This window comes from Streptomyces sp. NPDC017529 (assembly GCF_044329785.1).
Classification (GTDB): domain Bacteria; phylum Actinomycetota; class Actinomycetes; order Streptomycetales; family Streptomycetaceae; genus Streptomyces.
Genome location: NZ_JBIRJY010000010.1, coordinates 57,672 through 113,905 on the forward strand (window position 1 = coordinate 57,672; position 56,234 = coordinate 113,905).

At 72.0% G+C, this 56,234-nt stretch carries 52 protein-coding genes and 1 pseudogene (1 of these 53 only partly in view); 23 read left to right on the forward strand and 30 right to left on the reverse strand.

From position 1 onward, the window contains the following. From ACH4K4_RS24565 to ACH4K4_RS24585, 5 genes are all read left to right on the forward strand, one after another. Positions 1–223: the 3' portion of a cupin domain-containing protein gene (locus tag ACH4K4_RS24565; protein WP_398170079.1), read on the forward strand. It extends 113 nt beyond the left edge of the window; only the last 223 of its 336 coding nucleotides appear in the window; its start codon lies off the left edge, out of view; it ends in the stop codon at positions 221–223. Positions 224–1,033: 810 nt separating this feature from the next. Then, complete coding sequence (locus ACH4K4_RS24570) at positions 1,034–1,975, forward strand: hypothetical protein (protein ID WP_398170081.1); 942 nt, start codon at positions 1,034–1,036, stop codon at positions 1,973–1,975. Next, positions 1,972–3,084 (forward strand): NAD(P)/FAD-dependent oxidoreductase, encoded by a 1,113-nt coding sequence (locus ACH4K4_RS24575; RefSeq protein WP_398170083.1) that lies wholly within the window; start codon positions 1,972–1,974, stop codon positions 3,082–3,084. Before ACH4K4_RS24570 ends, ACH4K4_RS24575 begins: the two co-directional genes overlap by 4 nt. Positions 3,085–3,175: 91 nt before the next feature. Further along, positions 3,176–4,234: an AMP-binding protein gene (locus ACH4K4_RS24580; RefSeq protein WP_398170324.1), complete on the forward strand. Its 1,059-nt coding sequence runs from the start codon at positions 3,176–3,178 to the stop codon at positions 4,232–4,234. Then, positions 4,234–5,595, forward strand: coding sequence for an aldehyde dehydrogenase family protein (locus ACH4K4_RS24585; RefSeq protein ID WP_398170084.1), 1,362 nt, complete (start codon positions 4,234–4,236; stop codon positions 5,593–5,595). Before ACH4K4_RS24580 ends, ACH4K4_RS24585 begins: the two co-directional genes overlap by 1 nt. 46 nt (positions 5,596–5,641) lie before the next feature. Here ACH4K4_RS24585 and ACH4K4_RS24590 read toward each other — a convergent pair. The 3 genes and pseudogenes from ACH4K4_RS24590 to ACH4K4_RS24600 form a co-directional block, all read right to left on the reverse strand. Next, positions 5,642–6,286: pseudogene (locus ACH4K4_RS24590) on the reverse strand (histidine phosphatase family protein); the annotation flags it as partial. A 114-nt stretch (positions 6,287–6,400) separates the two neighbouring features. Then, positions 6,401–7,282: an LLM class F420-dependent oxidoreductase gene (locus tag ACH4K4_RS24595; RefSeq protein WP_398170086.1), complete on the reverse strand. Its 882-nt coding sequence runs from the start codon at positions 7,280–7,282 to the stop codon at positions 6,401–6,403. Between the two features lie 81 nt (positions 7,283–7,363). Next, complete coding sequence (locus ACH4K4_RS24600) at positions 7,364–7,540, reverse strand: hypothetical protein (RefSeq protein ID WP_398170087.1); 177 nt, start codon at positions 7,538–7,540, stop codon at positions 7,364–7,366. 115 nt (positions 7,541–7,655) lie between these two features. Here ACH4K4_RS24600 and ACH4K4_RS24605 point away from each other — a divergent pair, with 115 nt between their 5' ends. The 4 genes from ACH4K4_RS24605 to ACH4K4_RS24620 all read left to right on the forward strand — a co-directional run bounded on the left by ACH4K4_RS24605 (position 7,656) and on the right by ACH4K4_RS24620 (position 12,514). Next, a complete protein-coding gene (locus ACH4K4_RS24605) occupies positions 7,656–9,743 on the forward strand; it encodes a SpoIIE family protein phosphatase (protein ID WP_398170089.1) in 2,088 nt (695 codons plus the stop codon). An 81-nt stretch (positions 9,744–9,824) separates the two neighbouring features. Further along, the gene (locus tag ACH4K4_RS24610; protein ID WP_398170091.1) at positions 9,825–10,541 is read left to right on the forward strand and encodes a class I SAM-dependent methyltransferase; all 717 of its coding nucleotides are present in this window, start codon (positions 9,825–9,827) and stop codon (positions 10,539–10,541) included. A gap of 201 nt (positions 10,542–10,742) precedes the next feature. Beyond that, positions 10,743–11,612, forward strand: coding sequence for a hypothetical protein (locus tag ACH4K4_RS24615; protein WP_398170093.1), 870 nt, complete (start codon positions 10,743–10,745; stop codon positions 11,610–11,612). A gap of 95 nt (positions 11,613–11,707) precedes the next feature. Then, the gene (locus ACH4K4_RS24620; protein ID WP_398170094.1) at positions 11,708–12,514 is read left to right on the forward strand and encodes a YhjD/YihY/BrkB family envelope integrity protein; all 807 of its coding nucleotides are present in this window, start codon (positions 11,708–11,710) and stop codon (positions 12,512–12,514) included. Here ACH4K4_RS24620 and ACH4K4_RS24625 read toward each other — a convergent pair. Beyond that, positions 12,506–13,909, reverse strand: a complete 1,404-nt coding sequence (locus tag ACH4K4_RS24625) for a DUF2252 domain-containing protein (protein ID WP_398170096.1) — start codon at positions 13,907–13,909, stop codon at positions 12,506–12,508. The two genes, ACH4K4_RS24620 and ACH4K4_RS24625, sit on opposite strands and share 9 nt — an antisense overlap. Positions 13,910–14,131: 222 nt before the next feature. Here ACH4K4_RS24625 and ACH4K4_RS24630 point away from each other — a divergent pair, with 222 nt between their 5' ends. Then, positions 14,132–15,427, forward strand: coding sequence for a diacylglycerol/lipid kinase family protein (locus ACH4K4_RS24630; protein WP_398170097.1), 1,296 nt, complete (start codon positions 14,132–14,134; stop codon positions 15,425–15,427). Between the two features lie 12 nt (positions 15,428–15,439). On the opposite strand, the gene ACH4K4_RS24635 is transcribed toward ACH4K4_RS24630, so the two are convergent. Further along, entirely contained in the window at positions 15,440–15,895 is a 456-nt protein-coding gene (locus ACH4K4_RS24635; protein WP_398170098.1) for a hypothetical protein, read from the reverse strand. A gap of 174 nt (positions 15,896–16,069) precedes the next feature. On the opposite strand from ACH4K4_RS24635, the gene ACH4K4_RS24640 reads away from it, so the two are divergent. The 3 genes from ACH4K4_RS24640 (at position 16,070) to ACH4K4_RS24650 (ending at position 17,492) form a co-directional block, all read left to right on the forward strand. Next, positions 16,070–16,363, forward strand: coding sequence for a hypothetical protein (locus tag ACH4K4_RS24640; protein WP_398170099.1), 294 nt, complete (start codon positions 16,070–16,072; stop codon positions 16,361–16,363). Between the two features lie 70 nt (positions 16,364–16,433). Then, complete coding sequence (locus ACH4K4_RS24645) at positions 16,434–16,907, forward strand: response regulator transcription factor (RefSeq protein WP_398170101.1); 474 nt, start codon at positions 16,434–16,436, stop codon at positions 16,905–16,907. 111 nt (positions 16,908–17,018) lie between these two features. Beyond that, positions 17,019–17,492 (forward strand): carboxymuconolactone decarboxylase family protein, encoded by a 474-nt coding sequence (locus ACH4K4_RS24650; RefSeq protein WP_398170102.1) that lies wholly within the window; start codon positions 17,019–17,021, stop codon positions 17,490–17,492. A gap of 50 nt (positions 17,493–17,542) precedes the next feature. Here the strand turns inward: ACH4K4_RS24650 and ACH4K4_RS24655 are convergent, their stop codons facing one another. Both ACH4K4_RS24655 and ACH4K4_RS24660 read right to left on the reverse strand, forming a co-directional pair. Then, on the reverse strand, positions 17,543–19,825 hold the full coding sequence (locus ACH4K4_RS24655) for a LuxR C-terminal-related transcriptional regulator (protein WP_398170103.1): 2,283 nt from the start codon (positions 19,823–19,825) through the stop codon (positions 17,543–17,545). Between the two features lie 123 nt (positions 19,826–19,948). Continuing rightward, positions 19,949–20,434, reverse strand: coding sequence for a DUF1269 domain-containing protein (locus tag ACH4K4_RS24660; protein WP_398170104.1), 486 nt, complete (start codon positions 20,432–20,434; stop codon positions 19,949–19,951). Between the two features lie 360 nt (positions 20,435–20,794). On the opposite strand from ACH4K4_RS24660, the gene ACH4K4_RS24665 reads away from it, so the two are divergent. From ACH4K4_RS24665 to ACH4K4_RS24675, 3 genes are read left to right on the forward strand one after another with little or no spacing between them, the layout of a single operon-like run. Then, on the forward strand, positions 20,795–22,219 hold the full coding sequence (locus tag ACH4K4_RS24665; RefSeq protein ID WP_398170106.1) for a hypothetical protein: 1,425 nt from the start codon (positions 20,795–20,797) through the stop codon (positions 22,217–22,219). Between the two features lie 33 nt (positions 22,220–22,252). Further along, positions 22,253–24,934, forward strand: a complete 2,682-nt coding sequence (locus ACH4K4_RS24670; protein WP_398170107.1) for an MGH1-like glycoside hydrolase domain-containing protein — start codon at positions 22,253–22,255, stop codon at positions 24,932–24,934. Then, positions 24,931–26,415, forward strand: coding sequence for an alpha-amylase family glycosyl hydrolase (locus ACH4K4_RS24675; protein WP_398170108.1), 1,485 nt, complete (start codon positions 24,931–24,933; stop codon positions 26,413–26,415). The genes ACH4K4_RS24670 and ACH4K4_RS24675 overlap by 4 nt, the downstream gene beginning before the upstream one ends. A 32-nt stretch (positions 26,416–26,447) precedes the next feature. Here the strand turns inward: ACH4K4_RS24675 and ACH4K4_RS24680 are convergent, their stop codons facing one another. The 3 genes from ACH4K4_RS24680 to ACH4K4_RS24690 are packed head-to-tail and all read right to left on the reverse strand — an operon-like array spanning position 26,448 to position 28,844. Then, positions 26,448–28,181 carry a SulP family inorganic anion transporter gene (locus ACH4K4_RS24680; protein WP_398170109.1) on the reverse strand — a complete coding sequence of 578 codons (1,734 nt, stop codon included), beginning with the start codon at positions 28,179–28,181 and terminating at the stop codon, positions 26,448–26,450. A gap of 5 nt (positions 28,182–28,186) precedes the next feature. After that, positions 28,187–28,408, reverse strand: coding sequence for a hypothetical protein (locus ACH4K4_RS24685; RefSeq protein ID WP_398170110.1), 222 nt, complete (start codon positions 28,406–28,408; stop codon positions 28,187–28,189). 13 nt (positions 28,409–28,421) lie between these two features. Next, the gene (locus ACH4K4_RS24690) at positions 28,422–28,844 is read right to left on the reverse strand and encodes a hypothetical protein (RefSeq protein WP_398170111.1); all 423 of its coding nucleotides are present in this window, start codon (positions 28,842–28,844) and stop codon (positions 28,422–28,424) included. Positions 28,845–29,029: 185 nt separating this feature from the next. Between ACH4K4_RS24690 and ACH4K4_RS24695 the strand changes: the two genes are divergently transcribed. Continuing rightward, on the forward strand, positions 29,030–30,457 hold the full coding sequence (locus tag ACH4K4_RS24695; protein WP_398170112.1) for an MFS transporter: 1,428 nt from the start codon (positions 29,030–29,032) through the stop codon (positions 30,455–30,457). Between the two features lie 30 nt (positions 30,458–30,487). On the opposite strand, the gene ACH4K4_RS24700 is transcribed toward ACH4K4_RS24695, so the two are convergent. The 6 genes from ACH4K4_RS24700 to ACH4K4_RS24725 form a co-directional block, all read right to left on the reverse strand. Then, positions 30,488–30,976, reverse strand: coding sequence for an RDD family protein (locus ACH4K4_RS24700; protein ID WP_398170113.1), 489 nt, complete (start codon positions 30,974–30,976; stop codon positions 30,488–30,490). After that, the gene (locus ACH4K4_RS24705) at positions 30,973–31,443 is read right to left on the reverse strand and encodes a hypothetical protein (protein ID WP_398170115.1); all 471 of its coding nucleotides are present in this window, start codon (positions 31,441–31,443) and stop codon (positions 30,973–30,975) included. Before ACH4K4_RS24705 ends, ACH4K4_RS24700 begins: the two co-directional genes overlap by 4 nt. Before the next feature lie 74 nt (positions 31,444–31,517). Further along, positions 31,518–32,816 (reverse strand): phytase, encoded by a 1,299-nt coding sequence (locus ACH4K4_RS24710; protein WP_398170326.1) that lies wholly within the window; start codon positions 32,814–32,816, stop codon positions 31,518–31,520. A gap of 211 nt (positions 32,817–33,027) precedes the next feature. Then, on the reverse strand, positions 33,028–33,291 hold the full coding sequence (locus ACH4K4_RS24715; protein WP_398170116.1) for a hypothetical protein: 264 nt from the start codon (positions 33,289–33,291) through the stop codon (positions 33,028–33,030). A gap of 160 nt (positions 33,292–33,451) precedes the next feature. Continuing rightward, positions 33,452–34,312: a DUF2637 domain-containing protein gene (locus ACH4K4_RS24720; protein WP_398170118.1), complete on the reverse strand. Its 861-nt coding sequence runs from the start codon at positions 34,310–34,312 to the stop codon at positions 33,452–33,454. A gap of 69 nt (positions 34,313–34,381) precedes the next feature. After that, the gene (locus ACH4K4_RS24725) at positions 34,382–34,627 is read right to left on the reverse strand and encodes a hypothetical protein (protein WP_398170119.1); all 246 of its coding nucleotides are present in this window, start codon (positions 34,625–34,627) and stop codon (positions 34,382–34,384) included. Positions 34,628–35,110: 483 nt separating this feature from the next. On the opposite strand from ACH4K4_RS24725, the gene ACH4K4_RS24730 reads away from it, so the two are divergent. Next, positions 35,111–36,475 carry a rhodanese-like domain-containing protein gene (locus ACH4K4_RS24730; protein ID WP_398170120.1) on the forward strand — a complete coding sequence of 455 codons (1,365 nt, stop codon included), beginning with the start codon at positions 35,111–35,113 and terminating at the stop codon, positions 36,473–36,475. 26 nt (positions 36,476–36,501) lie between these two features. On the opposite strand, the gene ACH4K4_RS24735 is transcribed toward ACH4K4_RS24730, so the two are convergent. Beyond that, positions 36,502–36,780, reverse strand: coding sequence for a metal-sensitive transcriptional regulator (locus ACH4K4_RS24735; RefSeq protein ID WP_398170121.1), 279 nt, complete (start codon positions 36,778–36,780; stop codon positions 36,502–36,504). Between the two features lie 104 nt (positions 36,781–36,884). On the opposite strand from ACH4K4_RS24735, the gene ACH4K4_RS24740 reads away from it, so the two are divergent. Then, a complete protein-coding gene (locus tag ACH4K4_RS24740) occupies positions 36,885–37,451 on the forward strand; it encodes a rhodanese-like domain-containing protein (RefSeq protein ID WP_398170123.1) in 567 nt (188 codons plus the stop codon). On the opposite strand, the gene ACH4K4_RS24745 is transcribed toward ACH4K4_RS24740, so the two are convergent. After that, positions 37,452–38,711, reverse strand: coding sequence for an MFS transporter (locus tag ACH4K4_RS24745; RefSeq protein ID WP_398170125.1), 1,260 nt, complete (start codon positions 38,709–38,711; stop codon positions 37,452–37,454). A gap of 97 nt (positions 38,712–38,808) precedes the next feature. Here ACH4K4_RS24745 and ACH4K4_RS24750 point away from each other — a divergent pair, with 97 nt between their 5' ends. Beyond that, positions 38,809–39,261 carry a winged helix-turn-helix transcriptional regulator gene (locus ACH4K4_RS24750; protein WP_398170127.1) on the forward strand — a complete coding sequence of 151 codons (453 nt, stop codon included), beginning with the start codon at positions 38,809–38,811 and terminating at the stop codon, positions 39,259–39,261. A 13-nt stretch (positions 39,262–39,274) separates the two neighbouring features. Here the strand turns inward: ACH4K4_RS24750 and ACH4K4_RS24755 are convergent, their stop codons facing one another. The 3 genes from ACH4K4_RS24755 to ACH4K4_RS24765 all read right to left on the reverse strand — a co-directional run bounded on the left by ACH4K4_RS24755 (position 39,275) and on the right by ACH4K4_RS24765 (position 42,742). Next, a complete protein-coding gene (locus tag ACH4K4_RS24755) occupies positions 39,275–39,646 on the reverse strand; it encodes a VOC family protein (RefSeq protein ID WP_398170129.1) in 372 nt (123 codons plus the stop codon). Positions 39,647–39,712: 66 nt separating this feature from the next. Beyond that, the gene (locus tag ACH4K4_RS24760) at positions 39,713–42,382 is read right to left on the reverse strand and encodes a BTAD domain-containing putative transcriptional regulator (protein WP_398170131.1); all 2,670 of its coding nucleotides are present in this window, start codon (positions 42,380–42,382) and stop codon (positions 39,713–39,715) included. A 120-nt stretch (positions 42,383–42,502) separates the two neighbouring features. Continuing rightward, a complete protein-coding gene (locus ACH4K4_RS24765) occupies positions 42,503–42,742 on the reverse strand; it encodes a chaplin (protein ID WP_398170133.1) in 240 nt (79 codons plus the stop codon). A gap of 370 nt (positions 42,743–43,112) precedes the next feature. Here ACH4K4_RS24765 and ACH4K4_RS24770 point away from each other — a divergent pair, with 370 nt between their 5' ends. Beyond that, positions 43,113–46,022 (forward strand): BTAD domain-containing putative transcriptional regulator, encoded by a 2,910-nt coding sequence (locus ACH4K4_RS24770; RefSeq protein WP_398170135.1) that lies wholly within the window; start codon positions 43,113–43,115, stop codon positions 46,020–46,022. Here ACH4K4_RS24770 and ACH4K4_RS24775 read toward each other — a convergent pair. After that, complete coding sequence (locus tag ACH4K4_RS24775; protein ID WP_398170137.1) at positions 45,975–46,643, reverse strand: acetoacetate decarboxylase family protein; 669 nt, start codon at positions 46,641–46,643, stop codon at positions 45,975–45,977. The two genes, ACH4K4_RS24770 and ACH4K4_RS24775, sit on opposite strands and share 48 nt — an antisense overlap. A gap of 284 nt (positions 46,644–46,927) precedes the next feature. On the opposite strand from ACH4K4_RS24775, the gene ACH4K4_RS24780 reads away from it, so the two are divergent. Together ACH4K4_RS24780 and queC are read left to right on the forward strand one after the other, a co-directional pair. After that, a complete protein-coding gene (locus tag ACH4K4_RS24780; RefSeq protein ID WP_398170139.1) occupies positions 46,928–48,373 on the forward strand; it encodes a glyceraldehyde-3-phosphate dehydrogenase in 1,446 nt (481 codons plus the stop codon). A 199-nt stretch (positions 48,374–48,572) separates the two neighbouring features. Continuing rightward, positions 48,573–49,289: a 7-cyano-7-deazaguanine synthase QueC gene (gene queC / locus ACH4K4_RS24785; RefSeq protein WP_398028490.1), complete on the forward strand. Its 717-nt coding sequence runs from the start codon at positions 48,573–48,575 to the stop codon at positions 49,287–49,289. Between the two features lie 68 nt (positions 49,290–49,357). Here queC and ACH4K4_RS24790 read toward each other — a convergent pair whose 3' ends face one another. The 8 genes from ACH4K4_RS24790 to ACH4K4_RS24825 all read right to left on the reverse strand — a co-directional run bounded on the left by ACH4K4_RS24790 (position 49,358) and on the right by ACH4K4_RS24825 (position 55,965). Further along, positions 49,358–50,092, reverse strand: coding sequence for an HAD family hydrolase (locus ACH4K4_RS24790; RefSeq protein WP_398170140.1), 735 nt, complete (start codon positions 50,090–50,092; stop codon positions 49,358–49,360). Then, complete coding sequence (locus tag ACH4K4_RS24795) at positions 50,089–50,619, reverse strand: phosphoribosyltransferase (protein WP_398170142.1); 531 nt, start codon at positions 50,617–50,619, stop codon at positions 50,089–50,091. Before ACH4K4_RS24795 ends, ACH4K4_RS24790 begins: the two co-directional genes overlap by 4 nt. Further along, positions 50,616–51,668 (reverse strand): adenylosuccinate synthetase, encoded by a 1,053-nt coding sequence (locus tag ACH4K4_RS24800; protein WP_398170143.1) that lies wholly within the window; start codon positions 51,666–51,668, stop codon positions 50,616–50,618. The genes ACH4K4_RS24795 and ACH4K4_RS24800 overlap by 4 nt, the downstream gene beginning before the upstream one ends. A 1-nt stretch (position 51,669) precedes the next feature. Beyond that, on the reverse strand, positions 51,670–53,025 hold the full coding sequence (gene purB, locus ACH4K4_RS24805; RefSeq protein ID WP_398170144.1) for an adenylosuccinate lyase: 1,356 nt from the start codon (positions 53,023–53,025) through the stop codon (positions 51,670–51,672). Next, positions 53,022–54,164, reverse strand: a complete 1,143-nt coding sequence (locus tag ACH4K4_RS24810) for an IMP dehydrogenase (protein ID WP_398170145.1) — start codon at positions 54,162–54,164, stop codon at positions 53,022–53,024. The genes purB and ACH4K4_RS24810 overlap by 4 nt, the downstream gene beginning before the upstream one ends. Before the next feature lie 68 nt (positions 54,165–54,232). After that, positions 54,233–54,841 carry a GTP cyclohydrolase I gene (gene folE / locus ACH4K4_RS24815; protein ID WP_398170146.1) on the reverse strand — a complete coding sequence of 203 codons (609 nt, stop codon included), beginning with the start codon at positions 54,839–54,841 and terminating at the stop codon, positions 54,233–54,235. Continuing rightward, on the reverse strand, positions 54,838–55,467 hold the full coding sequence (locus ACH4K4_RS24820) for a 7-carboxy-7-deazaguanine synthase QueE (RefSeq protein WP_398170327.1): 630 nt from the start codon (positions 55,465–55,467) through the stop codon (positions 54,838–54,840). The genes folE and ACH4K4_RS24820 overlap by 4 nt, the downstream gene beginning before the upstream one ends. Positions 55,468–55,599: 132 nt before the next feature. Then, on the reverse strand, positions 55,600–55,965 hold the full coding sequence (locus tag ACH4K4_RS24825) for a 6-pyruvoyl trahydropterin synthase family protein (protein WP_398170147.1): 366 nt from the start codon (positions 55,963–55,965) through the stop codon (positions 55,600–55,602). Between the last annotated feature and the right edge of the window lie 269 nt (positions 55,966–56,234).

A 56,234-nucleotide genomic window follows, 5' to 3' on the forward strand; every position in this document is an offset into this window, starting at 1 on the left:
CGGCGCACACGCCAACGTGCTGGAGATGGAGGCGGGTACCTCCTGGCCGCACCGCGATGTCCACGAGCCGGGCCCGGAGGAGGTCTACGTGGTCGCCGGCACCTTCAACGACGGAGCACGCGACTACCCAGCCGGCACGTTCCTGCACGCCCCGGCCGGGACGTGGCACGTACCCTCGACCGCCACCGGCTGCACGCTGTTCCTCTTCTACCCAGAGGGCTAGGAGTGCTCTGGGAAGTAGCGAGCGAGTTCCTCGCCCACAGCCGGTACGGCGGGGCGCCGTGCTGGGTACGGGAGTCCGGGCCGGCCCCGCCATTGTGCTCGGCGGCGTACGCCGTCCGGAGGCCATCGGCCTGCCGGACGGTTTCTTTCATGAATTCACCAGTGTTGCACGTGCCCTTGGGGTGGAACCGATGTGAAGGGTTGACCAGTTGGCCCTGGCATGTAGTCTCTGAATTGCGAGACGGCATCGTTTAGGAAGACCTCGGTTGGCCTCGGAGGGATCCTTGTTAGACCGGTTCGGTTGGCAGTTTCGGGTTAGCGATCCAGGCATCGTCAGTGGGCATATCGGAGGAGTGAGCGCGCAAAGACGTGCCCAGGCGGTATGGAGTACGGGCATGTCGGCGTGACCGGCGATGCCGGTATGCGCGACAAAGTTCTTGAGTAGTTGTTGAGAAGCGTAAAGGGTGGGCCCGTAACGCCGGGCGCTCGTGCTGCGGCCTTCCTCGCCAAGGGCGACCTCTCTGAACTGCTCGGATACCACTTCGGGATCGATACCGAGACCGCCTGCCGCTATGCCGGCCAGGCCATTGGTGTCCTCGCCGCGCTGACCCCGGTCTGGCCCCGGCCTGGCCGGCGCCCTCGCACGCCTGCGAGCCCCCGCAGAGCGAGATCTGCTCACCGAACCCTGATAGTCATCGCCGGCGACCCGGCGTCGTGGCTTTCCAATTGCCGTCAGCCGAGGTGAAGAGCAGCGGCAACATCTCACTGGATTAAGGGGAAAACCTTGACTGAAACGTCTTCCGGTCGGAGCGTGGAGATCGTTTGGCCCGATCTGGGTATCACCGTGACCGCGGAACTCGACGGTCGCAACGCCGAACTTGCCGACGCGCTGTGGGAGGCGTTGCCCTACCAGAGCCTGCAGGGACACGCGCTGGTGGCAGGCCAGCATCTGTATCACGCGGCGCCGATCCCGTCGCTGCTGCATCTGTCCGCGTCCACTCGGATCGCAGACCGACGCGAGGCACCCGACGGAACCGTATTCTGCTCCGCGCTACAGCACGTGGGCATAAAGTACGGCACGTTGACCGAACCCATGCCGGCATCCCCGGTGGGCCGGATCCGTCAGGAGGACATGCCCGCACTCCTGGAGGCCGGGCAGGCGATCTGGGAGTCGGTCTATTCGACGAAGAAGCCGATCCTGGTGGAGGTCCGCAAGGCGGGAAGCGAAGGCGGCCACCGTATCCCGCAGTTGACCGCCGCGGATCCGGAAGCGAACCGTCTCATCCACGACGTGTACACTGCGACCGAGCGGGCTTGGCTGTCCGCGCCGCAGGAACTCGCCGACCTCCACGAGGGGGTGATCCCTTCCGGGGCGGGAAGTTTCGAGACGGTGCTGCCCACTCTGTTGTTCGTCAACGGTGAGACCCGCCCGCTGGGGTATGCCACTTACGGTGGTCTGGTCCGGGCCGCGGTCCAGGACATGCCGATGGATTCCTTGCGCCACATGACGCGCCTGCTGGTCGGTATTCCGGCCGAGTTCCTGGGTTACTGCGGCCTGGAGCAGCTGTGGAGTTTCACCCAGCGCTTCCTGGCCTGCCTCGACCGGCTCGATCGCGACGACTTCCTGAGTGTGACGAGCCAACTGGCCCTCTACGTCAACTGCCTGGGCGGCTGGAATCTGCATCTGTACCCGTGGGACGCCGGGGACCACCTGCGCCAACTGCGCCCCAGCGACATGGTCGGCCAGTCGTGAGCCAACTGCCCGGACGCACGGACGTCGTCGTCATCGGCGGGGGCGTCATCGGCAATTCGATAGCGTGCCAGCTCGCCGAGGCGGGCGTCGGTACCGTCCTGCTGGAGCGTGGCGCGCTCGGATCGGGATCGTCCGGGACCACCGCGGGCGTTGTCCGTACCTATTTTCCCGGCAACGCTCTCATCAGCAGCCTTGCCGTCCGGAGCCTGGCGGCTTACCACGCCTTCGCCGAACGGACCGGAACCGACCTCGGCTTGAAGCGTATCGGCCTGCTCGTGCTGTTCACCGACGAACAGCAGGTGCAGGACTTCCGGCACACCCAAGCTGCCCAGCAGGCAGCCGGCGTGGACGTCGAACTCGTGACCGCCGCTGAAGCGGCGCGGCTCAACCCGCTGGTCGATGAGCGGACCATCCTGGCGGCAGCCTGGTCACCCGAGGCCTACGCCTGCGATCCCCCCGCGATCGTGCGCGGCTATGCCACAGCCGGCCGGCAGGCCGGCGCCATCCTGCGTACGGAAACGCCCGTCACCGGCATCGATCCGGATGGGCGGGTCCACACGCCCGCGGGCAGCATCCGCGCCGACACCGTCGTCTGCGCGGCAGGCCCCTGGGCGGGAACGGTCGCGGCCATGGCCGACGTGCGTCTGCCCGTGACCACATACCCCGTCGAAATGCTCCTGGCCGACACCCCCGACAGCGCCCCGAGCACCGCTCTGCCGATGACCATGCACCCGTCCAGCTTGCGGATTCGAAGCTGGGGAGACCGCATTCTCGTCGGAATGGGCCGCCCCGCTCCGGACGAAACCCGGCAGGCCTGGCTGCAACGGGTGTCACACCACCTCGGCACCACCTTCCCGGCCCTCGCCGGCAACGGCCTCGAACACGGGTGGAGCGGAGACCTCGATGTCAGTCCGGACGGAATGGCTTTCATCGGCCGCGATCACTCCCGTCCGTTCCTCTACGCGGCCGGATTCTCCGGGCAGGGACTGTGCCAAGCACCTGCCGCCGGAGAGATCATCCGAGACCTCGTGCTCGACAAGGAACCCTGGATCGACACGGCCGGCCTCTCCACCGCCCGCTGCCCCGGTGGTTCGGCCGAGACCGGGTAGCGCCGGCGGTGAGGTGGGCGCGGCCCGCGTCGCGGCCGTGCGCGCGGCGCCGCTTCAACGCATTCGTTCCATTCTTTCGGAAGGAAAATCCATGGTCGAGCGCACTGGCGGAGAGTTCGTTCGGGAGATGATGCGGTGGCACTTCAGCCCGGAGACCGGGTCACCGTTCTGGCTGAAACGGGCCGGGAGCCTCGGCTTCGACCCGCTGACCGATGTCCGGGATTTCGACGACCTCGGCTTGTTCCCCAATGTGGTGGACGAACTGCGCGATGTCGGCGTCCGCGAGCTGATCCCCCGTGGCTACGGTGACGAGCACCAGGCGTCCGTCTACGAAAGCGGCGGCACCACAGGGCAGCCCAAGCGAGTGACATACGCAGCGGAATGGCATCGGAGCAGCGTCGAATGGTTCAGCGCGCGTCTGGACGCTCACGGCGTGCCCCGAAACGTCGACTGGCTCAGTGCGGTTCCCACCGGGCCGCACAATGTCGGAGCGATGGCGGTCGACACCGCGATGTCTCGAGGCGGGCTGAACTTCAGCATCGATCTGGACCCGCGATGGGTGAAGAAGCTGCTCGCGGACGGCCGGACGGACGTGGCCGACGCCTACACCGATCACCTCATCGAACAGGTCGGTCACATCCTGACCAGCCAGGACGTGGGAGTCCTCTTCGCCACCCCGCCGATGCTGGAGCGTCTCGCGCAGCATGACGACCTGGTCGAGCTGGTGAACCGGAAGGTACGCGCGATCATCTGGGGCGGTACGCATCTGGACGCCGACACCCGGGACCTGCTGCGCGACGAGGTGTTCGCAAACGCCAAGTTCGTCGGCGGGTACGGCGGCACGATGATGCTGGGGACATCGGTGGAGCGTCCCGGCCTCGGTGACGACGAGCCGTGCGTGTTCGACCCCTTCGCTCCGTACACCACTTTCCGGGTGATCGACCCCGACACCGGCCAGGTGGTTCCGTACGGCGAGCGCGGGCAGATAGTGGTGCATCACATGAGCCGAACCGCCTTGCTGGTCAACAACATCGAGCGGGACTACGCGACCCGGATCGCACCGGTGGACGGCGGCTTCGGCGATTCGGTGGCAGACGTCGCACCCGTGGCGTCCTTCGGCGATACGAAGGTGATCGAGGGCGTGTACTGATGTTGTCCCTGGACGTGCTCGGCCCCGGCGGCCCCTATCGGTCCCGACGCCAGGAGAGCATTGGAGATATTGATGGAAACCCGGTCGCGACACTGAGTCTCGCCCCCTCGCTCTATGTCACCCGCGCGATAAAGGCCCTGCGCCGAGCGCCGGCGCTACCCGTCGACACACGGGTCGCGGCGTTCGCGGAGGCGGGCCGGGCTTTCGCCACGCAGACGATCGCGGGGCTGACGCCGGAGGAATATCAGCACACCGTCAGCGCGACCACCGGAATACCGATCACGGTGGTGCGCAATGCCACCGAAGAAATCGCGCGGGCTGCCGAGCAGATCCACCGCACCGTGGAGAACGCGCGGCCGGCCGCTGCGGTCGGCTCGTGGCGCGATCCGCGGACCCGGGGCGGTGCGGCGGTGTGGACCCGGCGCGGTGAGGTGTTCGCCGTCCACGCGGCGGGCAATCACCCCGCGGTGCACCAGGGGTGGTTCGATGCCCTCGCGCTCGGCTATCGCGTTGCCGTGCGTCCCTCCCGGCGTGAGCCGTTCACCCCGCATCGGCTGGTCACCGCCCTGCGCGAGGCCGGTTTCGGCGACGAGGGAATCGCGTTGCTGCCCACCGACCACAACGTGGCCGACGACATCCTGCGGTACGCCGACTTCGGAATGGTGTACGGCGGTGCGGATGTCGTGGGCAAATACGCGGGCGACGGACGCATTCTGCCGCAGGGCCCCGGGCGCTCCAAGATACTCATCACTGCCGAAACCGATTGGGAGCCGGTCGTCGACACCATAGTGGAGTCGATCAGCAGTGGCGGGGGCGTCGGTTGCGTCAACGCCACCGGCGTACTGGTCGAGGGCGACCCTTCCCCCGTGGCCGCGGCGATCGCCGAACGCCTCGCCGCGCTGCCCAGCCTGCCCGCGACGGACGAACGCGCGGTCCTGCCCGTGATGCCCGTCGGCCCGGCCCGCCGGTGGGAGAAGTATCTGCGGCAGCGGGCAGCGGGTACCGAGGCATGGCTCGGCGGTGACGGTATCGTCGGTGAACTCGGCGATGGCTCCGCGGTGCTCCGGCCGGCGGTGCACCAGCTGGACAGCCCGTTCGCCGAACAGCTCGGAATGGAATTGGGCTTCCCCTGCGCGTGGGTCGCGCCGTGGGACCGTGACGCCGGAATCCGGCCGCTGCGCGACACCCTCGTCCTCACCGCCGTCACCACCGACGAGAACCTGATCGACGCATTGGTGGCCGAGCCGACCATCGCCAATGTCTACGTCGGCGACCATCCGACCCCGTGGATGGAGCACGGACTGCCGCACGACGGCTACCTCGCCGAATTCCTCATGCGTACGAAGACGATCCGGCGCTGACCGACGAGGGCGCTGTGCCGGGCGGCGCCCTCGTCGGCTGTCGAGGTCAGCGGTGGACCGCCAGGTGCGACATGTCGTTCAGCAGCCGCACCGACGCATTCCCTTCCCCGTAATAGGACACGGTCGACAGCGAGGCCGCCGACAGCTCCATGCGGAACAGCGACTCGGGCGGCGCGCCCAGCGCCAGCCGAATCAGCGTCCGCAACACCCCGACATGCGAAACGACCAATACCGTCTGTCCCTTGTGCCGGGCCAGGAGCCGGTCCCGCGAGAGTGCGGCCCGGCGCGCAACCGAGGCGAAGGTCTCCCCGGTCTCGCCCGGAACCGCCGTCGGAGAGCCGCGCCACGCCGCCAGCTCGTCCGGGTAGCGCTCGCCGACCTCGGCGAACGTCAGTCCCTCCCAGACACCGAAATCCGCCTCGGTGAGCCCTTCGTCGACGTGGACTTCCAGGCCCAGCCGTCGTGCCACTGTCTCGGCCGTCTGCCGGGCTCGGCGCAGCGGTGAGGACACCACCGCCTGCACCGCGCCGTGCGCCGCCAGCGTCCTCGCGGCGGCCGCCGCCTGCCGGCGCCCGGTCTCCGACAATGCCGGATCGGAGCCACCGCTGCCGGACAACCGCTTCTCCGGTGTCAATGCCGTCTCGCCGTGGCGTAGCAGGAAAAGGGTCGTGGGGGCGCCCTGCCCGGCGGGCGCGAGGTTCACGCCGGCCGTTTCACGACTGGATTCGGATCCGATGAGAATCGGGCCACCCCTTTCAATCGAAGCCCCCGTCGTCGTCGGCGGCATTGTGGCGAAGTGTGTATTTCAGCGAAGTGCGGCGATGACCGGCGCGAAGTTCTCCATGTTGTATTCCATGACCGTGAAGTAGGTGAAGCCGTAGCGTTCGCGGCGTTCCTTGAGTTGCTGTGCCATCTCCGCCGGAGTGCCGATCAGCACACTGGGCAGCTCCTCGGGGCTGTGCTCGGCGTCGGGCGGCAGCGGCTCGAACCTGTCAGGTACCGTGGCGCGTTCGGCGGGCGGAACCACCTGCTGCACCAGGAGATTCAGCTCCACGGCGTCGGCGCGGTCGCCGAGGAGGCCGCGCACGTAGGCGACCCGTTCTTCCGTCTGCGCGACTCCGGCCAGGTGGAGTTCGTCTCCGGTGGGGCTGGCCCAGCCTCCGGGAAAGGCGATGATGTCGGCGTGCGCGGCGGCCAGCCGCAGCAGCCGGTCGCCCCAGCCCGCAATCAGCAGGGGTGGCCCGGACGGTTGGGCCGGACGCGGCTGATATTGCGTGTCCGCGAACAGGCGACGCAACGTGGTGACAGTCCGTTCCAGCTGTTCGACGCGCCTTCCGCCGCTGGGGAACGGTATCTCCGCGGCGTCGAACTCGGCCTTCACGTAGCCCGCGCCGAGCCCTAGTTCCAGGCGCCCGTCGACGAATTGGTCGGTGCTCGCCACGTCACGCGCGAGGAGGACGGGGTTGTAGAACGGTGTGTTCAACACGAACGTGCTCAGCCGCACCCGTTCGGTCATTTCGGCCGCGAGCACCATTGCCGGAAACGGTGCGGAGAACTCCAGATGATCGGCCACTCCGACTACATCGAAACCGAGTTCCTCGGCCCTGCGGCACTTCGCGCTCCACTCACGTCGCGAACCGGGAACGAACATGTTGACACCGAAGCGGAAGGGACGCTGTAAAGGCATTACGCTTGTATACCATACGCCGAATCCCCCGTCATTCCGTCGAGTTGGGTGACTTCATCTCCAGCGGTTATCCATTGCAGTTCACTCGGCTACGCCTGCGGTGCGGCTGAGTGTGATACCGAGGAGGAAGTCGTTCCACACGGCGGTGAACTGGAACAGGAAGGCGGCGCCGAGCGCGGGGCGCATCAGCGGTACGCGGATGCGCCAGAAGATCCGCCGGTAGGACGCGCGCTCCGGAACCTGTTGGCGTGGACACACGCGGGAGGAGCGTTGCCACGACTGCGCGGGGTGTCAATGGGCACGGTTACCGTGGGGCCGCGGTGGGGCGGGAGCGCGTCGGCCACTGTCCACGAGGGTGAGGGGTTCCGCGTATATGGGCAGCGAGGTGACACCGGGCGGTGACGCCGCGGCCTGCGGCCGGCTGCCGTTGGGCGTGGTCGTCGCCGACGGCGACGGGCTGGTGTCGCACTGGAGCAGCGGGGCCGGAAGGCTGCTCGGCGTGGACCGGCAAGCGGCCCTCGGGAGCCCGCTGTTGGTACGGCTGCCCGTCTTCGCTCCCCAGGACGACGACACGGACCGCGAAACCGGCGCCCGCGGGCTGCCCGACGCGCCCCCCAAGGCGGCCGCGCTTCCCGAACTGGACTCCTGGCTGGCGGTCAAGAGCGCGGCCTACCCGAGGGCCGGGCGCGCCGTCCTCGCCCGTCCGCATGGCACGCCGGTCGGTCTGCTGTGGTGGGCCTACCCCCTGCTCGGCCCGGGGCCCGACCGGCTCCTGGTACTGATCGCCGACGCCGCCGTCGCGGCAGCGGGCGCCGGCGCGGCCGGGGACCGGACCGAGATCGGGTGCGGGTTCGCCCGGCACACCACACTGCCCGGTGGCCGGGCGCTGGCACGACGGTTGCCGGACATCCTGCCCCGCATGGGCCCGGCCCGCGGCGCCCGCGTCGTCGCGCAGGTGCTGGAGTGGGGGTATCCGGTACTGGAGGTCAGCCGCCGCGAACACGTTCCGATCACGGCGGACTGGGGCGTACCGAAGTACGCACAGCGCCGGGCCCGAAGGGGCGGGCCGCGCGGCGCTGCGGCACCGGGCCATGGGCCCGACCTGGAGCAGGCGGCCGTACGCGAGCGCCTGGAGTTCCTCGACGAGGTGTCGGGCAGGATCGGTTCCTCGCTCGACCTGGAAGTCACCATCCGCGAGGTGACCAGCGCGGCCGTCCCCCGGTTCGCCGACTTCGCCGGCACCCACCTGCGCGCCCAGGTGCTCGCAGGGGACACCTTTCCCGACGGGCCGCCCGACGTCACCACCGTCTGGCACCGGGTGTGGGTCGAACACGACGACGAGCCGGGCCGCTGGGACGACACCGTCCCGGTCGGCGAGGCCCTCGCCTTTCCCGAACACACCCCGTTCTTCCAGTGCATGGTCACCGGCGAGCCGGTGCTGATCCCGTACATCGACGACGAACTCGGCGACCGGATATCCGGCCAGTTCGAGAAGCGGGACCTGCGCCCCCTGATCAACGGCCGGTCCATCCTCATCGTGCCCCTCAAGGCACGCCACGTGGTGCTCGGCTTCATGGTGCTGCTGCGGCGCAACGGCCGCGGGCAGTTCACCGCCATGGACCGCAGCACCGGAGCGGAACTCGCCGCGCGCGCCGGGCTCGTCCTGGACAACGCCCGCATGTACACGTACCAGGAGAACATCGCCGAGACCCTCCAGGGCCGGTTGCTGCCGCGCGTCGATCCCCATCCGCCCGGCTGCGACATCGCCACCCGCTACCTGCCGGGCACACGGCTGGGCCGGGTGGGCGGCGACTGGTTCGACACCATCGGCCTGCCCGGCTCCCGGCTGGCGCTGGTCGTGGGCGACGTCATGGGGCACGGCCTGCACTCGGCGGTCAAGATGGGCCAGTTCCGTACGGCGGTGCAGACCCTCGCCGTCCTGGACCTGCCGCCCGCCCAGGTGCTGCGCCACCTCGACGACCTCGCGCGACGGCTGGGCGACCGCTACCTGGCCACCTGCCTGTACGCCGTCTACGACCCGTCCGCCGCCCGGCTGCACCTCGCCAACGCCGGTCACATACCGCCGGTCCTGGTACGGGCGGCGGACGGCGGCAGCGAGCTGCTGGACCTGCCGACCGGGGTGCCGATCGGCGTCGGCGGGGTGCCGTTCGAAACGGTCACCCGCGACGTGGCCCCCGGCGACCGCCTGGTGATGTGCACCGACGGCCTGGTGGAGGTGCGCGGCCAGGACATCGGCGACGGGCTGGCCGCCCTGTGCGAGAGCGCCGCCCACCCTGCCGCCTCCATGGACGACGCCTGTGACACGATCATCCGCGCGCTCAACCCGGCGGGAGGGCGCAAGGACGACGTCGCCCTGCTAATGGCCCGGCTCAACGGCATCGGCCCGGCGCCCACCGGAGCATCGCCCGGGACCTGCGGGCGGGGCCCTAACCCAGAGTGAACGTTTGAGCGCGCCGCTTGTCGTACCGGTACGCCGGAGACAATCAAGACCAAGAACGTATCGCCGGACCCGGGAGGGCGTATGAACGTGTCGGAGCGGTACCGCGAGTCGTGGGAGAGCTACTGGCGCGACACGCCGGACGCGCCGGGCGCCGCCATCTTCGACTGCGCCCCCGAACTGGCCGCCGCCCGGCATCTGCCGCTGCTGGCCCCCTTCGCCGACGCGACGCTGCCCGTCGTCGACCTGGGCTGCGGCACCGGCACCCAGACCCGCTACCTGGCCCGGCACTTCCCCCGCGCCCTCGGCGTGGACCTCTCCGAGGCCGCCGTCGCCCACGCCCGGCGGGCCGACACGGGCCACCTGGCCGAGTTCGAGCAGCTGAACGCCGTCGACCACGCCGCCGTCCGGCGCCTGCACGAGCGGCTCGGCGACACCAACGTCTACCTGCGCGCGGTGATCCACCAGAGCGAGCCGGACGCCCGCCCCGCGGTCGCCGCGGCGGTCGCGACCCTGATCGGCTCCCGCGGGCGCGCCTTCGTCGTCGAACCGCTGGCCCGGGCCAAGCAGGTCCTGGCGCACGCGGCGCAGGGCGCGGACGGCCCGCCCCCGAAGCTGGCCAGCGTCTTCGCCCACGGCCTGACCCCGGCCGAGGCAGCCGACGACGCCGTCCCCGGGTTCTTCCGCGACCTGGGCCTGCCGGTACTGGCTAGCGGCGAGACCGACCTGGTGATGACGGAACACCGCGCGGACGGCGTACGGATCGACCTGCCGGCCCAGTGGCTGGTCCTCGGACGCTGACCCCTCCCGCACGCCCGGCCGGGGCGGCGCCCGTACGTGCGCCGGTCGGGCGTAAGTGCGGCTCGTTGGCGTGGAGTTGACGGTGCGAGGGGCGGTTTTCGGTCGGGTGGCGGATGGCTGCTCCCCGGGTGCATCAACGCTTTCCCCACGCGGGCAGGCTCCCCGCCGACACAGTCCGGACCGTGCTGTACGGGGGTGCTGGTGGCACGCAACAACGACCTCACGGCGGCTTTGCGCGATACCCGCGAAGCGCTCGGCAACGAGATCACCGAGCTGGGCCGGCGCCTGGACGACTCGCGGCGCGAAGTGCTGGACCACCTCACCACGGAAGTGGAGAGCCTGCGCGCTGACAGCCGCGAGACCCGCAGCCGTACCAGCCGCAGCGCGGCCGTCACCGAGGAGTCGCGGGAGACGCTGTCGGCGCTGCGGCAGGAGGTCTCCGAAGTCCGGCAGTCACTCGCCGCCCTGCAGGACTCGCTGGACGCGCTCGCCCGGCACCCGGTTTTCCACACCGAGCCCCCTGCCCTCCAGGAGCCGCCGCCGTTCCCCCCGCTCCAGAGCCTCGGTGACGAAGAGGACCTGACCGGACACGAGGACGACGACGAAGTCACCCCCGACGACCTCTTCGACGACGACAGCGGGACCGGCGGCACCGGAACCCAGCACGAGACGACGGAAGACGTCGACCACGGCGTGCTGCTGCTGAAAGCGGCCCGGACCGGCACGGTCGCCCTGGTCTGCCACCGCGAGTCCTGGGAGTTCGTGGCCGGGTGCGCCGCGGACAACGAACACTTCCGCGCCACGGCCGAAGTCTCGGACGAGGGCGGCGGCAAGGTCCGTGCCGTCCTGTCCGGCCGCTCCCTCATCGGTACGCTCATCGCCTTGCGCCAGACCCGCGACACCAGGCACCTGGACGGCACCTGGGCGATGGCCGGCGCCTTCTACTCCCGTATCGCCGAGGGCCTGCGCACCACGGTCAGGGGCGGAAACCGGCCCCTGACCGTCGTCTTCGACGACGGCGTGAACGACACGGAACCGGGCACCGGCCCCGCGGAGGAGGACGGGGCCTGAGACCGGCCGCCCCTCACCCCCGGCGGGCGACACGCGGCGCGTGGGCGGCTGCGAGGCTGGCCGGGCCGGATTCCCCGCCGTGAGAGGGCAGCGCCATGGCGATCACCGGGCACGCCCGTCCGCTGGCGGGGCAGATCGTCCGGCAACTGGTGCACGTCAACGTCCTGGACCTCGCGACCCGGCTGGCGGCGCAGGCGTTCCTGACCGCGTTACCGATGCTCATCGCCGTGTCGTCCGTCTGCCCGCGTGCCGTGCGGCAGGAGCTGCTGAGGTCGCTGCGCTCCCTGGCCGGTTCCGAAAGCCCCGTCCTGGCGCAGGTGCGGGAGGTCTACGGCAACAACGGTCAGACGCTGAGCAGTTGGGGAGCGGTCGGCGTGCTGGTCGCCCTGCTGTCCGCCACCGCCTTCACCCGGGTCCTCCAGCGCGTGTGCGAACTCTCCTGGCACCTGCCGCACTCGGGCGTGCGGATCGTGGCGTGGCGCTGGGCGCTGTGGCTCGTGGTCTGGATCGCGGCGCTCCTGTACCAGGGGCTGCTCCACCGGGCGTTCGGCGCGGGACCGGCCCTGGGCGTGCCCCTCCAACTGCTGGGCGCCGTCGTGATGTGGTGGTGGACCCAGCACCTGCTGCTCGCCGGGCGGGTCTCCTGGATGTCGTTGCTGCCGGGAGCGCTGCTGACCGGCACGGGCGTGGTGGCGTTCTCGCTGTTCTCCGGACTCTGGCTGCCACGCGTGCTGACCCGGAGCGTCGAGCGGTACGGGCCGCTCGGCTCCGTCTTCACGCTGCTGTCCTGGCTGATCCTCTTCTGCGCCACCGTCGTGCTCGGCATCGCCGTCGGCCAGGTGCTCGCCCATACCGGGGCCGTGCGGAGGCGGTTGCGGCTGCCGGACGGACCGTCACGCTGACGCCGCCGTCACCCGGCCCTCGCGGGCCGCCTCGGCCAACGCCCGGTGGTCGCGCTCGTTCTGGTCGGCGTAGCTCTCGGCGAAGCGCGCCAGCGCGCGGTCGAAGGCGTCGGAGCGGCCCAAGTAGGCGGCGATGGCGATACGGTCGCCCGACCGGGCGTGGGCGCGGGCCAGCGTCGCGCCGCACAGCCGGCCGAACCGGAGCATGAGGTCGGGCGACATCGTGTCGGCCAAGGGTACGGCCTTCCAGTCGCGCAACTGGCGCAGGTAGAAGTCGCGCTGCCGCCCGTCCAGCCCCTCGGCCCGCTCCCAGCCCAGGAACATGTCGCCGGCCGCCTGCATCAGCCGCTGCCCCGTGACGACCCGTTCCCCTTGGTTCATCCGGAGGCTCGGGTCCTCGGGCGGCGCGAGCACCGACTCCTGCGCCTCCTTGGCCTGGAGGAAGAGGGGGTCCGCGTCGTCCCGGCCGAGCAGCAGCAGGATCCAGCAGCGGGTCCCCACACTGCCGACACCTACCACTTTGCGGGCCATGTCGACCACGCGGTACTGCGCGAGGAGCGCCTGCCGGTCGGCCTGCAGGGTCCGTGCGTAGCGGTCGACCAGCTCCCGCAACTGCTCCTCCAGACGCTCGCGTTCGACGCCGGGGAGGAGATCGCCGAGCGGTACGACGAGGGGTGGGTCGGGCGTGATCCGCAGCTCGCCCTTCACGGAGTGGGCGAGCCGTTCCAGGGACTGGAGGTGATCGCGGGTGCGGGCCTTGGCGAGGGTGCGGGAGATACGCCGCCGGGTCCGCTTGTCCAACTCGCCGCGCAGCACCCCGTACAGCTCGTCCGCGTCGATCCGCGCGTACCACACGTCGAGGTTGCGCATCCCGGCGAAGCCGTCCATCGTCTCGCGGTACGAGCGGACCGTCTCCCGGACCACGCGTGCCCGCTGCGGACCGCTGAAGCCGTTGGCGCGCCCGGCGACGACGAGGCTGGCCGACAGCCGCTTGACGTCCCACTCCCAGGGGCCGGGCAGCGTCTCGTCGAAGTCGTTGACGTCGAACATCAGGTGCCGCTCCGGGGAGGCGAGCAGCCGGAAGTTCAACAGGTGCGCGTCCCCGCACAGCTGGGCCTTGAGCCCGGTGGACGGCATTCCGGCCAGGTCGCCCGCCATGATGGCGGCGGCCCCGCGGAAGAAGCGGAAGGGCGATTCGAGCATCCGCCCGTAGCGGATCGGCACCAGCTCGGGGAGCCTGCTCGCCGACTGCCGCTCGACCACGTCGACCGGGTCGGGCCGGCCCGCCACGGGGGTGAACTCCGCGTGGCGGGAGCGTGGCACGAGCCTGCGGGCCGCCCGGCCGCGAGCGGCCCGCTCCTGGGGCGTGAGGTGTGTGTGCTCGGCGTCGGACATGACGGCTCCCCTCTGGAGGGTGCGACTTTCGGCCCGTGCGGTCGGTTCGCCATCACCCCGGCGGTGTGAGGCGGCCGGGGCAGGGACAGCGGCGCGGCGGTGGCCGCGTGCTGATGCGGGTGCGTGGCCGCCCGGCCCGGTGCGCCCGGCCGGTACGGGTCGCCTTGCCCGGGTGATGCCGGTACGGGCGGGCCGGGACACGGTGGCGGAATGGAACCGACCATGCGAAGGCAGCGGTGGCTGGCGCGCGCGTCCCTGGCGGCAGCCGCCGCGGCGGTGCTGGTGCTGGGCGTGTTCGCGGGGGTGCGGACCATCGCCCTGGCGGGAGTCGGACTCGCCGGTCTGGCGGTCACCGCCGCCGCGGTCTGGTGGACCCTGAGCCGGCGGGGCGTCTTGAGAGTCCTCGCCTTCCTCCTGGCCCTGGCCGCGCCGGCGTGGGTCCTTCTGGAGTTCACCGGCGCCCGTCTGGCGTGGGTCGCCGCCGTGTCCGTGGGGTTGTGGCTGGTCGCCGCCGGAGCGGGCCGGGCCGCACTCGTGCTCCACGACCGGCCGGACCCGATGCCCGAGCGGCCGGCACCGCGGGCCCGCCACCCCGTCCTGATCATGAATCCGCGGTCGGGCGGCGGCAAGGTGGACCGGTTCGGGCTGCGCGAGAAGGCCGCGGCGCTGGGCGCGGAGGTGCTGCTCCTGGCAGGGCCGGGGGAGACCGACGTGTCCGAGCTGGCCCGTAAGGCCGCGGCCGGGGGCGCCGACCTGCTCGGCGTCGCGGGCGGGGACGGCACGCAGGCCCTGGTCGCCGACGTCGCCGCCGCTCTCGGCCTGCCCTTCCTCGTGATTCCGGCCGGTACGCGCAACCACTTCGCCCTGGACCTGGGGCTGGACCGCGACGACCCGTCGAAGGCCCTGGACGCCCTGCACGACGGCGTGGAACTCCGCGTCGACCTCGGCCGGGCCGCCGGCCGGCCCTTCGTCAACAACGTGTCGTTCGGCGCCTACGCCGAGGTGGTGCAGAGCCCGTCATACCGTGACGGCAAGACCCGGACGACCCTGGAACTGCTGCCCGACCTGCTCCTGGGCCACCAGGGCGGGCGGCTCACCGCGCGGGCCGGTGAGCGTACGTTCTCCGGCCCGCAGGCGCTGCTGGTGAGCAACAACCCGTACGGCCTGGGAGACATCGCCGGTCTGGGGCGCCGGGCGCGCCTGGACGGCGGCGTGCTGGGCTGCGTCGGCATCGAGGTCGGCAGCGCCGCGCACGCCGCCGGCCTGGTGCGGGGGCGGCGGGCCGCCGGCCTGACGCGGGTGACGGCGACGCACGTCGTCGTGGACGCCGACCAGGAGCGGATCGCGGTCGGCGTCGACGGAGAGGCGCTGCGGCTGCGCGTACCGGTGCACTGCGAGGTGCGGCCGCTGGCCCTGCGGGTGCTCGTGCCCCGGCGGCGGCCGGGCGTGCGCCCGGCCCGGCCGCCGCTGGACTGGCGCCTCCTCGTCAGGCTGGGGCTGCTGCCGGCTCGGAACTGAGGCCGTCCGGGCCTACAGCGGTGCGTTGTAGACCTTGTGGGCCTCCTGGTGGCCGTAGGTGGCCAGGGACCAGATCACCAGGACGTCGAGCGCGATGATGATCACCGACCACACGGGGTAGTACGGAGTGAAGAAGAAGTTCTCCAGCGCACTGACCGTGGCGACGCCGATGCCGACCGCCCGCGCCCAGGCGCGGCCGTTGAAGAGGTGGAAAGCGGCCGCGACGACGACGATGCCGGACAGCAGTTGGAGCCACCCCCACCCGCTGACGCCGAAGTCGTAGGCGTAGTCCTGCTGCGACCGGTAGAAGTTGTGGTCGATGATCGCGGCGAGTCCCGCGATCGCGTGGTAGGCCCCGATGATGCCCAGCATGCACACGGCGAACACGACACCGCCGATCGCGACCGGGCGGATGTGTGGCTCCGGTGCACCCTGCTGGCTCTGTCCTGCCGAAGTTCGCTCAGTCATGCCTGGACCTCCTCCTCGGTGGGCCGGAGCATCCCCCGCGCGGCCCCGCGCCCGGTTCACCCGCGGAGGATGAGAGCGGGCCCGGGCGCACCGTCACCCGCGCGAGGTGAGGCCGCCCGGCTCCGTCCGGCGAGAATGGCGGGGAGGCCAGGCCGCCGCAGCGGAGGTGACGCCATGGGCGCACAGGCGGGCGCGGGGCCCGAGCGAGCGGGAACGCCGTCCGGCGGCGGCGATTTCGAGATCCGGGTCCGGGGCAGGGCCGGTGCCGCCCTGGCATCGGCTTTCGGCGAGCTGACGGTACGGCCGCGCCCGGCCGAGACGGTCCTGTACGGAGCCGGTCTCGACCAGGCCGCGCTGTACGGCATCCTGGACCGCATCCAGGCGCTGGGGCTGGAGTTGCTGGAGGTCAGACGGCTGCCGGGGAAGGCCGGAGCCGGCGGGCAGAACGCCTGTGCGGAAGGGCCGTAACGGCCCTTCCGGTACCGGGCCGCCGCCCGCGACGCTGGGCGTGTACCGCTTCCCGCCAGGAGGTGAGGACATGCCTGCCGCGCTCCGTACCCAGCCAATGAGCCGGGCCCCGGCCGGCCCGGGGGAGTCCGGGCGGGTGTCCGACCTGCGCGGGCGGCTACGGGAACTGGGCCGTGAGGCCGGGACCGCGGACACGGCCGTGACGACCTGCCTCGTGTGGGTCGCCGGCCTCCTCGTGGAGATCGCGGCGGAGCTGGACGACCCGCGGACCACCGCAGCGCTGGTGGACGAGGCGTCGGCCGTGCTGGCCTCGGCCCCGGGGCGGGGCCGGAGCGCGACGGCGCCGGCCGAACCGCTGACGGAGCGCGAACTGACCGTGCTCCGGCGGCTTCGGGACGAGGTGCCGCTGCGGAGCATCGCCGGCGACCTCTTCGTGTCGTACAACACGGTCAAGAGCCATACCCGCGCGGTGTACCGCAAGCTGGGCGCCCACTCCCGGGCAGAAGCGCTGCACCGGGCCCGGCAGCGGGGGCTCATCCGGTAGCGCTCCCGCGGCGCCGGCCGGAGAGACGTACGTCACTCCCGGTCCTGTCACATCGCGCCCAACCGTTCCGTCATAGGGGTGTAACTATCGACAACGGCAAAGGAGCGCATCATGGAAGCCCGTTTGAAGCTCTTCGGCAACCCGATGGCGGAGAAGTTCCTGAAGCACGCCGCCGCGGCGGGAAAAGTCCTCACGGATTCGACGCTGCCTGCCGCGACCCAGGAGCTGGTGGGGCTCCGCGCGAGCCAGATCAACGGATGCGGCTTCTGCACCGACATGCACACCAAGGAGGCCGTTGCCGCCGGTGAGTCGGCGGTGCGCCTCAACCTGGTCGCGGTGTGGCGGGAGGCCACGGTCTTCACCGAGGCCGAGCGCGCCGCGCTGGAGCTGACGGAGCAGGGCACCCGCATCGCGGACGCGGCCGGCGGGGTCACGGACGAGGCGTGGGCGAACGCCGCCGAGCACTACGACGAGGAGCAGCTCACCGCGCTCGTGTCCGCGATCGCCCTCATCAACGCCTTCAACCGGATGAACGTCATCATCCAGCAGCCCGCGGGCGACTACCAGGTCGGCCAGTTCGGGTGATCGGGGGCGTCGGGGGCGGCGTTGTGCCGCCCCCGACGGGCCGTCGGCCGTCACAGCAGCTCCAGCTCGCGGGCCCGCCGGACCGCCGCCGACCTCCGGGTCACGGCCAGCTTGCGGTAGATGCTCTTCAGGTGCGTCTTGACCGTGTTGACCGACAGATACAGGTCCGTGGCGATCTCCTCGGTCGTCATCATCTGCGCGAGGCGGCCGAGCACCTCCCGTTCCCGCGCGCTGAGCCGCTCGGCCGGGGCCGGGCCCGGGGCCAGGAGAGGCGGATCGGGACGTGTCAGGACGTGTGTGCGCGGGCTGCCGGACGCGTCGAGCACGGCCGCGCACACCGGCTCCAACGTCTGCAGCAGCCCTGTGGGCAGCCGGCAGCCTGCCACGGCGTCACCGACCCGGCCGGTCGGCGGCCCGCTGCGCTCCGCGGCCTTGGCGAGCCCCGCCGCCAGGGAGCAGACTCCCGCGACGAACGGATCGGGCGCGCCGTGCAGTGCGGTACGCGCGTGCCCGAGTTCGCGGCGGGCCTGTGCCGTCTCGCCGCGCGCGAGGCCGATCCAGGCGCGTACCACGTGCAGTGAGGACCGGGCGCGGTCCGCCGGTGTCCACGCCGGCAGGGGCGGCTGGGCGGCGAGCGTGACGAGTTCGTCGGCGGCGCGGAAGCGTCCGCGCAACACCTCCAGCAGCGAGAGTTCGACGAGGCAGTCCCGGCGCAGCACGCCGTTCCCCGCGGCGCACGCGGCCTTGAGGCCGGCGGCGAGGGAGGCGGCCGCGGCGTGGAGCCTGCCGTCGTGCAGTTCGCCGCGTCCGCGGATCGCCAGGGTCAGCGCCTGGACCTCCGGGTGCGCCGCCGTCGCCCGGGACAGCCGCGAGCACAGGGCCTCCGCGTCGGCCGCCGCCGACCGGGCGGCGTCCGGGAACCGGGACCGCTGCCGGACCATGCGGATCACGGCGTGGGTCAGACGGCAGCGGGTGACGCGGTCCTCCTGGTCCGCCGGCAGGTCCTCGACGAGCCGCCCGGCCCGGTCCAGGAAGCAGGCGCAGGCCGTGTCGTCGCCGTGTACCAGTGCCGAGGCCGCGGCGACGAGCGCGGGCTCGGGCTCGTCCGCCTCCGTGACCTCGGCCGGCCGCCGGATCAGTTCGTCCGGCAGGCGGGTCGCGGTCAGCCCCAGGACCTGGCCGATCGCCAGCCGGCCGACGATCAGGCGGCCGGCGCGCGTGGGGTCGCCGGCCGCGTACCAGTGCCGTACCGCGTCGGCGAGCAGCCCGTGGTCGCCCAGCCAGGCGGCCGCCCTGCGGTGGAGCTCGGGGACCAGCCCCGGTGTCTCGTGGCGCAGGCACATCCGCAGCACGTCGGCGAACATCCGGTGGCAGCGGTACCAGTCGTGCCCGGCGGGCTGGAGGAAGGAGTTCTCCCGGACCATCGCCGCGAAGTGGCTCCCCGCCTCCTCGCCCGCGAGTTCGGCGGCCAGTTCGGCGTTGACGTGGTCCAGGACGCTCGTCGTCAGCAGCAGCCGCCGCATTCCCGGCGGCTGTACGTCGAGGACCTCCTCCACGAGATAGCTGACGACCGTCTCGTCGTCGCCGGCGAACTGCGCCACGAACTTCTCCGGACAGGGCTGCTTCTCCATGGACATGGCCGCGAGGCGCAGGCCGGCGGCCCACCCGTCCGCACGCTTCCTGAGGGCGCTCACCACCTGCTTGGGCACCTCGACGCCGTGCTGGCCGAGCAGCGCGGCCGTCTCCCGGTCGTCGAAGGCGAGGTCGGCGGTGCGCAGCTCGGTGAGTTCGCCGGACAGCCGGAAGCGGTGCAGGTGCAGCGGCGGGTCCCGCCGCGCCAGCACTACCAGGCGCAGCGCGGAAGCAGCGTGTTTCAGGAGGCCGATGACACTCTCGGCGGTCGGCGAGCCGGGCTCCGTCTGGAAGTCGTCCAGGACCAGGACCACCGGCTCGCGCCGTGCGGTGAGTGCGGCCGTCAGACCGGCCACGAGCAGCGGGCCGCCGGCCGCCACCGCGGACGGCGGCACGTCGGTGCCGGCCGCGCCCAGCGCGCCGATCACGCGCGACCAGAAGACGCCGGGCTGCTCGTCACGGCCGTCACAGGTCACCCAGGCCACCGGTCCCGGGGCCCGCCCTGTGTGCGCCCACTCCACGGCGAGCGCCGACTTCCCGGCGCCGACCGGGCCGACGACCACCGTCAGCGGCCCCAGGACGCCCCGGGAGATCCGGTCCGTCAGCCGGGGTCTGGGGACCAGCCATCTCGGCAGCACGGGCACCGTGGTCCCGGGCGCGAGCGGGGGGCCGTCGCGGTGCTCCTGCGGACCCGTGGCCATGGGCGGCACCTCGCTCTCGGGGCAGGAGGGTGCGGCTCAGGCAAGTGTCGGACGGGCGCGGTGACACGGGCAGCGTCACGGGCGCCGTTTCACCCGGGTGAAACGACGCCCGTGACGGGGCGCTCAGACCGAGTGCAGCGCCGCGACCAGCTCGTCCTCGCGGTCCTTCGTCAGCGACGTACGGATCACGCGGGGGTCGAAGGGGCGCAGCGCTTCCCGCACCCGGTCCGGGGTGGAGCGGCGTACCAGGGCGAACACCGCGGCCATGCCCGGTTCCAGGGTGCCCGCGATCTCCTTGACGAAGGCGTCGTTGATGCCGACGTCGGTGAGCTTGCCGGAGATCGCGCCGGTGGCCGCGCCCATCGCCGCGCCGAACACCGGCATCAGGAACAGCATCCCGAACAGCGTGCCCCACAGGGCGCCACTGGCCACACCGGTCGCGGTGGGGTTGTACGACTGGCGGACATGGATCTTGCCGTCCATGGTCCGCCAGGCCACCGCCGCGTCGTCCAGGTCGAGCAGTTCCTGACGGGACAAGTCCTTGGCGAGCCGCAGCACCGCCTCCGCCTTCTCCTTGTCCGAGAATCCGAGTACGACGAGATCTGCCATCAGAGCCTCCTGGCGGAACGGCCGGTCGCCCGGCCTGGTGGGGACGGGGCAGCAGCCGGCTCGCCCAGCCGCTGGGCCGCGGCCGCGAGCTCCGCGGCCACGGATGCGAGGGCCTCCTCGGCGAGGAACCCCTCCGCCACGGGCCCCCCGCCCGTGTCGCGGATCGCGTTCTTCAGACGGGTCGCCCGTGCTCTCCGCCTGGTAGTCGAGCGCGAACAACCCCATGGAGCCTCCCTCCGACGGGCCCGGTCACGGGATCGCCCCCATCCAGCCCGAACCCGGCGCCCGCCGCGTCACCCACCACAGGTGAGGGCCGCACGGGCGGGGCCCCGCGACGGTGGGCGGCGGAGGTGTGACGCCATGACCCACGAGGAAACGGCGGACGACGGCACGGCCGCCGGCGGCCCCGCGCCCGTCGGCGAGCTGGAGCGGCTGCGGGCGGAAGTCCGGGAGCTGCGGGCCCGTGCCGGTACGCGAAAGCGCCGGCGGGCGAGACTGCTGGCCTTGCGGCGTTTCGTCGCCGCCTTGGTGATCGCGCTGGTGGCCGTCTTCACGGTCACCTCGGTCGTCGGCGTGTGGGGCGCGCGGACCGCGCTCGACACGGACCGCTGGGTCGCCACCGTGGGCGCCCTGCCGGAGGACCCGGTCGTGGACGCGGCCGTCTCCGCCTACCTCACGGACCAGATCTTCGACCAACTGGACATCGAGCAGCGGCTACAGGACGCGCTGCCGCCGCGCGCGTCGTTCATCGCGCCGCCGGTCACCAAAGCCGTCCGCGACTACGTACGCGACTCGATCGCCAAGCTGCTGAAGACCGAGCAGTTCCAGGACCTGTGGCGCGCCGCCAACCGCTTCGCGCACGCGCGGATCGCAGCGGTGCTGGAGCAGCGCAGCGAGGGCGTGCGCGTACAGGGCGACACGGTCACCCTCAATCTGCTCCCCTTGGTCAACAACGCTCTCAACGCCCTGGAGGACCGCCTCCCCACCCTGTTCGGCAAGCAGCTGGACCTGCCCACCGTCTCGTCGGGCGCGATCCCGCCCAAGCTGCACGACCGGATCGAGAAGGCGCTCGGCGTGTCACTGCCCGCCGACTTCGCACAGATCAGGTTCTACAACCGCAACGAACTCGGGGAGCTGCAACAGGCCGTGCTGCTGGTCAAGCGGAGCCTGGTGGGGCTGTTGATCGCCGTGCCGCTGCTGCTCGGAATCGCCCTGTGGGTCTCACCGAACCGCCGGCGCACCCTGCTCCAGCTGGGCCTGTGGCTCGTGATCGCCGTCACCGCGCTCTCCGGTGCGCTGCGGGCGGTACGGGACCAGCTCCTCGGCCAGGTGCCGTCCGGCGTCTACCGGGACGCGACCCGCAACGCGCTGTGGACGGTCTTCACGACGCTGCGCGAACGCGGCGGCCAACTGCTGTGGCTCGGTGTCGTCCTGGCTCTGCTGACGTATCTGGCGGGCCCCGGCCGGCTGCCCGTCGGTCTGCGCCGTCACACGTCGCGGGGCGCCAGGGCCACTGGCCGGTTCGCCGTGCGCGTCGGCCGGCGGGCACCCAAGGGGAGCGAACTGCGCGCGTGGACACGCGTGCACGCCGACACGCTCCGGGTCGCCGGCGTGGTCGTCGCGGCCCTGGTCGCGTTGCTGCTTTCCTCGTGGGCGAGCCTCCTGGCGATCGCCGTCGCGCTGGCGGCGTACGAGGCCGCCGTCACACTCGCGACGCGCGACGGCTCCTCACCCGGGCCAGGTGAGGCGGGCTCCGGAACGGCTGCCCAGCCTGGAGCCGGGTGAGCCCGCAGCAGACAGACAGGCAGGGAGGCAGGCATGAGCGAGCAGATGAACGCGGAACGCGCCGGTCCGGACGACGATCGGGGGCGGTTGTGGGGCCCCTACCTGAGCGAGCGCCAGTGGGGCACGGTCCGCGAGGACTACAGCGCGGGCGGTGACGCCTGGTCGTACTTCCCCCACGATCACGCCCGCTCCCGGGCCTACCGGTGGGGCGAGGACGGGCTCGGCGGCCTCAGCGACGAGAAGCAGCGCCTGTGCTTCGCCCTCGCGCTGTGGAACGGGCGCGACCCCATCCTCAAGGAACGCGCCTTCGGGCTGACCAACGGCGAGGGCAACCACGGCGAGGACGTGAAGGAGTACTACTTCTACCTCGACAGCACGCCCAGCCACTCCTACATGCGCTACCTGTACAAGTACCCGCAGGCCGAGTTCCCCTACCACGACCTCGTGGCCGTCAACCAGGCCCGCGGCCGCCAGGAGTTCGAGTACGAGCTGCTCGACACCGGCATCTTCGACGACGACCGGTACTTCGACGTCACCGTCGAATACGCCAAAGCCGCGGACGACGACGTCCTGATCCGGATCACCGTCGCCAACCGCGGCCCCGACGAGGCGACCGCGCACGTGCTGCCCACCCTGTGGTTCCGCAACACCTGGTCCTGGCGCGAGGGCGCCGCCAAGCCGCGGCTGGCCGCGGCGGCCGGCCCGCACGGCACGGCGACCGTCCGGGCCGTCCATCCCGAGCTGGGCAGCTACGACCTGCGCTGCTCCGAAGAGGTCCCGCTGCTGTTCACCGAGAACGAGAGCAACAACGAAAGGCTGTTCGGCACGCCCAGCACCTCGCCGTACGTCAAGGACGGCATCGGACGCGCGGTCGTCGACGGGGAGAAAGAGGCCGTCAACCCGGCCGGAGAGGGAACCAAGGCGGCCGCGCACTACACCCTGACCGTCCCCGCCGGCGGCGAGGAGATCCTGCGGCTGCGGCTCGCGCCCACCGGATTGCCCCTGTCGGTGACCGGCGGCTTCGACGCCGTCTTCCAGGAGCGGATCGCCGAAGCGGACGCCTTCTACCGCGAGCTGACCCCGCCGGGGGCCGGTGAGGACGAGGCCCGGGTGCTGCGGCAGGCCCTCGCCGGCATGCTGTGGTCCAAGCAGTACTACGGCTTCGACCTGGAGACCTGGCTGGCCGAACACGGCCTCGACCCGTGGAGCCTGCCACGGCCCGGCATCCGCAACCGCGAGTGGTTCCACATGGTCAGCGACGACATCATCTCCATGCCCGACAAGTGGGAGTACCCCTGGTTCGCCGCGTGGGACCTGGCCTTCCACACCGTGGCCCTGTCGGCCGTGGACAGCCGGTTCGCGAAGCAGCAGCTCGAACTGCTGCTCCAGGACGCCTACCTGCACCCCAACGGCCAGGTCCCCGCATACGAGTGGAACTTCGGGGACGTCAACCCGCCGGTGCACGCCTGGGCCGCGTACTTCGTCCACCTGATGGAAGAGCGCACCACGGGCCGCGCCGACCCCGCGTTCCTGGAGCGCACCTTCCACAAGCTCCTGACGAACTTCACCTGGTGGGTCAACCGCAAGGACCCCGAAGGCCGCAACATCTTCGAGGGCGGCTTCCTGGGCCTGGACAACATCGGCATCTTCGACCGCAGCGCGCCGCTGCCCACCGGAGGCCGGCTCGAACAGGCCGACGGCACGGCCTGGATGGCCCTGTACTGCCAGTCCATGCTGCAGATCGCGCTGGAACTCGTCGAGCACCATCCCTCCTACGAGGAGCTGGTGCTGAAATTCGTCGAGCACTACCTGTGGATCGCCGGCTCCATGGACCGCGTCGGCGACCTCGACGACGGACTGTGGGACGAGGAGGACGGGTTCTACTACGACGTGCTGCGCCTGCCCGACGGACAGGCCGTACGGCTCAAGGTGCGGTCGATGGTGGGCCTGCTGCCGCTGTGCGCCTCGACCGTCTTCCGCCCCCGGCAACTGGAACGGATACCGGGCCTCGGCGAGCGCCTGCGCCGCTTCGCCGACCGCCACCCCTCCCTGTCCGTCACCCTGGCGTCCGCCCAGGCGGGTGAGGCAGGCGGCGCCAGGCTGCTGTCCGTCGTGGACGAGAAGAAGCTGCTGCGGGTCCTGGGCCACCTCCTGTCCGAGGACGAGTTCCTCAGCCCGTACGGCATCAGGTCCCTCTCCCGCCACCACGCCGAGCACCCGTACACCTTCTGGGTGCACGGTGAGGAGTACCGGGTGTCCTACCTGCCCGCCGAATCCGACTCCGGGATGTTCGGCGGCAACTCCAACTGGCGCGGCCCGGTGTGGTTCCCGATGAACGCCCTGGTCATCCGCGCGCTGCTCAACCTGTACGGCTTCTACGGCGACGGGCTGACCGTCGAGTGCCCGACCGGCTCCGGCGTCCGGATGACCCTGTACCAGGTCGCCGAGGAGATCTCCGGCCGGCTCACCCGCCTCTTCCTGCGCGGCGAGGACGGCCGCCGGCCCGTCTACGGCGGGCAGGAGAAGTTCCGCGACGATCCGCACTGGCGCGACCTGATCCTCTTCCACGAGTACTTCCACGGCGACAACGGCGCCGGCATCGGCGCGGCCCACCAGACCGGCTGGACGGGCCTGGTCGCCACCCTGATGAGGATCTTCGGCACGCTCACGCCCGGCGACTTCCTGGCGGAGCCGGGCCGGAAGGAGAGGCCATGACCGAGTTGCCCGCGCAGCCCGTCGTCCACGAGGTCAACACCCGGGTGTGGCTGCGCGAGATCCAGCGCCGCACCGGGCGTCCGGGCGGGCTCGCCGACGTGCCCAAGGACGCGTGGGACGAGATCACCCCGCTCGGGGTCGACGCCGTCTGGCTCATGGGGGTGTGGGAGCGCAGCCCGCAGGGCCGCGGCATCGCCCTGTGGGACCCGTCGCTGCGCGCCGCGTTCTCCCAGGCCGTACCCGGCATCCAGGAGGACGAGATCGCCGGGTCACCGTACTGCATCCGGCGCTACGAGGCAGACGCGGCGCTCGGCGGCGCCGAGGGGCTGGCCGCCGCACGCGCCGAACTCGACGGCCGGGGCATCGGGCTGCTGCTCGACTACGTCCCCAACCACGTCGCCCCCGACAGCCCCTGGGTGTCCGAACACCCCGAGTACTTCGTGCGCGGTACCGCCGACGAGGCACAGCGCGACCCGGTAGCCTTCCTGGACACCGGGACCGCGGTCCTGGCCCGCGGCCGCGACCCCTTCTTCCCGCCGTGGCCGGACGTGGTGCAGCTGAACGCCTTCGAGCCCGCCCTGCGCCGCGCGACCGCGGACGTGCTGACCCGGATCGGGCAGGTCTGCGACGGGGTGCGCTGCGACATGGCGATGCTGCTGATGAACGACATCTTCGCCCGCACCTGGGGGCAGCGCGCCGGGACCCCGCCGCCGGACGACTTCTGGCCCACGGTCATCGGCGACGTACGGCGGCGGCACCCCGGCATGACCTTCGTCGCCGAGGCGTACTGGGACCTGGAATGGGCCCTCCAGCAGCAGGGATTCGACTTCTGCTACGACAAGCGCCTCTACGACCGGGTCCTGGACGAGGGCCCCGAGTCGGTGCGGCAGCACCTGATGGCGGACGAGGCGTATCAACGCAAGCTCGTACGGTTCCTGGAGAACCACGACGAGCCCCGCGCCGCGGAGACGCTGCACCCGGCCAAGGAGCGCGCGGCGGCGGTCCTGATCGCCACGCTGCCCGGTGCGACGCTGTGGCACGAGGGCCAGTTCACGGGGCGCCGTACCCGGCTGCCCGTCTTCCTGGACCGGCGTCCTGACGAGCCGGCGGACGCCGAACTGCGGGCGTTCCACGAAAGGCTGCTGGCCGGTGTGCACCGCAGCGGTATGCGGACCGGGCAGTGGCGGCTGCTGGAGTGCGCGGGCTGGCCCGACAACGACTCCGCCCGCAACGTGCTGACCTGGTGCTGGACGGGGCCCGCCGGACGGTTCCTGACGGCGGTGAACCTCTCGGGGCAGCCGGCCCAGGGACGCGTCCGGCTGCCGTGGCCCGAACTGGGCTCCGGCGGATGGCGGCTGACCGGACTGCTCGACGGCGAGCAGTACACACGCGCCGGGGACGAGCTGACCGGCCCCGGCCTGTTCGTCGGCCTGGACGCCTGGGGAACCCATCTGCTCGCCATCGGCCCGGGAAAGGACTGAACTGACACCGCGACGGCGCTGGGGCCGGGCGCTCAGCGCCGTCCGGGCTCGGTGGGCGGTACGGCCGTGGTCCAGACCGCGCCGGTCGCGGCGCGGAACGCGTCGACGGCGGATTCGACGGTGGGGAAGAACCGGTCACCGCCGAAGGCATGCGTCAGCTCGTACCGTTTGAGCTTGCGCAGCACCGGGTCCTTGAGTTCGGCGAACACCAGGCGGATGTGCCGGGCGTCGAGCCCCTTGCCGAGTTCCTCCAGTACGTCGGCGGCGGTGGTGTCCACGTCGGTCACGGGCTCGGCGGCGACCACGATCCACCGGGGCGGTGGCCCGCCGTGTGCCAGGCGCAGCACTTCGTCGCGGAAGGCCTTGGCGTTGGCGAAGAACAGGGGCGCGTCGAAGCGGTGGATGACCAGCCCCGGCAGGTGCTCGGCGTCCGGGTAGGAGCGGACGTCGTGGTAGCCCTCCAGGCCCGGCACTCGCCCCAGCACGGTGTTGTAGGGCCACCACGCGCGCCGGAACACGTTGAGGATCGACAGGCCGACCGCGACCGCGATGCCGGGCAGCACACCGAGCAGCGCCACACCAAGGAAGGCCGCGATCGACAGCCAGAACTCCGCCTTGCGCCGCTGCCACAGACGTACCGTTCCCTTGAGGTCGGCCAGGGACAGCGCGGCTGTGATGACCACCGCGGCCAGCGCGGGCTGGGGCAGATTGCGGAACAGCCCGGGGAACAGCACCAGCATGAGGACGATCAGCGCGGCGCCGACGATTCCGGTGAGCTGGGTCCGGGCGCCCGCCCGCTCGGCCACGGCCGTCCGCGAGCCGCTCGTACTGACGGGGAAGCCCTGGAACACCCCCGCCGCCACGTTCGCGGCACCGATCGCGTTCATCTCCTTGTTGCCCTGGACCTCCTGCCCGGTGCGGGCCGCGAACGCCGACGCGTTGGAGATGGTGTCGGCCAAGGACACCAGCGCGATGCCCACCGCCCCCGCACACAAGGGGGCGAGATCGTCCCACGCGATGTGCGGGACGGACAGCGGAGGGAAGCCCGTCGGCAGGGTGCCGACCAGGCCGACGCCCCGTGCGGCCAGGTCGAACAGGGATGTCGAGGCGATGGCCAGCAGCACCATGACGAGCACCGCCGGCACCTTCGGCAGCCACCGCTGCAGTACGAGGATCAGTACGACCCCGCCCGCGCCCACCGCCACGGCGGCGGGCACCGCCTTGCCGTCGGCCAGCCCGCCGGCGAGACCGGACACCTCGCCGAGCAGCCCGTCGGCGTCCGTCGAGAAGCCGCACAGCTTCGGCAGCTGACCGATCAGAATGGTCAGCGCCAGACCGTTCATGTAGCCGATCATGGTGGGCTTGGAGATCAGGTCGGCGATGAAGCCCAGCTTCGCCACGCTCGCCAGGATCATGACGGCACCGACCATCAGGGCCAGCACCGAGGCGAGCGCCACGGCCCGTCCGCTGTCGCCCCCGGCGGCGGCCAGCGGCAGCACCGTCGCCGCGATCATCGGGCCGAGTGAGGAGTCCGGGCCGAGCACCAGGATCCGCGACGGGCCGAAGACGGCGTACGCCAGCAGGCACAGGACGGACGTGTAGAGGCCGTTGATCGCGGGCAGGCCCGCCAGCTCCGCGTACGCCATGCCCTGCGGGACCAGCAGCGTGGTCAGGACGACTCCGGCGACGACGTCCTTGACCAGCCACTGCCGCCGGTAGGCCGAGAGCGTACGGAGACCGGGCGCCGCGTCGCGGACCCCCCTCACGGCCCTCACGGTGCGGCCGTCGCGCCGGCGGGCTCCTCGTCCCCCGGCTTCTTCCCGGTGCGGAGCAGCTCCTGACCGACCCTCTCGTGCGTGATGCCCGCCGTGTAGCCGAGGTCGAAGTCCTCGGCCAGATCGACTTCCGGCCCCGGCCGCACCCGCAGCGGCGTGACGAGTTCCGCGATCCGTCCGGCCCACTCGTCCACCGTGCGCACCGCCCGGTCCGGCACGGGTCCGCTCCCGCTACTCGTTGATCGTGTCCCGGCGGACCACGCACAGGGCCCAGATGGTGGCCCCGTACAGCGCGATCAGGGTGATCGACCAGACCGGGTAGTAGGGGATGGTGAGGAAGTTGACGATGATCAGCAGTGCCGCGATGCCGATGGCGAGGACCCGGGCCCAGGTGGCCGCCGAGAACAGGCCCAGGCTCACGACGACGGCGACGGCACCGAAGCCCAGGTGGATCCAGCCCCAGCTGGTCAGATCGAACTTGAACACGTAGTTCGGAGTGTTGAGGAAGACCTCGTTCTCGGCGATTGCCATGATGCCCCGGAAGAGGTCGAGCACACCGGAGATGAACAGCATCACGGCAGCGAAGATCGTCAGGCCGCTCGCGGCGGCCATGGCTCCTGCCGAGCGGTGGTGCGGGCTGGTCGTGGTGGCCATGACAGGCCCTCCGTCTCCGAGGCGGGTGCGGATTGCCCCCGCGTCGGCGCCGACGATGCCCCGGGCGCCGGGGCACGTCGTCACCCCCGGCGGGTGACGACGCGCGATCATCCGGCCGGGACGATGAACGGCGCCCGGCGGACGGTCCGCACGTACGCCGGGCAACAGCGATCGGAGGCGAGACGATGGCCGTACCGCCCGCTCCCACCGGATCGGGGACCCGCGGACGCGCGCCGGGCACACCAGGGCAGGTGCTGCTGCCGCTCGCGCTCGCGCAGTTCATCTGCAGCTTCGCCGGCTCCAACATGAACGTGATGATCAACGACATCAGCGAGGACCTCGACACCACCGTGCAGGGGGTACAGCTCGCGATCACCATCTTCCTGCTGGTCATGGCAGCCCTGATGATCCCCGGCGGCAAGCTGACCGACCGCCTCGGCCGCAAGCGGTGCCTGGTGGCCGGTCTCGCCGTCTACGGCGTCGGCGCCCTGCTCAGCGCGGCCGCGCCGGGCCTCGGCGTCCTGGTCCTCGGCAACTCGGTCCTCGAAGGCGTCGGCACGGCACTGCTCATTCCACCGGTCTACATCCTCACCACGCTGTACTTCACGGAAGCCACCGCCCGCGCCCGCGCGTTCGGGGCGATCATGGCGATGGGCGGCATCGGCGCGGCCGCCGGCCCGCTGATCGGCGGGCTCATCTCCTGGGGGCTGAGCTGGCGGGCGGCCTTCGTCTTCCAGGCGCTGGTGGTCGTGGTGATCGTGGTACTGAGCCGCCGGATCGACGATCCGCTGCCCCCCGACCCCACGCGCCCCTTCGACACCGTCGGCGCGGTCCTGTCCGCCGCCGGCCTGGTCCTCGTCGTCGCCGGCATCCTGGCCGCCGACGACAACGGCTGGCTGATGGCGGGGCTGCTCCTGCTCGGAGGCCTCGTCCTGGCCGGGTTCTTCCGGTGGATACGGGCGAAGGAGCGCGCCGGTGCCGAACCGCTGCTGTCCACGAGCCTGTTCCGCGACCGCACGTCCAACCTCGGCCTGCTCACCCAGCACCTCCAATGGCTGATCCTCATGGGAGTGTCGTTCGTGGTGGCCGCCTACCTCCAGGTCGTACGCGGTTACGACGCGGTCCGGACCGGAGTGATCTTCACGGCGGCCACCGCAGGCCTGCTCGTGGCCTCGCTCGCCGCCGAGCGCTTCGCGAAGCGGCGCGCACCGCGGACCCTCGTCATGACCGGCTTCGCCGTGACGGCCGTCGGCATCGCCACGCTCCTCGCCATGGCGGGCGACTCGTCGAACGCGTGGGCGAGCGCGCCCGGACTGCTCATGATCGGCCTGGGGCTCGGCGTGATGCTGACCCCGTCGGTGAACATCGTGCAGTCCAGTTTCCCCGAGGAGCGGCAGGGCGAGATCTCCGGCCTGTCGCGCAGCGTGTCCAACCTCGGGTCCTCGCTCGGCACGGCGGTCGCCGGCACCATCCTCGTCGCCGACCTCGCCTTCGGCTCGTACGCCGCCGCGCTGATCGTGCTGGCGGTCATCGGGTGCGGCGGCTTCGTCGCCGCCATGCTGCTCCCTCGGCAGCCGGCCGCCCGCGCCGGAGCGGCGAAGTCCGCGACCTGAACCCGTTGCCGGGCGAGGCCGGGCGCCGCCTCACGGCCGCGCCCGCCGGACCCGCCTGCCGTACCAGTCGTACACCACCGCACTGCGCACGACGGCATCGGCGACGGACGCGTCCCGCCTGCTCAACGGCACCCAGAGCAGCCCCAGTGGCAGCACGACGCACAGCGCGGCCCTGAGCAGGGCGCGGCCGGCCCGGAGCCGCCGTCCCGAGCGGTCCGCCACGCGCACTCCCATCAGCCGGCCGCCCACGGTCGTCCCCGTCGTCGTCCACCCCAAGGCCAGGTATCCGACGGCGAGCGCGAAGCCGAGGGAACCGGTGAGCCAGTCCGACGGTCTCGGCACGGCGAACGGCGGCCCGAGGACCAGCAAGCGGACGGCTCCGAAGCCGAACCCGGCCAGTACGGCGATGCCGAGCACCACGAGAGTGTCCGCGACGGCTGTCAGGGCGCGGGTCACCAGCCCCGCGGTGCGGCCCTGGAGCTGCCGGGAGGGTCCTTCGGCGGACGCGGCAGGCGTCACAGGGGTGTCCGGCCGGTACCGTCGCGTCGTAGCAGCCGGTCGGTGAAGGCGTCCACCAACCGGTCGGCACGCGCGCTCCGCAGCCGTACGGCGTCCCGCGCCTCGGCGGTCATGCCGCCGCCCGTGTCGCGGACGATCCGGCCGATGTCGATCTCTTCCAGCACCTGCCGGGTGAGCGCGGCCACATCGACCCGGTCCAGCACGGCGTCGAGGTCGACGCGCCGCGCGATCCGTTCGACGTCGACACGGTCGGCGACGCGGTCCACGTCCACCCGGTCCGCCACCCGGTCCACGTCCACCCGGGACACCAGGTCGTCCAGGTCGAGCTGGGCGACGACGGAGGCTACGAGCCGCCGCAGCGCGGCGCGCGCCACCGTGCCCACGGCGGTCGCGGCGCCGAGAGCCAGCCGCGGGCCGAGCAACAGGACGGTTTCCAGCGGGCCTTCGGCGCCGCGATGCGCAGCCATGACCGCATCGCAGCGCCGCGCGGCGGTACCCGCTTCATCCGCTACGGGTGAACCGTTCCGCCGCAGCCCGCGGATCAGTCGTCCACGGCGTCCAGCACGTCCCGGAGGTCGACGAACTTGAAGCCGGTGGACGGGCGTTCGCCGTCCTCGGGGGAGTCGTGGCCGTCCTGCACGACGAGCAGGCCCTTCGGGTACTTGGCGCCCAGCGGCGCGGCCAGCGCGGCGGCGCCGTCGCACTCCTCCGAGCCGTCCAGGGCCTTCGAGGCCGCGGTGACGCGGAAGCCGCCCTCGTACTCGTTGTCGTCGGATATCTCGCGGTCGTACGCGGCGAAGGTGTCGTCCCCCTGGCTGGACGCCAGCAGGTAGCCGTCGCCACCGGACTCGGTGACCAGCGTCAGGCCCTCCACGTCGGCCGTCAGCCGCTTGCCCCCGTAGCCGGGGTCGGCGCCCGCCACGCACTTCTCGGTGGCCGCGTCGTACGTGGCCGGTACGCCGTACTCGCGGACCCTGTCGATGAGTTCCGGCTTGCCGGTCAGGTCGGCGCGCAACCGCCAGATGCCGACGTCCTCCTGCCCCGCGTACAGCGTGCCGTCGGCCGGATCGACCACCATGCCCTCGACCTGCGGGAGTTCGCCGGGCTCGGCGCAGGGCGACCAGGACCTGCCGTTCGGCAGGCGGAAGGAGGCGGGGAGATCCAGGGTGCGGACCTTGCGGTAGCCGACCGTGCCGCCGGGGCCGGGAACCAGCTCCAGCAGGGCGAGGGTCGTCCGCTCGCGGCGGCTGACCAGGGCGTACGAGCGGCCGGTGGCCTGGTCGGTCCAGGTGGCCAGGCCGTATGCGGTCCGCTGCTCGTCGATCTCCTGCTGGGAGGAGGAGAAGACGGGCGGGGCCGCCGGGTCCGTCACATCGGTGAGTGGGCCGCCGGCGCGGTCGCGGTCGATGCGGTAGAAGCGCAGCCGGTCGTTGCCGCGGTCGCTGGTCACCGCCAGGTCGGCGCGGCCCGAGGACAGCCGCAGGCCGTGCACCAGGTCGACGTTGTTGAACCGGCCGGGAGCGTGGCCGCCGCCGGGTGCGGCGGGTGCGGGCAGCGACTGCACCTCGCGGGCGTCCAGGTCGTAGACCCGCAGACCGCCCTGTTTGGCGGTGGCGACCACCAGGCTGCGGCCCGGGTCGGCGGCGTTGCGCCAGATCGCCGGGTCGTCGGCGTCGGCCTTGCCGCCGGCCGCGTCGTCGTGCAGCGCCGCGGTCTCGGCGCGCGGCGTGACGGCGGGCAGCGCGCCGAGCGGTGCGGCTCCGGCCGGGAACGGCACGGCCGTCAAGAACGCCGCGAGGGCCGTGGCGAGCGTGAGCGATGCCGTTCGGGTGCTGCGGATCGAGGGCACGAAGACTCCTGGTGTCGGTCGTCGGGTGGCCGGGGGGCCGGAAGCGTGCAGCGGTGATGGTGCGTGCTGCGGATGACGACTTACCAGTGGGTAACGTGTCCGGGACGTGAACGGGCAGGCAAAATGGCCGCCTTGCCGCCGCCGGAGCGGTGCAGGCGGCCATCGGGCCGCGGCCTCGGGAGGCCGGCGGTACCGGCGGACCTCAGCCGTTGAGAAGGGAGACGGTCAGGGCCGCGGCCATGGCGAGGACGGTGAAGCCGACCAGTACGGTGCGGGCCCTGCGGACCCACATGGGCAGCAACGCTCCGTCCTTGGGATCCACTCGCTCGTCCGGGCCGGTCCTGGGGTGCACGATCACGAAGTACAGATCACCGCCGTCGCCGGAACGGCCGTCGTCACGGCTGCCCCGAAGGGCGGCACCACCCGCGCCCGGAAGGATCCGTGCCCGGCCGGGCCCCGCTCCCACTCGCCATGTTCCACCGACATCCGACCTCAACTCCATTGGGAACTCCTGGGATCAACCGACTGCCCAACAATCCGGGTGCGCCAAACACGCTCCGTGTCCGTCCGGTCCGGCCCCGCCGCCCTGCCCGCCCGCTCCGGCCGGTACGGGCTCCGCCGCGGCCTCACCGGCCCGGACGCTGGCGGTGGATGCCGCGGGTGAAGTGCGCGTGCCGGCCGGGCGCCACCGGGGGCGTGGGCAGGTCGAGTTGGCGTACGAGCTGGTGGAAGCAGAGCACGATGGTGGCCGGCGGCAGGGCGGCGACGGTGATGCCGGCCGGGGTGGTGGGGGCGTTGACGACGCTCAGCGCCATGGCGACCGCGGCGAAGAGCACGACGACGCACCAGGCGTGCAGGCTGCGGCGCCGGTGGGTGCGGGCGCGCAGGATGGACAGGGTGCCCGCGATCCAGGGGCCGTAGACCAGGAGGGGCCAGAGCTGGGCGACGCCGGGCGGAGCGGCGTCGGCCGCCACGCGGTACAGGGGAGGGTAGGAGGCGGCGGCGCCCAGCGCGCTGACCGTCACCACGATGCTTCCGGTGGCCAGTACGCAGGCCCGCCCGGCCGCCCGCCGCCACGACCAGCCGTTCCCCGCGGGCCGTTCGCGCGCGGCGCGCACCGGGGCGGCCTTCCGGTGCCGGGCCGCCGTGCGCGGCTCCTGCTCCCCGTCCGCCCGCGCGTCGGCGACGGCGGGCTGCTCCGCGGTGACCAGCAGCCGGGCCAGCTCGGCGTCCAGGTTCTCCAGTTCGGCCGGGTCGTAGCCGAGGTCGGGCAGCGCGTCGTCGGGCTGGTCGCGGAACAGCGGGCCGCGGACGAACCCGGGCGCCTGCGGCTGCGGGTCGCCGGGGTGGAACTCCGTGGCGGGCTCCGGCGGAAGGCCGGTGGGGAAGCCGGCTTCCCGGTCGTCGGGGTCGCCGGTGATCTGGTGCGGGACCCAGTAGGCGTCGACGACGGGTTCGAGGAGGAACAGGATGGGGGGTTCGTACACAGCGGGCTCTCTGTGCGGATGAGGGACGACGGCGGTGGCGCGGCAAGCGGTACGGGTGCGGTGTGCGTGTCATCGCCTCCGGGGAAGCGCGCCGGGCGGCGGCCACAAGGCCGTTCTGACGCGGGCCAGTTCGAGCACCAGCCCGACGAGCAGGTCGGCCGAGTGCTCCAGGCGGACGTAGCGGCCGCCGCCTTCCAGGCAGTACGCCGTGGACATGGCGGTGGGGGCGGGAGGTGTACAGGACGGCGCCGGTTTGAGGACCCATCCGCCGAGCCGCTGGACCGGCAGGACATGCGCATCCGTGGCGTCACACATGCCCGTCAAAACGAACAACCGGAGTTAAGAGAAACGGCTCGTACGCGACATTGAGACTATGTAGGTAGCAGAGTCTCAATACTCATAAATAGGGCAAGTGTGGAAGTGGGATGACGTGTCGAAGATACGGCCAGACCGGTGAGGAGGGAAGGGGCCGGATGGCGCGGGCCGCCGACCTGCCCGGCTCTGCTGCCGGTCGAACGCCGGCGCGGGGGCAGCGCGCAGGGTCGAGCCCGGACGCGGGGGGCCGGGGCGTGTCGTTGATACGACCGGCAGACAATCGCTGGTGCGGCGCCGGCGCAACCGGGTGCCAGGAGGTGTCGGCGGGTTGACGCGAGCGCCGGGGGCGCGCGGCGGTCGTACCGGCGGATCGCCGCACGGATCGTACGCATGTCCGGATGTGTGAGCTCCGAAGGGGTACCCGGCGCAGCAGGGGGCACCGCGACTCGCAGCGGTACGCAGACGCAGGGAGGATCCGCAGCCGTGTTCTTCGTCGACACCCTGGAGTTCGAGGGTCTGGGCAATCGCAGCTACCTGGCCGGAGGTGCCGATGCCGCGGTCGCCGTCGACCCGCAGCGCGACATCGACCGGGTCATGGCGGCCGCCGTACGGCGAGGGGTGCGTATCGCCTTCGTGGCCGAGACGCACGTGCACAACGACTACGTCACCGGCGGCCTGCACCTGGCCCGCGTCACCGGCGCCCGCTACCTGGTGCCCGCCGGCGCCTCGGTGTCCTTCGCGCGCACGCCGGTCGCGGACGGCGACACCATCGGCGTGGACGAGGGCTTGGTGCTGCGCGCGACAGCCACCCCGGGGCACACCCCGCACCACACCTCCTACGTCCTGGAGGAGGGCGGGAGAGCGGTGGCCGCCTTCACCGGCGGGTCGCTGCTGATCGGTACGGTCGGCCGTCCCGACCTGGTCGAGCCGCGCCTGACCGGGCGACTGGCCCGCGCCCAGCACGCCTCCGCCCACCACCTGGCGGACACGCTGGACGACGAGGTGCAGGTGCTGCCCACGCACGGTTTCGGCAGCTTCTGCTCCTCCTCCCAGGCCGAGGGAGAGACGACCACGATCGGCAAGGAACGCCGGAACAACGACGCGCTGATCCTGGACGCGGACACCTTCGTCGCCCGCATGCTCGACGGGCTGGACGACGTGCCCGCCTACTACGCCCACATGGGTCCGGCCAACGCCGCGGGGCCCGCACCGGTGGACCTCACCCCGCCCGAGCCCGCCGACGCGCGGCAGATCGCCGCCCGGCTGGCGGCGGGGGAGTGGGTCGTCGACCTGCGCCACCGCGTCGCCTTCTCGGAGGGGCACGTGGCCGGTTCGTACAACTTCGAGGGCGAGGGCAGGCTCGCCACCTACCTGGCCTGGCTGATTCCCTGGGGCAAGCCCGTCACGCTGCTGGCCGAAACGCCCGAGCAGGTGGCGCGCGCGCAGCGGGAACTGGTCCGGGTGGGTATCGACCGTCCGGCGGCCGCCGCCACCGGTGACCCGGCCCGGTGGGTCGGTGAAGACGGCGCGCTCGTGTCCTTCCCGCGCGCCACGTTCGCCGATCTCGTACCGGTGCGCGAGCGCGGCGAGGAGGTCGTGGTGCTGGACGTGCGGCGCGACTCCGAACGCGCCGACGGGCACATCGCGGGCTCGGTGCACATCCCCGTCCACGAGCTGTACGGCCGTCTCGCCGAGGTGCCCGCCGGAACCGTCTGGGTGCACTGCGCGGGCGGCATGCGCGCCGCCATCGCCGCCTCTCTTCTGCACGCGGCCGGCCGGGAGGTGGTCGCGGTGGACGACGGCCTCGGCGCCGCCGCCGGGGCCGGACTCGACGTCACGGACACCTGATCCCGGCCGCCCCTTGCTCCCGCCCGTCAGGCCAGGGACAGGAACAGCTTCTCCAGTCTGGCCCGCAGCCGGTCCCGGTCGCCGGCCGTGCGGGTGCCGTCGGCCACGCAGTGCTGGAGCCCGGTGGCGATGATCGCGAAGCCCGCCCGGTCCAGCGCCCGCGACACCGCGGCCAGCTGGGTGATCACATCCTCGCAATCCCGGCCGTCCTCGATCATCTTGATGATTCCGGCGATCTGCCCCTGAGCCCGCCGCAGCCGGTTGAGCACCGACTTCAGCTCGTCGGCAGCCAGCTCCATTTCCATACGTCCTCCTTCGGGAACCGCCAACCCGGGAATGAATACCCCCGGGGGTACCTTAATCTCATCGGGGTATCCGTCCCGGACCGTACGAAAGTGAGCAGATCAGCATGACCGCCCTCACCGCCGTCCAGCCCGCCGAGGCTGCCGCCCGCCTGCACTCCTACACCGTCGTCGACGTGCGCACGCCCGGCGAATACGCCGCGGGCCACCTGCCGGGGGCCCACAACGTCCCCCTCGACCGCCTCCGCAGCGCCCTGCCCGCCCTCAAGTCGGCCGCCACCCGCGGAGAACTCCTTCTCGTCTGCGCCTCCGGCAGCCGCTCCGCCGCCGCCCACGCCGAACTGGCCGCCGCCGACATCCCCGCCACCACCCTCACCGGCGGCACCACCGCGTGGACCGGACAGGGCCACCCCGTACACCGCGACCCGACGGCCAAGGCCGTGTGGCCCATGGAACGCCAGGTGCGCCTGGCCGCCGGCTCCCTCGTCGTCCTCGGCCTCGCGGCCGGCACGCGACATCCCCGGGCCCGCTGGCTCGCGGCCGCCATCGGCAGCGGCCTGGTCTTCTCCGCCGCCACCGACACCTGCGGCATGGCCGCCCTCCTCGCCAAGCTGCCCGTCAACCGCCCCCGCACCGACGACTTCGACGCCACCGTCGCGGCCCTGAGTGGGTAGTCAGCGAGCGGCCGTCCCGGCGGCGGGGCCCGGGACGCGGTGCCGGGTGAACGCCCACAGCACGAGCCCGAGGCAGCTGAACGCGGCGCCCAGTACGCATACGGCGCCCCAGCCGGCCGCCGTGTAGAGGGAGGTCGCGGCGATGGCGCCGGTGGCGCTGCCGATCGCGTAGAAGACCATGTATCCGCCGATCAGGCGGCTGCCCGCGGCCGGGTGCAGCGCGTAGATCAGGGACTGGTTGGTGACGTGGACCGCCTGCACGGCGAGGTCGAGAAGGACCACCCCCGCGGCCAGCGCCCAGAGCGAGCTGCGGGTGAAGGCCAAGGGCAGCCACGAGGCGGCGAGCAGCGCCAGGGCGACGCCCGTGGTCCGCTGGGAGAGGCCGCGGTCGTTCAGACGGCCCGCCACGGTCGCGGCCAGGGCGCCCGCGACACCGACCAGTCCCAGCGCCCCGATCGCGCTGTGGGGCAGGAAGTACGGGGCCTCGCTGAGCGGCAGTGCGATGCTGCTCCACAAGGTGCTGAAGGCGGCGAAGACCAGCAGACCGAACAAGGCCCGGAGCCGCAGGAGCCGTTCCCGTGCGAACAGGGTGAGCGTGGAGCGCAGCAGCTGTCCGTAGCGCAGGGCTGCGGGCGAAGTGTCACTGTGGCGCGGCAGCACTCGGTACAGGACCAGGGCGAGCAGAGCGGTGAGCGACGCCGAGGCGAGGTAGACGGAGCGCCAGCCCGCGAGGTCGGCCATGAGGCCGGAGGCGGTGCGGGCGAGCAGGATTCCGATGACCACGCCGCTGGTGACCAGGCCGACGACCCGTCCGTGCCGGTCGGCGGGGGCCAGGGAGGCCGCGAAGGCCACAAGCGTCTGGGTGACGACCGCGAGAAGCCCCGTCGCCGCCATGCCCGCGAGCAGGGCCGCCGCCGTGCGGGCGGTGGCGACCACGGTCAACGCCACCACCAGCAGCAGCAACTGCGCCACGACGAGCCGCCTGCGGCCGACGACATCGCCCAACGGCACGAGGAAGAAGAGCCCCAGTCCGTATCCGACATGCGTGAGGGTGACCACGTTGCCGACAAGTGCCGGGCTCATGGCGAGGTCGCCGCCCATGGTCACCAGGAGCGGCTGGGAGAAGTAGACGTTGGCCACCGCGGCCCCGCAGGCGACGGCGAACAGTATGACGACGCCGCGGGACAGGGCGGACGCGGCGCCGCCTTCCCCGCTCCGGACCTCGGTCCGCCGTGTCGCGGCCTCGCTGTTGCGGGGCATCGGCACCCCTCCCCATTCATGGTTGCAACTTGCTACCAGGTGGCGAAGGTAGTCCCATTGGTAGCATGTTGCAACCGCTACGAGAATGGGGACCGCCATGGTGACCAGGACACGCTTCGACGACAGTGAATGCCCCGTCGCCCGGTCGGTGGACGCGATCGGCGACTGGTGGTCCCTGCTGATCGTGCGCGACGCCTTCGACGGAAGCCGGCGCTTCGGCGAGTTCCAGCGCAGCCTCGGCGTGGCCAAGAACATCCTCACCGCGCGACTGCGCACCTTGGTCGCCGGCGGTGTCCTCGAATCCGTCCCCGCCGCGGACGGCAGCGCCTACCGCGAGTACGTACTGACTCCGAAGGGCAAGGCGCTCTTCCCCGTCATCGTGGCACTGCGGCAGTGGGGCGAAGCGAACTTCTTCGCCCCCGGCGAACCCCACTCACAGTTGGTCGACCGCCGAGAGGGACATCGCCTGCGCACACTGGAAGTGCTGTCAGCGGACGGGCGGCGGCTGGACCCCGACGACACCACCGTCCACAAGGTCTCCGACCGGTGATCCGGGCCGGAGGTCACCCGCGGCCGGTGTCGATGACGCAGAAGCGATTGCCCTCGGTGTCGGCGAGTACGACGAAGTCGGCGTCGTCCGGGTACGCGTCCCAGTCGACGCGTTCGGCTCCGAGGGAGACCAGCCGTGCCACTTCGGCTTCCTGGTCGGCGGCGTCACCGGCGTACAGGTCGAGATGGACTCTCGGGTGGTCCTGCACGGGCGTCGTGCTGCGGCCGATGGCCAGGCCCGCTCCGGAGCCGCCGGCCGGCACCAGGATCGTCCAGTCGTCCGTCACCGTCCCGTCACGGGGGACGTAGTCCAGAGCCCGGGTCCAGAACTCCGCGGCGCGCCGGACGTCGGAGGCGCCCAGCACTGTCGTTCCGATGCTCAGCATCCGGCGATTCTGGCAGATGCCGAGGGCCTTGGCCGTGCCCGCCCGGCCCGGTGCGGCGCCGGGCGGTCAGCCCGCCAGGGCGCGGACGGTTGCCTCGGTGAGGCAGCGGCGGGCCTCGGCCCCGCGGCCGAGGGCCTGCAACGCCTGGCCGCAGACGTCGAGGAGCAGCGCCCGCCGCTCGTCCGACTGCTCGTCAGGGGCCAGCTCCAGTCCCCGCCGGCCGTGGGCCAGCGCCTCGTCGGGGCGGCCGGCGGCGAGGCAGTGGGCCGCCAGGTGGTAGAGGGCCAGGGTTTCGGTGTGCGGGTGGCCCAGGGCGTGCGCCATCCGCGCGGCCTGCTCCCGCCGTGTCCCGGCACCGGACAGGTCGCCGACCCGCTCCAGCGCGGCCGCCCAGTTGATCAGGGCGATCACCTGGCCGCGCGGGTCCTCGGCGCGTACGGCCAGGTCGGGCGCGCGGCACAGGTGTGCCAGCGCCGCGGCGTGCCGCCCGTTCTCGGTGAGGACCCAGCCGAGCAGCGAGCACAGCCGCGACTCGGCGTCCGGGTCGTCCAGCGCGGTCGCGGCGGCGAGGGCGCGTTCGAGGGTCGGCTCCCACCCGTCGTGTACCTGGCGTACGACAAGTGGCCACAGCTGCACGGCGATACGCCAGGTGAGTTCCGTGTGCCCGGCCTCGGCCGCCGCGGCCACCGCCGCTGTGAGGTTGGCGCGCTCGGTGACGTACCAGGCCATCGCGGTGGCGCGGTCGGCGAAGGCCGGTGGCGAGGCGGGCGGGGACACGCCGGGAGGCAGGGAGCAACAGGGCTGGCTGCCGGGTTCGGCCGCCGCCGCGGCGGCCCCGGCGGCGGCCAGGTAGTGCACGAGCAGCCGGTGCAGCCCGGCCGCGTCGGCCCGGTCCGCGAACGAGCGGGCGTACAGCCGCGTCAGGTCGTGCATCAGGTACCGGTCGCCGGCCCTCTCCTCGACGAGGTGGGCGGCGGCCAGTTCCTCCAGGGCGGCACGTGCCGCGGCGGGCGGCAGACCGCTGAGCGCCGCCGCGGCACCGCCGTCGAGTTCCGGCCCGACGTGCAGCGCCAACTGGCGGAAGAGCAGCGCCCCGGCCGGCGGCAGCTGCTGCACGCTCAGCCGCAGCGTCGCCTCCACCCCGAGGTCCTCGCCGGACAGCAGCGGAAGCCGCCGGTGCTCGTCGGCCAGGTCGTCGGCCATCGCGCGCAGGGTGAGCCGGGGCCGTGCGGCGAGCCGCGCCGCGGCCAGCCGCAGCGCCAGCGGCAGTCCGTCGCAGAGGGCGGCCAGTTCGCTCGCGGCGGCGGGCTCGGCGGCCGTCCGGGCGTCGCCGATGACGGTACGCAGGACCTGTACGCCGTCCACGGGCGCCAGCCGTTCCAGCGGCAGCAGCCGGGCGCAGTCCGTGGCCACCAGCCCCTCCAGCCGGTTGCGGCTGGTGACCAGCACGGTGCTTCCGGGCATGCCGGGCAACAGGGGGCGTACCTGTGCGGAGTTCCGGGCGTCGTCCAGCAGGACGAGGACACGGCGGCCGGCGAGCCGCTCGCGGTACAGGCGCCCCGCGGCCCGCGCGTCCGCCGGCAGTTGCTCCTCGGGCACGCCCAGGGCCAGCAGGAAGTCGTGCAGGACACCGGCCGGTTGGGAGCCGGTGCCGCCCGCGTCCTCGGCGTGCAGGTCGGCGTAGAGGATGCCGCCGGGGAAGTCGCCGGCGTGCGCGTACGCCCAGTGGACCGCCAGCGACGTCTTGCCGACCCCACCGGGGCCCATGATCACGCTCAACGGCGCGTCGCCCGACCGCGCGGTCCCGGTGAGCCGCGCCAGGTCGCCCGCACGGCCCACGAAGCCGGCCGGGGCGCGGGGGAGCAGGCACGGGGACGGCGGGGGCACGTCCGCGGCGGCGGGCCGCCGCGCCGGTGACTCCGCCGGCGACGGCACCGGCGCGGGCCGCTCGGTGGCCGGCCGGTCCGCCGGCCGGGAACGCAGGATGGCGAGGTACGCCTCGGACAGCGCGGCGCCCGGGTCGACGCCCAGTTCCCGGGCGAGCAGGCGTTGCGTACGGCGGTAGAGCGCGACGGCGTCGGCCTGGCGGTCGGCGTCGTACAGCGAGCGGACGGTGGCCGCGATCAGGGACTCGCGCAGCGGGTGGAGTTCGACCGCGGGCTGGAGCAGTACGAGGGCTTCCCCGCCCCGGCCGCACGCGTGCAGGGCCGCGGCGAAGTGCTCCAGCGCGGCGAGCTGTTCCTCCACGAGCCGGTCGGCGGCCGCCGCCATCAGCGCCGTGCCGCCGGTCCCGCCGAGCGCCCGGCCACGCCACAGGCCGAGGGCCTCCCGCAGCAGTGCGGCCGCCTCCTCTCCGGGGGGAGCGGCCGTGGCGCGCCGCACCAGTGCGCGGAAGCGCCACACGTCCGCCGCCTCCGGCGCGGCCTGGAGCGCGTAGCCGGCGCTCTCGGTCACGACACCGGCCGCGGGCGAGATGTGCAGCGACCCGCGCAGGGCGGACACATGGCCGTAGACGATGGTCCGGGCGTGCGTCGGCGGCTCGGTGTCCCACAGGGCCTCGATGATGCGCTCGGAGCTGACGGGTGCCCCCTCGGCCAGTACCAGCAGCGCCAGCACCGCCCGGCGCTTGGGGGGACCGAGCGGCACCCGTACGTCTCCCGAGAAGGCCGACACCGGCCCGAGCAGCCGGAAGTCCATCAGCGTCGTCTCCCCTGGCCAAGTCGTTACGGTGGGCATCTTACGAGGGCCGGGGGCCATGCTCGGACAGAGCGGGCCGAACGCCGGGTTCCCGGCATGGAAAACGGGGTGCGGGGCGCCCTCTCGAGCCGCCCCGCACCCCGCGTCACGCGGAGAACGTCAGTCGTTGACGCACGTGTTGCCGAAGGCCGGGTTGAGCAGTCCGACGACGTTGATGGTGTTGCCGCAGACGTTGACCGGCACGTGGACCGGGACCTGAACGGTGTTGCCGGAGATCACGCCCGGTGAGTTGAGCGCCGCGCCCTGGGTTCCCGAGTCGGCAGTCGCGAGGCCCGCACCGCCCAGGAGGATGGCGCAGGTTCCTACGGCGGCAGCGGCAGACTTGATGACACGCGACATGGAATGTTGCTCCTCGAAATCGTGAAATGGGACTGGCGGCCTGACAGGGGGCACTCGGTGCCCGCTGTCCCGGCTGGAGGGCCGCCGACACCCAATCAACCTGATGAGACGCCCATCTGTTGCGCGGTGCGGTCGATTTTCACTCTATTCGGGTGGGTCGAATGAGCGTATTAATTTCCTGGTCGATGGCACACGATTCCGGCGGGCCTCGGCGCCGAGTTCTCCGCCGTACCGGATTTCCGTTTACGGCCCCGCGCGGTACGCGGGAAACCGGCCGTACCCCGGCCCGCGAGGCTTGCACCGTGCTGACGAACGGGCCCCGGGCAAGGGAGGATGGCAGGTGGGGGCACTATGTGAAGACAGGGGTGTCATGGCTGAAGGGGTGGGTGACGGGCGGCGGCTCCGGTTCACCGTGCTCGGGCCGGTGGGGCTGTGGCGGGGTGGTGAGCGGCTCGACGCCGGTTCACCGCAGCAGCGTGCGCTGCTCGCCGTGCTGCTGCTCAGGGGCGGGCGGGTCGCGTCCGCGCCGGAGCTGGTCGACGCCCTGTGGGGCGAGGACCCGCCGGCCACCGCGGTGGCCGCGCTCCGCACATACGCGTTCCGGCTGCGCAAGGCCCTCGGCCCGGACGCGGGCATACTGGTGAGCGAGTCCCGTGGCTACGCGCTCCTGGCCGGCGCGGGGTCACTCGACCTCGATGTCGCCGAACGGCTCGCGGCCGAGGCGGAACAGGCCCGCGGCTCCGGCCACACCGACCGCGCCCGCGCGCTGCTGAGCGAGGCGCTGGACCTGTGGACCGGCGAGACGATGGCCGGCGTGCCCGGCCCGTACTGCGCGGTCCAGCGCACCCGCCTCGAAGAGCGCTACCTCACCCTCCTGGAAGCCCGCCTCGGCCTCGACCTGGAGACCGGCCACCACGCGGAGGCCGTCGCCGAACTGACCACCCTGGTCGCGGCGCACCCGCTGCGCGAACGGCTGCGGGAACTGTTGATGCTCGCGCTCTACCGCAGCGGACGCCAGGCCGAGGCGCTGGCCGCCTACGCGGACACCCGGCGGCTGCTCGCCGACGAACTCGGCACCGACCCCGGCGCGGAACTCTCCGAACTGCACCAGAAGATACTCAGGGCCGACCCCGCACTGGCCGCGCCGCGCAGCGGCGGGCGGGAAGCGGCGCACGGCCCGGGCGTCATATCGGTGCGGCCCGCGCAACTGCCGGCCGACATCCGCGACTTCACGGGCCAGTCGTTCGCGGCCAAGGAATTGCGCGAACAACTCGCCGCGGCGGAGGGGCAGCCGATGGTGGTGGCCGCCATCTCGGGAATCGGCGGCGTCGGAAAGACCGCACTCGCCATTCACGTCGCGCACGGCGTCCGGTCGCATTTCCCCGACGGCCAGCTGTACGTGGACCTCCAGGGAGCCGGCCCCGGCCCGGCCGACCCCGAAGCCGTCCTCGGCGCGTTCCTGCGCGCGCTGGGCACCCCCGACGCGGCGCTGCCCCGCGGCGTGACGGAACGCGCCGCGCTCTACCGGTCCGCCCTCGACGGCCGCCGCGTCCTGGTCCTGCTGGACAACGCCCGCGACGCCGGGCAGGTCAGGCCCCTGCTGCCGGGTGCCAGAGGCTGCGCCGCCCTGATCAGCAGCCGTACCCGGATGACCGGCCTGGAAGGCGCGCACCTGGTCGACCTGGACGTCATGGACCCCCAGGAGGCGCTGGCCCTGTTCTCCTGCATCGCGGGCGTGGAGCACGAGGCCGCCCCGGACGTGGTGGCCTCGTGCGGCTACCTGCCGCTGGCCATCCGCATCGCCGCCTCCCGCCTGGCCGCACGCCGCGCCTGGAGCGTCGCCGACCTGGCACGCAAGCTGGCCGACGAACGGAACCGGCTGCGCGAGCTGCGGGCGGGCGACCTCGCGATCACGGCCACGTTCGAATGGGGGTACGGGCAGCTCTCGCCTCGCCAGGCCCGCGCCTTCCGCCTGCTGGGCCTGCCCGGCGGCCCGGACATCTCTCTCCCCGCCGCGGCGGCCCTGCTCGGCCTGGACCCGGCGGAGGCCGCGGAGCTGCTGGAGTCCCTGGTGGACGCCTCGTTGCTGGAGTCGGCCGCCCCGGACCGCTACCGCTGCCACGACCTCGTACGCCTGTACGCGCGCTCCTGTGCCGAACGCGACGAGGACCCGGCGCAGCGGGAAGCGGCGCTGTCGCGATTACTCGACTTCTACCTGGCGACGACCGCGCAGGTGTACGTGATCGAGCGGCCCGGCGACCCCGTGCTCGACCACCTCGAACCCACGCGGTGGCCCGGACTGGTCTTCGACAGCAACGACGCCGCGCTGACCTGGTTGTTCAACGAGGCCAGGAACTTGCTGGCGTGCGCCAGGGCCGCGGCCCACGGCCCGGGGCTGCGCCGCGCGGCCGACCTCCTGCTGGTCGCCAAGGACCTGGCCGAATCCGGCGCGGACGACCGGCAGTACGTGGAGGTGAACGCCCACCTGGTGGCCGCGGCCCAGCAGGCGGACGACGCACGCGCCGAGGGCCGGCTGCACTGCCCCATGGCGCACCTCCACCTCCTGGCCGGCCGTATCAAGGAGGCGGAGCAGTCGGCGCAGGCCGCCCTGGTGCTCCGGCTCCGCTGTGCGGACCCGGTGCTCTCCGCCCACGCCCTCAACGAGAGCGGCATCCTCGCGAGCGTGCAACGCCGCCACGAAGAGGCGGAGGCGTACCTGACCCAGGCGCTCGACGCCTTCCGCCGCTACGGCAACCGGAACAGCACCGCGAGCGTCCTCGCGAACCTGTCCCGCCTCTACCTGGATGTGGGACGCGTCCAAGAGGCGGTGCACCTGGCGGAGCAGGCCCTGGCCATGTACCAGGCCATGGGGGCGACGCTGCGGCTGGCCAGCGGGAAGTACAACCTCGCGCTGGCACTGGCCCAGGCCGACCGCCGCGAGGACGCGTTGGAGCAGCTGGACCAGGTACTGCGCATCTTCCGGCACAGCCGGTACCGCCTGTGGGAGGCGATGACCTACTGGCGCATGGCGGAGATCCATCTCGCCGCCGGCCGGCCGACGCAGGCCGCCGGCCTTGCCGAACAGGCCCTCGCGACCTCGCGCGGCACCGGCAGCACCTGGGTCCGCGCCAATGCCCTCATCGTCCTCGGACGCGCCCTGCGGCGTACCCGGCACGCCGACCGGGCCCGTGCCTGCTGGGAAGAGGCCCTGGCGATCCACGAGCAATTGGGTTCACCGGAAGTCGCCGACGTGCGGGCTCTGCTGGCCAGGGCGCGGTGAGCGGCGCGGCAGCAGCGCCGGTGCGGGCATGCGGATGTCGAACGACGCCGCGGCGAGACCGAGCGGGGCGTCGGGCCGGCGGAGCGCGGGCAGCCCGGCCGACCACTCGTAGGCATGCAGGGAGCCGGCCGACGGGCGGGCGCTGAACCGTGCGGTGATGAACGTCCGGGTTCCGTCGCGGGAGCCGAAGGCGGCCAAGGGCAAGGGGAGGCGGGGGAGCGACGGTCCCTTGGACGTCACGCCGAGGGTGGCGACGAGCCCTTCGCCGTCGGTGACGCGGACCCGCGGGCCGTCCCACTGGAAGCCGGCCAACTCCTTGGGCACGCCCCAGATGCGCCGGCCGCCCCACATCGACTGCTCGTCGTCCACCCAGATCCGGTGGACGTGCACCCCGGCCCGCAGGCCACGGCGTGCGAGCGTGCCGACCAGCAACTCGTCGTAGACGAGGGTGCCCTCGCGATACCTGATGAGGAGGACGACCAGGGAGCGGGGGAGCACGGGGGAGAGGTCGGGAGGCGGGGCCGGGGACGATTCCGCGGCGAAGAGGCCGCCCCACAGGTGCCCGCGCAGGTGCCATGGCGGGGGCGGGTAAGAACACGGGGTCGCGTCGGCGCAGCTCATGGTCCGTACCTCCGGGAGCTGGTTACCCGCCTTGATCGTCCGCAAACAGGAGGAGGTCTCTCGGCGGCGTGGTGAGCCGGGAGGCCGCCGAGCGCTGGCTTCGGCCGCGACGAGGGAGGCCGCCACACAAGCAAACTGGTGCGCATTTCGCCGCGTATACGGGCATTTCGCACCGCGCTCTCGGCGTGGGCACGGTCGCGACCGCCCGGTCGACCGACACCGTTTGAACGATCAAAATGTCGGCGGGTTAGCATCTGAGCACCGCCTAGCTCGAAAGTGGAACTGTGACTGTCAACGAGGACTCGTTCACAAACTGGAAGAACCGCGAGGAGATCGCGGAGTCGATGATCCCGATCATCGGGAAGCTGCACCGCGAGCGGGACGTCACGGTCCTGCTGCACAGCCGCTCCCTGGTGAACAAGTCGGTGGTCAGCATCCTCAAGACCCACCGATTCGCCCGGCAGATCGCCGGCGAGGAGCTCTCGGTCACCGAGACGCTGCCGTTCCTGCAGGCCCTTGCCGCGCTGGACCTCGGCCCCTCTCAGATCGACATCGGCATGCTGGCCGCGACGTACAAGAGCGACGACCGCGGCCTGACCGTGGCGGAGTTCACCGCCGAGGCCGTCGCCGGCGCCATGGGCGACAACAAGATCGAGTGCCGCGAGGGGCGCGATGTCGTCCTCTACGGCTTCGGGCGCATCGGCCGCCTCGTCGCCCGCCTGCTCATCGAGAAGGCCGGTTCCGGCAACGGCCTGCGCCTGCGCGCCGTCGTCGTCCGGCAGGGCGGCGACCAGGACATCGTCAAGCGCGCCTCGCTGCTGCGCCGCGACTCCATCCACGGCCAGTTCCAGGGCACGATCACGGTCGACGAGGCGAGCAGCACGATCGTCGCCAACGGCAACGAGATCAAGGTGATCTACGCCAACGACCCCTCCGAGGTCGACTACACGGCGTACGGCATCAAGGACGCCATCCTCATCGACAACACCGGCAAGTGGCGCGACCGCGAGGGCCTGTCCAAGCACCTGCGCCCCGGCATCGACAAGGTCGTCCTGACCGCGCCGGGCAAGGGTGACGTCCCCAACATCGTGCACGGCGTCAACCACGAGACGATCAAGCCGGACGAGCAGATCCTGTCCTGCGCTTCGTGCACCACCAACGCGATCGTGCCGCCGCTGAAGGCCATGGCGGACGAGTACGGCGTGCTGCGCGGCCACGTGGAGACCGTCCACTCGTTCACCAACGACCAGAACCTGCTGGACAACTACCACAAGGCGGACCGCCGCGGCCGCTCGGCGCCGCTCAACATGGTCATCACCGAGACCGGCGCGGCCTCCGCCGTCGCCAAGGCGCTGCCCGACCTGAAGGCGCCCATCACCGGCAGCTCGATCCGCGTTCCCGTACCGGACGTCTCGATCGCGATCCTGAGCCTGCGGCTCGGGCGCGAGGCCACCCGCGAAGAGGTCCTCGACTACCTCCGCAACGTGTCGCTGACCTCGCCGCTCAAGCGCCAGATCGACTTCACCAGCGCGCCCGACGCGGTCTCGAACGACTTCATCGGCTCGCGCCACGCCTCGATCGTCGACGCGGGCGCCACCAAGGTCGACGGCGACAACGCGATCCTCTACCTCTGGTACGACAACGAGTTCGGCTACTCCTGCCAGGTCATCCGCGTCGTGCAGCACGTCTCCGGGGTGGAGTACCCGACCTACCCGGCCCCGGTGGCCTGACCCCGGCGGTCTCCGTGTTCCGGCGTCCTGCGTCACCCGGCCGCGGGTGACGCAGGACGCCGCACCCTTTCGGTCCGAAGGCCGAATTCTCGGACGCCACCGTGAGGCACGGAGCGGGCGGTACCGGAACGCTGGGTGTCGACCGAAGACGGCGGCCGGTTCCCAGGCGCGCTGTTGTCCCGACACCCGGAGGTGCGCCTTGTCCGAAACGTCGACGAAGCCGGACCCGTTCAGTGCCGTCGTCGTGCTGTCGGGAGGCATGGACTCCACGACGCTGCTCGCCCACTACGCCATGCTGCACTACCGGCTCACCGCGGTGACGGTCGACTACGGCCAGCGCCACCACCGGGAGATCGACGCGGCCCGGAAGATAGCCGAACACTACGGCGCGGAACACCACGTGGTGGACCTCAGCGGCATCGGCGTCCTGCTGGAGGGCTCCGCGCTGACCGACAGCAAGGTCAGCGTTCCCTCGGGGCACTACGCCGAGGAGACGATGCGCACGACGGTCGTCCCGAACCGCAACGCCATCCTCGCCAATGTGGCGGTGGGAGCGGCGGTCGCGCGGCGGGCCGGTGTGGTGGCCCTCGGTATGCACGCCGGCGACCACTTCATCTATCCCGACTGCCGGCCGGCCTTCGTCAAGGCGCTGGACCACCTCGTACAGGTCGCGAACGAGGGGTTCCCCACACCGCACGTGGAAACACCGTTCATCACCTGGAGCAAGACGGACATCGCCGTGTACGGAAACCGGATCGGGGCCCCTTTGGGGGAGAGCTGGTCGTGCTATCGCGGCGGAGACCGTCACTGCGGTACCTGCGGTACGTGTTACGAACGCCGTGAGGCGTTCCGCAACGCGGAGGTGCCCGACCCGACGGAGTACATCGACGACGTCACCGAGTTCGCGGCTCCGTAAGCCGCAAAAGGATACCCAGGGCATACCGAAGGCCGGTGCTGTGCCGCACCGGCCTTCGGTCGTGCCGCCTATCCGCGTGGTGCCGTACGGATTTCGCCCAGAATGACGGCCGCGGCCTCCGCCGCGCAGGCGGCGAGGTGGTCCGGGCCGGCGTCCGCTGCCGAGAGCAGCCGACCGCCGTTTCCGGTGCGCACTCCGATCGCCCGGGCGCCGAGAGTCCTCGCGGAGGCGACGTCCGCGGGGGTGTCCCCGACCATGTAGAGGGCGTCACCCGGCTGGTGGCCCACCGTTTCCAGGGCCCGGCGGGCGAGGACGGTCTTGCAGTCCGCGTCCGTGACACCGGCCGCGCCGGCCGCCAGGTCGTCACGGGTGAAGACCGCCCCGAACAGGTCGCGGAGCGCATGGCGTTCGAGGAGCTTCTCGGTCGCGCCGGTGCCGACCCAACTGCTCACCAGCACCATGCGGACACCGGCCGCGCCCAGGTCGCGTACCGCGTCCGCGGTGCCGGGAAAGAGGCAGCCGTACGGCATGTAGCGGTGCACCACGTCGTCCACGTGGTCGAGGACGACGGTGTCACCGATGCGCAGCCGCCCGCTGGTGATCGACTGCCAGTACTCGTACGCGAGGATCGTCTCCCTGGACGGCGGGGTCACCCCCTGGGCGTCGTGCAGGTCGACGACGAAGCGGTGGAACATGTCGGCGAAGTCGAGCAGGGTGCCGTCGCGGTCGAAGACGACGGTCGTGCGGGAGGGATGCGCCGGGGCAGCGGAGACCCGTGCCCCGGACGCGCCGGGCACCGTCACGGAGCCGCCTCCAACGGCACCGTCGACTCCGCGGGGCCGGGCGGCGCCTCCCAGGGGAAGACCGTCCAGTCGTCGACCTCGGCCGCCTGGTGGTCCGGCCGGCTGGGGCAGTTCTGGTTGCGCACCAGGACCGCGGTGCGGACCTCGGCGGCACCCATCGCACGGACCGTGCGGACCGCGGTCTCCATCGTGCCGCCGTCGCCCATGATGTCGTCGACGATCAGTACGCGTTTCCCGGTCAGCGGGGAGTCCGGGACGACGTACTCCAGCGACGCCGCACCGCGTTCGCTGTAGCGGTTGTTGGAGGAGTTCCGGGGAATGCCCAGGATTCTGAACTCCGGGACGTTCAACCGGTGTGCGAGGGCGACCGCGGGGGTGAGACCGCCGCGGGTGATGCCGACGACGGTGTCCGGCAGGGGGCCCGAGGAGCGGATCTCCTCGGCGAGGCGCGCCAACAGCGTACCGAGTGTCGACCAGCTGATGGTCAGGAGGTGCTGCCGCTTCCACAGGGGTGAGCCGACGGTCATGCGTTGCTCCTTGTGCGTTGGAGGAAGGCCGCGCCTCCGGTGGGGGAGGGGGACCTGAGGTCGATGACCTCGTCCGTGCCGGGGCCGGTGCCGATCAGCTCGACCTGTATGCCGAGTTCACGCTCGATCCCGTCGATGAAGTCGGTCGCCGCCCCCGCGGGCAGCGGGCCCTCCCGCAGCCCGCGTACCTCCGGGGCCGCGTAGTCGAGGAAGCTGACGGCGATGCGGGAGGGACGGTTGATGCGGATGGCTTCCCGGGCCTGGTCCAGGTCGAAGCGGCCCATCCGCCGGCGCCGTCCGGTCACCGTGCCGTATTCGACTCCGATGCGTTCCGCCTCCCGCTCGGGCAGTTCCGTCGGGAAGGCGCCGGCGCCGACGCGGGTCGGGTAGACCCGGAAGACCAGGACGACGTCGTCCACGGCCAGCGGGCCCAGGCCCGCGTCGGCGGCCACCGTGCTCGCCGTGCTGTCCTTGCCGACCGTGTGGGGGTAGGTCCCGTACAGGACCGACAGGCCGAACCCGTTCGTCCCCTCCACCTGGACCTGCGCGCCCGCGTCCACCGCTTCGTTGGCCTCCGCCGCGGCGTCCGCCAGGTAGGGGGCCAGTTCGGGGACGTCCTCGGCCCGGCGCGCGTTGCGCAGCGCTCGCGCCGCGAGCGCGGGGCCGTGCCCGCTGCCGGTGCTGCGGACCGTTTCGGTGAGGTTGCGGTCGCGCCCTTCGGCCTCGACGTGACCGGGGTCGATGACGGTCGCGCGGTAGTCGACGCCGATACGGCCGGCGACCTCCAGCTCTTCGATCTCCCGCAGCAGTACGGCCGGGTTGACGAGCACACCGGCGCCCAGCAGCAGCCGCGTCCGCTCGTTGACCACGGCGCTCGGGATCTGGCGCAGTTTGTGTGTCCGGCCGCCGTGCACGATGGTGTGCCCGGCCCCCGGGCCGAGCCCGGCGCGTACCGCGAGGTCCGCGCCGTCCTTGAGCGCCAGGTAGCTGGCCATCTTGCCCTTGGCCTCGTCGCCCCACTGGCCGCCCACGATGATGGTGCAGGGCATGTCATCCTCCTTGGACGATGCGTTCGGCGCGCTTGACGGCCTCGGCGGCCAGGTTCCGGCAGTGCCCGACGTCGGCTCCCGCGGCGGCCAGCCGGCGGACCTCTTCCCGGTCGAGCCGGCCGGCGAGGCGCGGATGGGCCAGGAGAGCGTCGACCATGTCCACGCTCTCCTCCTCTGTCCGGCCGGAAGCCTCCTGGAGCAGGCGGTACGCCTCCAGGCGGTCCATGCCGCGCTGGACGAGGAGCAGGAGCACCGCCTCGCTGAGGTGCTCGTTGCGCGAGTGCGTCAGGTTGTGGCGCATACGGTCGGGGAAGACCCGCAGGCCGTCGATCACGAACGTGGTGGTGGTCAGCATCTCGTCCAGCAGGACGCACGCCTCGGGCAGGGTGAACCGTTCGTTGGCGGAATTGGCGAGGTCCCGCTCGTGCCAGCTGGTCACGTTCTCCAGCGCGGGCCCGACGAGCGAACGCACCAGCCGGGCCAGGCTGCAGACGCGCTCACTGCGGACGGGGTTGCGCTTGTGCGGCATGGCGGAACTGCCGATCTGGCCGCCCTCGGCGAACGGCTCGGCGACCTCGCCGATCTCCGTGCGCTGCAGATTGCGTATCTCGGTCGCCAGATCCTCCAGGCAGGCGGCGGTCAGCCCCGCCCAGCAGAAGAACTCGGCGATCCGGTCCCGGGCCACGGCCTGGGCGCAGACGGCCGGCTCCGGAAGGCCGAGCTCGCGCAGGGCCGCCCGCTGCACCTCGGGTCCGCGGGCGCCGATTCCGGCGAGCGAGCCCACCGCCCCCGCGATCTTGCCCATGACGATCCGCTCCTTCGCCTGGGTGAGGCGTTCCAGGCAGCGGACGAAGCGGTCGAGCACGATGGCGAGCTTGAATCCCAGCGTCACCGGCTGCGCCTGCTGGCCGTGGGTGCGGCCGATCATGACGTGGTCGCCGGCCGCGTCGATACGGGCCATCAGCGCGGTGAGGAGGTCGCGCAGGTTCTCCTCCAGCAGCGCTATGGCCTCGGAGAGTTGCAGGGCGAGCGCGGTGTCGAGGATGTCGCTGCTGGTCGCTCCGTAGTGGACCCACGCGCCGTGGGTGCCGCAGGACTCGGCGAATTCGTGTACGGCGGCGAACAGCTCGTGCCGGCTGGTCTCCTCCAGCTCGGCGATGCGCTCGACGGAACAGCGGTGGGTGCGGGCGCGCTCGGCGATGACCTCGGCCGATTCCCGCGGGATGACGCCCAGGCTGCCCTGTGCCTTCGCGAGCGCGCCCTCCACGCGGACGAACGCCTCGTAACGCGCCCGGTCGGTGAAGAGCGCGCGCATCTGCGGGCTGCCGTACCGGCCGGTGTCGATCGGGGTCGTCACACCGCCTCCGAGGCGTAGTCGAGCGGAACCTGCCGGGCGCGCCCGAGGGCGTGCGGGTGGTTCTCGGCCAGGCCGGCGGGCGTGACACGGACGAAACTGGCGCGCTCGCGGAACTCGGCGAGGGTGTGCGCGCCCGAATAGCTCATGCCGGAGCGCAACCCGCCGACGAAACGGTTCACCGTGTCGGCGACCGGCCCGGTGAAGGGCCACGTCGCCTCCACGCCCTCGGGCGTGTACTGCGCCAGTTCCTCCTTGGTCACCGCTTCGCCGCGGGCCCGCTTGAGGGTGAGCCGCATGCCGAACGTCACGAACCCGGTGCTCACCTTCGCGGGCCGGCCGCCGTGCTCCACCAGCAGGGCGGCGCTCTCCTCGGCACCGGCGAGCGCGCTGCCCAGCATCGCCGTCCTGGCACCGGCCGCCAGCACCTTCGCCACGTCGCCCGGTTCCTTGATGCCACCGTCCGCGATGACCGGCACGCCGTGCCCCGCGGCTTCCTCCGCGCACTGGAGCACGGCGGTGAACTGCGGCATGCCGCTGCCGGCCACCAGACGCGTGGTACAGATGCCGCCGGGGCCGATGCCCACCTTCACGGCGTCGGCGCCGGCGTCGATCAGGTCCTTGGTGCCTTCGGGGGTCGCGACGTTGCCGCCCACGACGGGCACGCCGGGCCAGCGGGACTTCAGCTGGTCCACGGCCTTGAGGACGTAGTCGGCGTGGCCGTGCGCCACGTCGACGACCAGGGCGTCGGCCCCGGCCTCGACGAGGAGGGCCGCGCGGTCGAGGTAGTCGTCCGTCACACCGACGGCGGCCGCGGCGCGGAGCCGCCCCCGCTCGTCGACCGTGGCGCCCGGCGTGCGGGAGCCCTCCGGCTGCTCCTTCTTCACGGCGGCCACCTCGGCCGCCTGGTCCTGCGCGGTCTGCATCCGGTGGACGACACCGAGCCCGCCGGCCAGGGCCATGGCGGTGGCCATCCGCGCGCCGGTGCACCAAGGGGTGTTGGCGGACACGATGGGCACGGCCAGGCGCAGGCCCGGGACGAATTCGGTGCCGACGTCGGTGTGCGAGCGGCTGGTGACCGAGGTGCGCCGGGGGACGAGGAGGACGTCGTCGAGTCCGAGCCCGGTGGGGATCTCACGCAACGCTTTCACCTTTCTTCTGCGAGCCTGCCGGGGCAGGCGAACGGGGCGGGCCGGGAGGCCACGCGGGGTCAGCTGCGGTACGCGCCGGCCAGGCCGACGACTTCGTCGCGGGCGGGCCCGAAGTCCTCGAAGATCCCGGTGAACGCCGAGGAGGTCATGAGCGCCGGTGTGCGGATGCCCCGCATGGTCATGCACAGGTGCTCGCCCTTGCCGATCACGGCCACGTCGGGGGACCCGGTCACGGCCGAGATCTCGGCGGCGATGTCGTGGACGAGGCGCTCCTGGATCTGCAGCCGGTGCGCGTGGCGGTGTGCGATGCGGGCGAACTTCGAGAGCCCCAGCACGTGGGCGGCGGGCCGGTAGGCGATCGTCAGCGAGCACGAGAACGGGAGGAGGTGGTGCTCGCACAGCGACCACACGTTGATGTCGGAGACCGTGACCAGCTGCCCGACGGTGTGCAGCGGGAAGACGGTCTCGACCTGGCCCGCGTCGTACTGCGTGAACTCCCGCCACCACCGCGCGAAGCGGGCCGGCGTGTCCTGGAGGCCGGAGCGCTCCGGGTCCTCGCCGATCTCGGTGAGGAGCTGTCGCGCCAGCGTCTCCAAGGGGTCCTTGCCGGCTTCAGCGGGCTCCTGCGGTATCTCCAGCGTGGGAGTTTCCGCGCTGCTCAGCGTCATATGGCTCTCCTGTCGCCCCACACGGCCACATGAAGGCGTGTGGTGAGGTTCCATCCGCGCGCTACGACGTGATCGCCGAGCATCGCGAGATGCCGGTGGTTGTCTTCGGAGGTCTGGCCCTCGGGCATGATCCAGACCGGTCGGGCGCCGCAGCGGTCCACGATGGACGCGACCTCTTCGAGGTCCTCATCGCTGCGGCAGACGTATTTGAAAGCGGTGCCGGGGACCGCGGCCAGCGCCCGCAGCGCCCCGGGTACGATCCGCCGGTCCTCGGGGTCCCCGGAGTGGGACAGCTTGGGGGAGACGTTGAAGCGCACTCCGCAGGCGACCAGGTCGTCGGCGGGCGCGATCGTGCCGTTGGTCTCGATCTCCACGTCGCTGCCGCGGGCGCGGAGCCCGCGCACCAGGGGCAGCAGGCGCTTCTGCTGGCTGAGCGGTTCGCCGCCGGAGATGACGACGAGGTCGACCTCGTACGCCAGCAACCGGTCCAGCACCTCCCGCCAGGGCATCGGGTGCAACTCGTCCTTGGGCGCGTACGCGACCCCGGAGTCGCCGATGCCCGACCAGTCCCAGGTGTACGGGGTGTCACACCAGCGGCACGAGAGGTTGCAGCCGCCGAGCCGCAGGAACGCGCACCGCCGCCCGGCGGACGGGCCTTCTCCCTGAACGGTGCTAGGTAGGGCCGAAGATCTCGTTCACCACGAGCTTCGGACCCACCGCGGCGTCACCCCCTTCCCCGGCCTCGGGGGGCCGGGTGGTCATGCCCGGTACTCCGCCCACGTCTTGTCGGTCTCCGAGACCCGGACCGCGGTCAGTTCGGGAAGCTCGGTGCGCCACTTCTCGTGGATCCACTGCGCCAGGTTCTCGGCGGACGGGTTCAGGCCGGCGACGACGTCGTTGAGATGACGGTGGTCGACCTCGGTGTCGAGCCACTGCTTGAAGACCGCCAGCTCCCCGTAGTCGCGTACGAAACCGGCCTTGGTCAGGGCGTCGTCGGCAGCGGACAGTTCCAGTTCGACGACGTAGTTGTGCCCGTGCATACGGGAACACGGGTGGCCTTCGTCGAGATGGTCCAGACGGTGACTGGCGGAGAAGTGGAACTCTTTGCTGATACGGAATCCCACGGAGTTGTCCTTCGGGTAAAGGGAAGGCGAATGGTGTACCGATTCCCGGCCGCAGAGTGAAATCCGCTGCGGCCGGGAACCGGGTTGGCGTTCATCTTCGACGCTGCGAAAAGCAAGGACATCTCGGTCCCCACCGAAAGGTTGTCCGCGCACCCCGGCACATGGCGGAGAGCGGCTTTGCCCGACTCCCGGACGTCAAAAGGCGGTTGAAGCACAATGCCTCAACCGCCGGGTTGTCCGTATGCCTGCCGATTCTTTTACGTCGTGTG

Coding starts and splice junctions, on each gene's coding strand:
- ACH4K4_RS24580 (WP_398170324.1), top strand. CDS start 3,176: ATGGTCGAGCGCACTGGCGGAGAGTTCGTTCGGGAGATGATGCGGTGG.
- ACH4K4_RS24585 (WP_398170084.1), top strand. CDS start 4,234: ATGTTGTCCCTGGACGTGCTCGGCCCCGGCGGCCCCTATCGGTCCCGA.
- ACH4K4_RS24595 (WP_398170086.1), bottom strand. CDS start 7,282: ATGCCTTTACAGCGTCCCTTCCGCTTCGGTGTCAACATGTTCGTTCCC.
- ACH4K4_RS24605 (WP_398170089.1), top strand. CDS start 7,656: ATGGGCAGCGAGGTGACACCGGGCGGTGACGCCGCGGCCTGCGGCCGG.
- ACH4K4_RS24610 (WP_398170091.1), top strand. CDS start 9,825: ATGAACGTGTCGGAGCGGTACCGCGAGTCGTGGGAGAGCTACTGGCGC.
- ACH4K4_RS24620 (WP_398170094.1), top strand. CDS start 11,708: ATGGCGATCACCGGGCACGCCCGTCCGCTGGCGGGGCAGATCGTCCGG.
- ACH4K4_RS24625 (WP_398170096.1), bottom strand. CDS start 13,909: ATGTCCGACGCCGAGCACACACACCTCACGCCCCAGGAGCGGGCCGCT.
- ACH4K4_RS24630 (WP_398170097.1), top strand. CDS start 14,132: ATGCGAAGGCAGCGGTGGCTGGCGCGCGCGTCCCTGGCGGCAGCCGCC.
- ACH4K4_RS24635 (WP_398170098.1), bottom strand. CDS start 15,895: ATGACTGAGCGAACTTCGGCAGGACAGAGCCAGCAGGGTGCACCGGAG.
- ACH4K4_RS24640 (WP_398170099.1), top strand. CDS start 16,070: ATGGGCGCACAGGCGGGCGCGGGGCCCGAGCGAGCGGGAACGCCGTCC.
- ACH4K4_RS24645 (WP_398170101.1), top strand. CDS start 16,434: ATGCCTGCCGCGCTCCGTACCCAGCCAATGAGCCGGGCCCCGGCCGGC.
- ACH4K4_RS24650 (WP_398170102.1), top strand. CDS start 17,019: ATGGAAGCCCGTTTGAAGCTCTTCGGCAACCCGATGGCGGAGAAGTTC.
- ACH4K4_RS24655 (WP_398170103.1), bottom strand. CDS start 19,825: ATGGCCACGGGTCCGCAGGAGCACCGCGACGGCCCCCCGCTCGCGCCC.
- ACH4K4_RS24660 (WP_398170104.1), bottom strand. CDS start 20,434: ATGGCAGATCTCGTCGTACTCGGATTCTCGGACAAGGAGAAGGCGGAG.
- ACH4K4_RS24665 (WP_398170106.1), top strand. CDS start 20,795: ATGACCCACGAGGAAACGGCGGACGACGGCACGGCCGCCGGCGGCCCC.
- ACH4K4_RS24670 (WP_398170107.1), top strand. CDS start 22,253: ATGAGCGAGCAGATGAACGCGGAACGCGCCGGTCCGGACGACGATCGG.
- ACH4K4_RS24675 (WP_398170108.1), top strand. CDS start 24,931: ATGACCGAGTTGCCCGCGCAGCCCGTCGTCCACGAGGTCAACACCCGG.
- ACH4K4_RS24690 (WP_398170111.1), bottom strand. CDS start 28,844: ATGGCCACCACGACCAGCCCGCACCACCGCTCGGCAGGAGCCATGGCC.
- ACH4K4_RS24695 (WP_398170112.1), top strand. CDS start 29,030: ATGGCCGTACCGCCCGCTCCCACCGGATCGGGGACCCGCGGACGCGCG.
- ACH4K4_RS24705 (WP_398170115.1), bottom strand. CDS start 31,443: ATGGCTGCGCATCGCGGCGCCGAAGGCCCGCTGGAAACCGTCCTGTTG.
- ACH4K4_RS24725 (WP_398170119.1), bottom strand. CDS start 34,627: ATGTGTGACGCCACGGATGCGCATGTCCTGCCGGTCCAGCGGCTCGGC.
- ACH4K4_RS24735 (WP_398170121.1), bottom strand. CDS start 36,780: ATGGAAATGGAGCTGGCTGCCGACGAGCTGAAGTCGGTGCTCAACCGG.
- ACH4K4_RS24740 (WP_398170123.1), top strand. CDS start 36,885: ATGACCGCCCTCACCGCCGTCCAGCCCGCCGAGGCTGCCGCCCGCCTG.
- ACH4K4_RS24745 (WP_398170125.1), bottom strand. CDS start 38,711: ATGCCCCGCAACAGCGAGGCCGCGACACGGCGGACCGAGGTCCGGAGC.
- ACH4K4_RS24750 (WP_398170127.1), top strand. CDS start 38,809: ATGGTGACCAGGACACGCTTCGACGACAGTGAATGCCCCGTCGCCCGG.
- ACH4K4_RS24755 (WP_398170129.1), bottom strand. CDS start 39,646: ATGCTGAGCATCGGAACGACAGTGCTGGGCGCCTCCGACGTCCGGCGC.
- ACH4K4_RS24760 (WP_398170131.1), bottom strand. CDS start 42,382: ATGCCCACCGTAACGACTTGGCCAGGGGAGACGACGCTGATGGACTTC.
- ACH4K4_RS24765 (WP_398170133.1), bottom strand. CDS start 42,742: ATGTCGCGTGTCATCAAGTCTGCCGCTGCCGCCGTAGGAACCTGCGCC.
- ACH4K4_RS24770 (WP_398170135.1), top strand. CDS start 43,113: ATGGCTGAAGGGGTGGGTGACGGGCGGCGGCTCCGGTTCACCGTGCTC.
- ACH4K4_RS24775 (WP_398170137.1), bottom strand. CDS start 46,643: ATGAGCTGCGCCGACGCGACCCCGTGTTCTTACCCGCCCCCGCCATGG.
- ACH4K4_RS24795 (WP_398170142.1), bottom strand. CDS start 50,619: ATGACCGTCGGCTCACCCCTGTGGAAGCGGCAGCACCTCCTGACCATC.
- ACH4K4_RS24800 (WP_398170143.1), bottom strand. CDS start 51,668: ATGCCCTGCACCATCATCGTGGGCGGCCAGTGGGGCGACGAGGCCAAG.
- folE (WP_398170146.1), bottom strand. CDS start 54,841: ATGACGCTGAGCAGCGCGGAAACTCCCACGCTGGAGATACCGCAGGAG.